This window comes from Mycobacterium sp. SMC-16 (assembly GCF_046250085.1).
GTDB lineage: Bacteria > Actinomycetota > Actinomycetes > Mycobacteriales > Mycobacteriaceae > Mycobacterium > Mycobacterium phocaicum.
On sequence record NZ_CP176427.1, the window covers coordinates 5,896,986 to 5,953,340 of the forward strand.

At 66.1% G+C, this 56,355-nt stretch carries 53 protein-coding genes and 1 pseudogene (2 of these 54 running past the window's edge); 25 read left to right on the plus strand and 29 right to left on the minus strand.

The genetic code is table 11. The features are described from left to right. From ACJEIK_RS28630 to ACJEIK_RS28650, 5 genes are all read right to left on the minus strand, one after another. On the minus strand, positions 1–264 hold the start of the coding sequence (locus ACJEIK_RS28630) for an ABC transporter permease (protein ID WP_409430769.1). The gene continues 591 nt to the left of window position 1, outside the view; 264 of the gene's 855 nt are visible here — the first part of the coding sequence; its start codon is at positions 262–264; its stop codon lies off the left edge, out of view. Further along, positions 261–947 carry an ABC transporter permease gene (locus ACJEIK_RS28635; RefSeq protein ID WP_234884465.1) on the minus strand — a complete coding sequence of 229 codons (687 nt, stop codon included), beginning with the start codon at positions 945–947 and terminating at the stop codon, positions 261–263. Before ACJEIK_RS28635 ends, ACJEIK_RS28630 begins: the two co-directional genes overlap by 4 nt. A gap of 295 nt (positions 948–1,242) precedes the next feature. Next, on the minus strand, positions 1,243–3,321 hold the full coding sequence (locus ACJEIK_RS28640) for an alkyl/aryl-sulfatase (RefSeq protein ID WP_409430770.1): 2,079 nt from the start codon (positions 3,319–3,321) through the stop codon (positions 1,243–1,245). A 168-nt stretch (positions 3,322–3,489) separates the two neighbouring features. Then, positions 3,490–3,714 carry a hypothetical protein gene (locus ACJEIK_RS28645; protein WP_082762091.1) on the minus strand — a complete coding sequence of 75 codons (225 nt, stop codon included), beginning with the start codon at positions 3,712–3,714 and terminating at the stop codon, positions 3,490–3,492. A gap of 93 nt (positions 3,715–3,807) precedes the next feature. Beyond that, positions 3,808–5,811 (minus strand): hypothetical protein, encoded by a 2,004-nt coding sequence (locus ACJEIK_RS28650; RefSeq protein WP_409430771.1) that lies wholly within the window; start codon positions 5,809–5,811, stop codon positions 3,808–3,810. Positions 5,812–6,221: 410 nt separating this feature from the next. Between ACJEIK_RS28650 and ACJEIK_RS28655 the strand changes: the two genes are divergently transcribed. Further along, on the plus strand, positions 6,222–8,261 hold the full coding sequence (locus ACJEIK_RS28655) for a PecA family PE domain-processing aspartic protease (protein WP_409430772.1): 2,040 nt from the start codon (positions 6,222–6,224) through the stop codon (positions 8,259–8,261). A gap of 213 nt (positions 8,262–8,474) precedes the next feature. Next, positions 8,475–9,725, plus strand: a complete 1,251-nt coding sequence (locus ACJEIK_RS28660) for a DUF445 domain-containing protein (protein ID WP_409430773.1) — start codon at positions 8,475–8,477, stop codon at positions 9,723–9,725. 9 nt (positions 9,726–9,734) lie between these two features. On the opposite strand, the gene ACJEIK_RS28665 is transcribed toward ACJEIK_RS28660, so the two are convergent. Together ACJEIK_RS28665 and ACJEIK_RS28670 are read right to left on the minus strand one after the other, a co-directional pair. Further along, on the minus strand, positions 9,735–10,880 hold the full coding sequence (locus ACJEIK_RS28665) for a cellulase family glycosylhydrolase (protein WP_061003738.1): 1,146 nt from the start codon (positions 10,878–10,880) through the stop codon (positions 9,735–9,737). A gap of 92 nt (positions 10,881–10,972) precedes the next feature. Beyond that, entirely contained in the window at positions 10,973–11,557 is a 585-nt protein-coding gene (locus ACJEIK_RS28670) for a TetR/AcrR family transcriptional regulator (protein ID WP_061003736.1), read from the minus strand. 94 nt (positions 11,558–11,651) lie between these two features. On the opposite strand from ACJEIK_RS28670, the gene ACJEIK_RS28675 reads away from it, so the two are divergent. Further along, complete coding sequence (locus ACJEIK_RS28675) at positions 11,652–12,791, plus strand: acyl-CoA dehydrogenase family protein (RefSeq protein ID WP_409430774.1); 1,140 nt, start codon at positions 11,652–11,654, stop codon at positions 12,789–12,791. A 12-nt stretch (positions 12,792–12,803) separates the two neighbouring features. Here the strand turns inward: ACJEIK_RS28675 and ACJEIK_RS28680 are convergent, their stop codons facing one another. Next, complete coding sequence (locus tag ACJEIK_RS28680; RefSeq protein ID WP_409431774.1) at positions 12,804–13,796, minus strand: alpha/beta fold hydrolase; 993 nt, start codon at positions 13,794–13,796, stop codon at positions 12,804–12,806. A 184-nt stretch (positions 13,797–13,980) separates the two neighbouring features. Next, positions 13,981–14,745 (minus strand): SDR family NAD(P)-dependent oxidoreductase, encoded by a 765-nt coding sequence (locus ACJEIK_RS28685; RefSeq protein ID WP_061003731.1) that lies wholly within the window; start codon positions 14,743–14,745, stop codon positions 13,981–13,983. 25 nt (positions 14,746–14,770) lie between these two features. On the opposite strand from ACJEIK_RS28685, the gene ACJEIK_RS28690 reads away from it, so the two are divergent. From ACJEIK_RS28690 to ACJEIK_RS28700, 3 genes are all read left to right on the plus strand, one after another. Further along, complete coding sequence (locus tag ACJEIK_RS28690) at positions 14,771–15,373, plus strand: TetR/AcrR family transcriptional regulator (RefSeq protein ID WP_061003729.1); 603 nt, start codon at positions 14,771–14,773, stop codon at positions 15,371–15,373. A 108-nt stretch (positions 15,374–15,481) separates the two neighbouring features. Continuing rightward, positions 15,482–15,697: a three-helix bundle dimerization domain-containing protein gene (locus tag ACJEIK_RS28695; protein WP_409430775.1), complete on the plus strand. Its 216-nt coding sequence runs from the start codon at positions 15,482–15,484 to the stop codon at positions 15,695–15,697. A 277-nt stretch (positions 15,698–15,974) separates the two neighbouring features. Further along, positions 15,975–16,436 (plus strand): hypothetical protein, encoded by a 462-nt coding sequence (locus ACJEIK_RS28700; RefSeq protein ID WP_174814067.1) that lies wholly within the window; start codon positions 15,975–15,977, stop codon positions 16,434–16,436. Positions 16,437–16,855: 419 nt separating this feature from the next. Here the strand turns inward: ACJEIK_RS28700 and ACJEIK_RS28705 are convergent, their stop codons facing one another. After that, positions 16,856–17,653 carry a L,D-transpeptidase gene (locus tag ACJEIK_RS28705; RefSeq protein WP_061003803.1) on the minus strand — a complete coding sequence of 266 codons (798 nt, stop codon included), beginning with the start codon at positions 17,651–17,653 and terminating at the stop codon, positions 16,856–16,858. A 215-nt stretch (positions 17,654–17,868) separates the two neighbouring features. Between ACJEIK_RS28705 and ACJEIK_RS28710 the strand changes: the two genes are divergently transcribed. From ACJEIK_RS28710 to ACJEIK_RS28730, 5 genes are all read left to right on the plus strand, one after another. Then, on the plus strand, positions 17,869–19,344 hold the full coding sequence (locus ACJEIK_RS28710; protein WP_409430776.1) for an APC family permease: 1,476 nt from the start codon (positions 17,869–17,871) through the stop codon (positions 19,342–19,344). A gap of 238 nt (positions 19,345–19,582) precedes the next feature. Further along, positions 19,583–21,061, plus strand: a complete 1,479-nt coding sequence (locus tag ACJEIK_RS28715; RefSeq protein ID WP_409430777.1) for a WS/DGAT/MGAT family O-acyltransferase — start codon at positions 19,583–19,585, stop codon at positions 21,059–21,061. Positions 21,062–21,130: 69 nt separating this feature from the next. Further along, positions 21,131–21,904, plus strand: coding sequence for a glucose 1-dehydrogenase (locus ACJEIK_RS28720; RefSeq protein WP_212807699.1), 774 nt, complete (start codon positions 21,131–21,133; stop codon positions 21,902–21,904). A 173-nt stretch (positions 21,905–22,077) separates the two neighbouring features. Further along, positions 22,078–23,112, plus strand: coding sequence for an alpha/beta hydrolase (locus ACJEIK_RS28725; RefSeq protein WP_234785382.1), 1,035 nt, complete (start codon positions 22,078–22,080; stop codon positions 23,110–23,112). Between the two features lie 9 nt (positions 23,113–23,121). After that, positions 23,122–23,955, plus strand: a complete 834-nt coding sequence (locus ACJEIK_RS28730; protein ID WP_061003716.1) for a hypothetical protein — start codon at positions 23,122–23,124, stop codon at positions 23,953–23,955. On the opposite strand, the gene ACJEIK_RS28735 is transcribed toward ACJEIK_RS28730, so the two are convergent. From ACJEIK_RS28735 to ACJEIK_RS28745, 3 genes are read right to left on the minus strand one after another with little or no spacing between them, the layout of a single operon-like run. Then, positions 23,952–24,932 (minus strand): amidohydrolase family protein, encoded by a 981-nt coding sequence (locus tag ACJEIK_RS28735; RefSeq protein ID WP_409430778.1) that lies wholly within the window; start codon positions 24,930–24,932, stop codon positions 23,952–23,954. The two genes, ACJEIK_RS28730 and ACJEIK_RS28735, sit on opposite strands and share 4 nt — an antisense overlap. 14 nt (positions 24,933–24,946) lie before the next feature. Beyond that, positions 24,947–26,050, minus strand: coding sequence for an MBL fold metallo-hydrolase (locus ACJEIK_RS28740; protein ID WP_409430779.1), 1,104 nt, complete (start codon positions 26,048–26,050; stop codon positions 24,947–24,949). Positions 26,051–26,101: 51 nt separating this feature from the next. Beyond that, positions 26,102–27,118 carry a glycoside hydrolase family 6 protein gene (locus ACJEIK_RS28745; protein ID WP_133428058.1) on the minus strand — a complete coding sequence of 339 codons (1,017 nt, stop codon included), beginning with the start codon at positions 27,116–27,118 and terminating at the stop codon, positions 26,102–26,104. Positions 27,119–27,406: 288 nt separating this feature from the next. Between ACJEIK_RS28745 and ACJEIK_RS28750 the strand changes: the two genes are divergently transcribed. Further along, positions 27,407–27,928 (plus strand): DUF302 domain-containing protein, encoded by a 522-nt coding sequence (locus tag ACJEIK_RS28750; RefSeq protein ID WP_409430780.1) that lies wholly within the window; start codon positions 27,407–27,409, stop codon positions 27,926–27,928. 9 nt (positions 27,929–27,937) lie between these two features. Here the strand turns inward: ACJEIK_RS28750 and ACJEIK_RS28755 are convergent, their stop codons facing one another. The 6 genes from ACJEIK_RS28755 to ACJEIK_RS28780 form a co-directional block, all read right to left on the minus strand. Continuing rightward, a complete protein-coding gene (locus ACJEIK_RS28755) occupies positions 27,938–28,198 on the minus strand; it encodes a hypothetical protein (RefSeq protein WP_267326014.1) in 261 nt (86 codons plus the stop codon). A 78-nt stretch (positions 28,199–28,276) separates the two neighbouring features. Continuing rightward, complete coding sequence (locus ACJEIK_RS28760; protein WP_409430781.1) at positions 28,277–28,702, minus strand: DUF4189 domain-containing protein; 426 nt, start codon at positions 28,700–28,702, stop codon at positions 28,277–28,279. A gap of 109 nt (positions 28,703–28,811) precedes the next feature. Beyond that, entirely contained in the window at positions 28,812–30,731 is a 1,920-nt protein-coding gene (locus ACJEIK_RS28765; RefSeq protein ID WP_409430782.1) for an acyl-CoA dehydrogenase, read from the minus strand. A gap of 47 nt (positions 30,732–30,778) precedes the next feature. Continuing rightward, a complete protein-coding gene (locus ACJEIK_RS28770) occupies positions 30,779–32,089 on the minus strand; it encodes a cytochrome P450 (RefSeq protein WP_133428053.1) in 1,311 nt (436 codons plus the stop codon). A 7-nt stretch (positions 32,090–32,096) separates the two neighbouring features. Continuing rightward, positions 32,097–33,899 (minus strand): peroxidase family protein, encoded by a 1,803-nt coding sequence (locus ACJEIK_RS28775; RefSeq protein ID WP_064858893.1) that lies wholly within the window; start codon positions 33,897–33,899, stop codon positions 32,097–32,099. Between the two features lie 58 nt (positions 33,900–33,957). Beyond that, entirely contained in the window at positions 33,958–34,608 is a 651-nt protein-coding gene (locus tag ACJEIK_RS28780; RefSeq protein WP_234789641.1) for a hypothetical protein, read from the minus strand. 182 nt (positions 34,609–34,790) lie between these two features. Between ACJEIK_RS28780 and ACJEIK_RS28785 the strand changes: the two genes are divergently transcribed. Next, positions 34,791–35,429, plus strand: coding sequence for a TetR/AcrR family transcriptional regulator (locus tag ACJEIK_RS28785; RefSeq protein WP_064858891.1), 639 nt, complete (start codon positions 34,791–34,793; stop codon positions 35,427–35,429). A 367-nt stretch (positions 35,430–35,796) separates the two neighbouring features. Here the strand turns inward: ACJEIK_RS28785 and ACJEIK_RS28790 are convergent. The 4 genes and pseudogenes from ACJEIK_RS28790 to ACJEIK_RS28805 form a co-directional block, all read right to left on the minus strand. Further along, a pseudogene (locus ACJEIK_RS28790) lies at positions 35,797–36,261 on the minus strand (SDR family NAD(P)-dependent oxidoreductase); the annotation flags it as partial. 31 nt (positions 36,262–36,292) lie between these two features. Then, a complete protein-coding gene (locus tag ACJEIK_RS28795; protein ID WP_133428052.1) occupies positions 36,293–37,621 on the minus strand; it encodes an FAD-dependent oxidoreductase in 1,329 nt (442 codons plus the stop codon). 2 nt (positions 37,622–37,623) lie between these two features. Continuing rightward, positions 37,624–38,973, minus strand: coding sequence for a flavin monoamine oxidase family protein (locus ACJEIK_RS28800; RefSeq protein ID WP_061010445.1), 1,350 nt, complete (start codon positions 38,971–38,973; stop codon positions 37,624–37,626). Positions 38,974–39,064: 91 nt separating this feature from the next. After that, the gene (locus ACJEIK_RS28805; RefSeq protein WP_061003692.1) at positions 39,065–39,679 is read right to left on the minus strand and encodes a TetR/AcrR family transcriptional regulator; all 615 of its coding nucleotides are present in this window, start codon (positions 39,677–39,679) and stop codon (positions 39,065–39,067) included. 161 nt (positions 39,680–39,840) lie between these two features. Between ACJEIK_RS28805 and ACJEIK_RS28810 the strand changes: the two genes are divergently transcribed. Genes ACJEIK_RS28810 through ACJEIK_RS28825 form a run of 4 tightly spaced genes read left to right on the plus strand, consistent with a single transcriptional unit; the run spans position 39,841 to position 43,586 of the window. Further along, positions 39,841–40,677: an ABC transporter permease gene (locus ACJEIK_RS28810; RefSeq protein ID WP_061003690.1), complete on the plus strand. Its 837-nt coding sequence runs from the start codon at positions 39,841–39,843 to the stop codon at positions 40,675–40,677. Positions 40,678–40,687: 10 nt separating this feature from the next. Beyond that, positions 40,688–41,440, plus strand: coding sequence for an ABC transporter ATP-binding protein (locus tag ACJEIK_RS28815; RefSeq protein WP_061003688.1), 753 nt, complete (start codon positions 40,688–40,690; stop codon positions 41,438–41,440). Between the two features lie 12 nt (positions 41,441–41,452). Continuing rightward, positions 41,453–42,478, plus strand: coding sequence for an ABC transporter substrate-binding protein (locus ACJEIK_RS28820; protein WP_061003686.1), 1,026 nt, complete (start codon positions 41,453–41,455; stop codon positions 42,476–42,478). Between the two features lie 10 nt (positions 42,479–42,488). Then, entirely contained in the window at positions 42,489–43,586 is a 1,098-nt protein-coding gene (locus ACJEIK_RS28825) for an LLM class flavin-dependent oxidoreductase (protein ID WP_061003685.1), read from the plus strand. Here ACJEIK_RS28825 and ACJEIK_RS28830 read toward each other — a convergent pair. After that, a complete protein-coding gene (locus ACJEIK_RS28830; RefSeq protein WP_406784052.1) occupies positions 43,583–44,470 on the minus strand; it encodes an SCO6745 family protein in 888 nt (295 codons plus the stop codon). The two genes, ACJEIK_RS28825 and ACJEIK_RS28830, sit on opposite strands and share 4 nt — an antisense overlap. A 193-nt stretch (positions 44,471–44,663) precedes the next feature. On the opposite strand from ACJEIK_RS28830, the gene ACJEIK_RS28835 reads away from it, so the two are divergent. Continuing rightward, entirely contained in the window at positions 44,664–45,686 is a 1,023-nt protein-coding gene (locus tag ACJEIK_RS28835; RefSeq protein WP_053854963.1) for a fused (3R)-hydroxyacyl-ACP dehydratase subunits HadA/HadB, read from the plus strand. A gap of 4 nt (positions 45,687–45,690) precedes the next feature. On the opposite strand, the gene ACJEIK_RS28840 is transcribed toward ACJEIK_RS28835, so the two are convergent. Then, the gene (locus ACJEIK_RS28840; protein ID WP_207546808.1) at positions 45,691–46,152 is read right to left on the minus strand and encodes a nuclear transport factor 2 family protein; all 462 of its coding nucleotides are present in this window, start codon (positions 46,150–46,152) and stop codon (positions 45,691–45,693) included. A 122-nt stretch (positions 46,153–46,274) separates the two neighbouring features. Between ACJEIK_RS28840 and ACJEIK_RS28845 the strand changes: the two genes are divergently transcribed. Both ACJEIK_RS28845 and ACJEIK_RS28850 read left to right on the plus strand, forming a co-directional pair. Then, positions 46,275–47,345 carry an oxygenase MpaB family protein gene (locus ACJEIK_RS28845; protein WP_064858882.1) on the plus strand — a complete coding sequence of 357 codons (1,071 nt, stop codon included), beginning with the start codon at positions 46,275–46,277 and terminating at the stop codon, positions 47,343–47,345. Continuing rightward, positions 47,342–47,905: a peroxiredoxin-like family protein gene (locus tag ACJEIK_RS28850; RefSeq protein WP_064858881.1), complete on the plus strand. Its 564-nt coding sequence runs from the start codon at positions 47,342–47,344 to the stop codon at positions 47,903–47,905. The genes ACJEIK_RS28845 and ACJEIK_RS28850 overlap by 4 nt, the downstream gene beginning before the upstream one ends. Before the next feature lie 8 nt (positions 47,906–47,913). Here the strand turns inward: ACJEIK_RS28850 and ACJEIK_RS28855 are convergent, their stop codons facing one another. Continuing rightward, positions 47,914–48,537: a TetR/AcrR family transcriptional regulator gene (locus tag ACJEIK_RS28855; protein ID WP_061005475.1), complete on the minus strand. Its 624-nt coding sequence runs from the start codon at positions 48,535–48,537 to the stop codon at positions 47,914–47,916. A gap of 135 nt (positions 48,538–48,672) precedes the next feature. On the opposite strand from ACJEIK_RS28855, the gene ACJEIK_RS28860 reads away from it, so the two are divergent. From ACJEIK_RS28860 to ACJEIK_RS28870, 3 genes are read left to right on the plus strand one after another with little or no spacing between them, the layout of a single operon-like run. After that, positions 48,673–48,903, plus strand: a complete 231-nt coding sequence (locus tag ACJEIK_RS28860; protein ID WP_061005466.1) for a hypothetical protein — start codon at positions 48,673–48,675, stop codon at positions 48,901–48,903. A 7-nt stretch (positions 48,904–48,910) separates the two neighbouring features. Then, complete coding sequence (locus ACJEIK_RS28865; protein ID WP_061005464.1) at positions 48,911–49,807, plus strand: hypothetical protein; 897 nt, start codon at positions 48,911–48,913, stop codon at positions 49,805–49,807. 50 nt (positions 49,808–49,857) lie between these two features. Then, complete coding sequence (locus ACJEIK_RS28870) at positions 49,858–51,222, plus strand: ABC1 kinase family protein (RefSeq protein WP_061005462.1); 1,365 nt, start codon at positions 49,858–49,860, stop codon at positions 51,220–51,222. Here the strand turns inward: ACJEIK_RS28870 and ACJEIK_RS28875 are convergent. Further along, complete coding sequence (locus tag ACJEIK_RS28875; protein WP_061005460.1) at positions 51,219–52,589, minus strand: flavin monoamine oxidase family protein; 1,371 nt, start codon at positions 52,587–52,589, stop codon at positions 51,219–51,221. The two genes, ACJEIK_RS28870 and ACJEIK_RS28875, sit on opposite strands and share 4 nt — an antisense overlap. 491 nt (positions 52,590–53,080) lie before the next feature. On the opposite strand from ACJEIK_RS28875, the gene ACJEIK_RS28880 reads away from it, so the two are divergent. After that, positions 53,081–54,904 carry a DUF222 domain-containing protein gene (locus ACJEIK_RS28880; protein ID WP_409430783.1) on the plus strand — a complete coding sequence of 608 codons (1,824 nt, stop codon included), beginning with the start codon at positions 53,081–53,083 and terminating at the stop codon, positions 54,902–54,904. 54 nt (positions 54,905–54,958) lie between these two features. Here the strand turns inward: ACJEIK_RS28880 and ACJEIK_RS28885 are convergent, their stop codons facing one another. Beyond that, positions 54,959–55,234 (minus strand): hypothetical protein, encoded by a 276-nt coding sequence (locus ACJEIK_RS28885; protein ID WP_409430784.1) that lies wholly within the window; start codon positions 55,232–55,234, stop codon positions 54,959–54,961. A gap of 83 nt (positions 55,235–55,317) precedes the next feature. Then, positions 55,318–55,920: a TetR/AcrR family transcriptional regulator gene (locus ACJEIK_RS28890; protein ID WP_409430785.1), complete on the minus strand. Its 603-nt coding sequence runs from the start codon at positions 55,918–55,920 to the stop codon at positions 55,318–55,320. A 99-nt stretch (positions 55,921–56,019) separates the two neighbouring features. On the opposite strand from ACJEIK_RS28890, the gene ACJEIK_RS28895 reads away from it, so the two are divergent. Next, positions 56,020–56,355, plus strand: partial view of an SRPBCC family protein gene (locus tag ACJEIK_RS28895; RefSeq protein WP_061004746.1) — the 5' portion only. 129 nt of this gene lie beyond the right edge of the window; the window shows 336 of its 465 coding nt (coding positions 1–336); it begins with the start codon at positions 56,020–56,022; its stop codon lies beyond the right edge, outside the window.

A 56,355-nucleotide genomic window follows, 5' to 3' on the forward strand; every position in this document is an offset into this window, starting at 1 on the left:
CGCGATCAGGGCACCGGTGGACAGGGTGAGGAACCCGACGATGACGACCGTGCCCCCGATGACGGCGAGCGCACCGGTGCCCATGCCCATGACCGCGATCAGCCGCAGCACCTCGCCCGGATAGCGCCGGACGGCGTCCGCGGTGGCGGCGAGGGCGCTGCCGTAGAAGGCCGTCTGCTCGCCCAGCCGGCGAGTCGCCGCGATCGCCTGGTCGGTGAGTTCGCTGAGGTGTGACGGGCGGTCGACCTCGACATCGGTTGTCATGGCGCCACTTTCACGCCGAACGCGGTTGCCAGGATGTTGATCAGGAACAGCGCCATGAACGAGAAGACGACGGTCTCGTTGACCGCGTTGCCGACCGCGGTTGGGCCGCCACCGACCGAAAGGCCCTTGTAGCACGCGATAAGACCGGCCGACAGGCCGAACAGCAGTGCCTTGACCAGGGAGACGATCACCTGCGGCAGACCGGTCAGCAGCGTCATCCCCGCGATGAACGCACCGGGGGTCACGTGCTGGATGTAGACGACGAAGAAGTAGCTGCCGGCCAGGCCGACGACGGCGACCATCGAATACAGCATCGCCGCGACGAACGTCGCGGCGAGCACACGCGGTACGACCAAGGCCGGAATCGGGTTGACGCCAATGACTTTCATGGCGTCGATCTCTTCTCGGATGGTGCGCGCTCCGAGGTCGGCACACATGGCCGTCGAGCCGGCACCGGCCACGACGATCGCGGTGACCACCGGCCCCACCTGTGTCACCGAGGCCAGCGCAGCGCCGGCACCGGACAGGTCGCCGGCACCGACCTCGATCAGCACGATGTTGAGCGTGAAGACGATCAGCACCGTGTAGGGAATGGACAGCACGACGGTCGGGACGACGGAGACCCGGGCGACGAACCAGATCTGCTCGATCAGTTCCCGCCAGGCATACGGTGGACGCAGCATCGCGGCGAATGTCTCGCCGGTCAGGACGATGAAATCGCCGACCGCTACGGCGGGGCGTGCCCAGGCCGCGGAGGCGCGCGGAGACGACTGAAGCGTTTGCGCCACAAGCTGCCTCCCAGTGCCGATACGTCGTCGAACTTGGCCCGGACGTTAGGAAGGCACCAGTTTGCTGTCAACGCAACAGAATCGGGTACGACGTCGTCAATTGCCGAAGATGCAGGTTGACTCAACGCAATTGCTTCGGCTCACCCGGATTGAATCGCACTGAGCCAAAACCTACCCGCGAGTGCCCTGGTTACGGCGTCACGATGTTGAACCAAAGCTGGAAGGTGTCGAGCAGCCCCACGAACTCGTCCACCGCCTGCCTCTTACCCTCGACTGTGACGTTGTTCGCTGAAATCGCGTCGGCGAGTTTGACTTTGCCGAGTTGAATCTCGTTCATCGTCGCCTTGGTCAGCTTGAGTCCGGCGTCGGCGTTCGGGATGGTTCCGTCCACGTAGTTCAGGACGCCGTTCTCGACGGTGAGGCCGTACTGCTTCTTGAGGTCTGTGAAGTCCACGTTGAGGGCGATCTTCTTGCCGGCGGCCTTCGGACCGTTCAGCCGCACCGCCAGGTAGTCGAACATCATCTCCGGCGGCATGGCGTCGATGGTGTCAGGGCTCGCGGTGTCGGTGCCGCCGGAGGTGGGCACCCCGTTGCGCAGTTCGTACGCACCCTGCAGGTAAACCGAGCGCCATGGCCCGGATTCGGCCTGATAGCCCATTTGCTCGTAACTGTCGGCCAGCAGGTTCTTACCGTTGACGCTGTCGGGGTTGGCGAACACCACGTGTTTGAGCACCATGGCGGTCCAGCGGTAGTTGCCTTCGTCGAAGTCTTTCTTGGCCTTGCGCAGGACGGCGTCCTCGCCGCCCATGTACTCCACGTACTTCTTGGCGGCGGCCTGCGGTGGCAGGTCGTCGAGGTCGGACGGATTGCCGTCGTACCAGCCCATATAGCGCTGGTACACCGCGCGGGTGTTGTGCTTGAGCGTGCCGTAGTAACCGCGGTCGGGCCAGAAGTTGCCCAGCTCCGGCGGGAACTGCATCTCCTCGGCGATCTCGGATCCGATGAGGCCCTCGTTCATCAGGCGCACCGACTGGTCGTGCATGTACTTGTACATGTCACGCTGCTTCTTCCAGTAGTCGATGATCTTGTCTCGCCCCCACATCGGCCAGTGGTGGCTCTGGAACTTGATCTCGGTGTTGGGGCCGTAGACGCGGATGGTGTCGTCGAGGAACTTCGCCCAGATGCGGGCGTCGCGTACCTGCGCGCCGCGCAGCGTCAGCAGGTTGTGCATGGTGTTCGTCGTATTCTCGGCCATCCACATGGCCTTGAACTGCGGGAAGAAGGTGTTCATCTCGGTGGGCGCCTCGGTGCCCGGTGTCATCTGGAATTCCAGGTCGACGCCGTCGATGGTCATTTTCTGCCCGGTGGTGGTGATGATGTCGGTGGGGATGATCAGCGTCGGCAGGCCGGTGGAGACCGTCATGCCGAGGCCGCCGTTGACGCCGCCCTGTGCGTTGCGCGGCAGCAGCGCGCCGTACATGTAGACGGCGCGCCGCGACATGGCGTTGCCGGCGATCACGTTCTCGCTCACCGCGTCTTCGACGAAGGCTTGCGGGGCAATGACTTTCACCTTGCCGGAGTCGACGTCGGCCTGGTTGATGATGCCGCGGACGCCGCCATAGTGGTCGACGTGCGAGTGGCTGTGGATCACCGCGACGATCGGCCGTGGACCGAGCTTCTGGTTGACCAGATCCAGTGCGGCCTTGGCGGTTTCGGGCGAGATCAGCGTGTCGTAGACGATCCACCCGGTATTGCCCTTGATGAAGGTGATGTTCGACAGATCGTAGCCGCGGACCTGGTAGATCTTGTCGGGAAGGACTTCGAAAAGCCCGTATTCCATGCACAATTGGGCGTTACGCCAGAGGCTCGGGTTGACGGTGTCCGGCGCTGCCTTGTCATCGGAGATGTACTTCTTGTACTCCTCAAGGTCCCAGACGGTGGTGCCCTTGTCGTCCTTGATGGTCAGTGTTTCCGGCCTGGCGATGAGCCCCCGCTTGGCGTCGTCGAAATCGCTGCGCTCGTTGAACGGCAAAGAATCGAGGACCCTCTTGTTGGCCGCTTTGGTGGCGTCGGTCGCCGGCTTGACCTTGTTGTCGGTGCTGACGGCGTCCCCACTCGAGGGGCCTCCGGAGCCGTTGTCGTTGCACGCCGCGACCAGGGAGGTGGCAACGCCCGCCGCGGCCAGCCCACCGAGCAGCTTGCGGCGCGACACCTCCCCCTGATTCTCGCCGTCGTCACCATTCGTCTGCATCTTCGTAGTTCGCCCCATGGCGCCCGATTATGCCGATTCCGGCCGCGGATACCGGTCAAATTTACGAATGCGGACAATTCACCCGAGGCAAAAGGAGATTTTTCTCGTCATTTTCCGAAATTTACGAGCTGATGAATAAAGCGGCCGCTTCGCCGAAATAGCGAAGCGGCCATTGTCAGACCCGATCTAGGGGATCCATTTGCCCGGCTTGTTCCAGTGCCCCGGGGGCGGAACGAACGGCAGATGACCGATCTGACCGGGGGGAACACCGAACAGCTGGCCGACTTGACCCGGCGACGGGGCCGGAATCCACCACCAGGTATTGTCGGCGTTCGCCTGACCCGCGCCCAGTCCGATAGCAGCAAAGCTCAGGGCGCCTGCGGCAACAATTGCGAATTTATTGATAGACATGTCCGACTCCTTGTCAGCCCATCAGATGTCATGTATTCCATGATGCCACCGTGTGCTGTGGACCGCTATCAAGAATTGCCGGCTAACGTTTGCTCACTCGTTGTGTGCGACACCCTGCGACGACGTCTCGGCGGCAGCGGCCTTCACCGGCTTCGCCTTCGGCGCCGCACCGCGCGGCGACGGATCCTTCGGACCGGCATCGGCTGCCTTGTCGACCACCGGTTTGCCGCTGCCCGTTGCGTTCTGCCCGGCCTTCTTGCCCTTGCCGCGCTTCGGCGAATTGGCCTGCTTCGGCGCATCGGCCGATTTCGGCGCTTCGGACTTCGGCTGATCCTTGGTCGCTCCCGCCGAGCCCTTCTCGCCCGCGGGCTTCTTGCCGTCGGACTCTGCCTTTACCGCGTCCTTGCCGTCAGGCGCCTTCGTCTCAGGCGTCTTCGATTCCGGCGCCTTCACGTCGGGCTCGACGCTCGCGGGGTTCTTGGGCTCCGTGGACTTCTCGTCCACCGGCTTCACCTCGGGCTCCTTGCCAGGTTCCTCAGCCGGTTCCGTGGCCGGTTCCTTCACAGCATCGGGTCCGCCGGCGTCCTTGACCTCGGTCTCCTTCACCGGGGCGACCTTCACACCGGTCGCGGGCTCCTGCTTCGTCGCACCCGCGGCCTTCGGCGAGTTCAGTTCCGCCGCAACCTCTTTCATCGTGGCGACGGCCTTCAGCGCGGCCGTCGGGTTCACGGCAGCGACCGAGGTCGGAGGACGGATGATGTCGCCGATCTTCTGGATGATGTTCGAGATACCCGCGACCACGGCCTTCGTCACGTCGACCGCGGTGTTCGCCACCCATTTCACGCCCTGCACCACGGCGTTTGTCACCCATTTGACCGTATTGACGACGGCTTGCGTCACCGCCTTGGTGACGTCGACAAACGCATTCCACGCCGCGTCAACGACTTTCACCACGGCTTGCCCGATCTTGACGACGGTATCCACGACTGCGCCGATCGCCAGCCGCACCGCGGCCAGGATGCGCGCAGCGATGCCCTCGACGCCCCCGACGCCATTGAGCCGCAGGATTTCCTGCGCGATGACGAACGCGGCCTCCTTCGGGATCCAGTCCGCATAGAAGACGCCGAACTTGCCGGCGCCCGGCTGATCGTCGCGGGTGGTGTAGATGAAGATCGGCCCGCCGTAGAACTGGCCGTCGGTGGACATGGTCTGCCAGGTCTCGATGAGGTTCTTGATGAACTCGGCCTGGGTGTGCTCGCTGACGTTGTTGGTCGGCACCCCGTACTCGGTGATCCAGATCTTCTTGAGGCCGTCGCCGTTGGCCGCCATGAGGTCGTAGATCTTCTGAATCTGGGTGAACGGCGACAGGACGACGTTCTCCCCGTCGGAGAACTTCAGCGTCTCCTGGTACGGGTGGAACGCCAGCGCGTCGAAGTAGCCCTTCGCGCCGGCGGCGTACATACCGTTCACGTAGTCCACCGGGTTCATCGTGACGCCGCCGAAGGTGAAGACGCTGCCGAGCCCTGCGGCGATGACGGTCGCGGTCGGGTCAGCAGCCTTGATCGCCGGATAAGCGGCCTTCAACAGGTCGGTGTAACTCGACGGCGAGATCGGGTCGTAGAAACAGACGCAGTTGACCTCATTCCAGACCTCGTACGCCGAGATGGTCTTGCCGTACCGCGTCGCGACCTGGGTCATGAAATTCGCGTAGGCGACCGGATCAGGTGTCTTCGCACCGGGGAAGTTCCCGTCCGTCCCGGCCCAGACCGGCGTGCTGTTGACCATTGCGAGCACGCCCATGTTGCGGGCCTTCGCCGCGTTCATGATGTCGTCGATCGGCGCCCAGTTGTACTGGTTCGGCAGCGGCTGCGTGTACACCCACGGGATGTAGACCCGGACGTCCTGGACGCCCATCGATTGCAGCATGTCCAGCGTCGTGTCGATGTCCTGCTTCGACATCCCGTACAGGCTGGAGTCGGCCATCCCGATGGTCGACGGCGCCGAGACGATCTCGGCGGTCGGCGTCACCGCGGTGTGGGTTACCGGCTGCACCAACTGCGCCGCATATGCGCAGACCACCGCCAGCGGAATCAACACGGTCAACACCCGGTGCATTGCCCTGCAGCCGAGTCTGCCGATCCGTCCAGCCGCCAAAGCCCCCTTGAAGCGCTACCGAGCGACGCGTAATCACCACTCAAGGCAAATTTACGTCCGCGGATGGTAACCCGTAGGCGATTTGCCGGAGTCTCCTCACCCACTGCACGTCAGCGGCGTGAGCCGGTACCACCTACCGGCGGCGGATCACCGTCGTTCGCCAGGCTGCGGTTATTTACGATGCTGGCAAAATTCTTTGCCAGAAGCGCTGCGACAGCCGTTCACAACTGTTAATTTTCTGTCTGTACTGCGGCACGACACCCGTCTGCCAGACTGCAGTGCGGTAATGCCGCAGTAGCGGTCGATCTGCCGGGGGTCCGATGGCCGTGCGGCGTGACTATGGAGGAGCCGAAATGGCTGGTGCACACCGTCGCCCGCAACGCCGGAAGCTGGCGGTATCGACATGGCTGGGCACCGGCGTGGCCGCGGTCGGCGTCAGTGCCGCACTCCTCGGTAGCGCCGCAGTCGCGAGCGCCGCTCCGTCGACCGACTCCGAGTCCGCCTCGTCGTCCGCGCCGGCTCAGCCCAAGAAGGCACCTGCGCAGAAGACCACCAAGAACAAGAAGAAGGACGCGGCCGCTGCTGCGGACGCGTCGGGCACCAAGCCGGCATCGGATACCAAATCCGCATCCAACTCTTCAGCCGACGCCACCATCGACAGCGACAACGACACGAAGCCCACGCGCAACCGCCGGGCCAAGAGCGACGACAACGGCCGGTCCGCGTCCGCGCCCAACGCCGGCACCGTCGCAAAGCTGCCCACGACCGCCGCCCAGGCGGTGACCAAGAATCCGTCGACGAAGAATCCGCTGAAGACCGCCGCCGCGGTCAAACCGGCCACGGACACCACGACCAGCGACGCGCCGAGCTCACCGTCCGCACCGGCCGCTGCGACGCCGACCGCCGCATCGGTACCGGCACCGACAGCCGCCAGCACTCCGCAGGTCACCATCGCCGCCGCCGAGACCTCCACGGCCGCAATCACTTCCGTCCCGAACACCACCGTGAAGGCGCTGAGCAGCGCCACGTCGCCGACGGCGCCCGCCAACATCTCCGGGCTGCTGTCGGTGCTCGCGGCCGTGGGCCAGGCGCTCGGGGCCGCCACCCTGGCCACGGAGGAGTCCCTGGCCGGGGCCGTGGTCGGCACGACCAAAACCGTGAGCAAGCTGCTGGGCATCATGCCCGCACTGGCCACCACCGAAAAGACAAGTGCCGCAGCGACTCTCACTCCGGCGCCCACAGAGACGTGGCAGCCGGGCCAGACCGTTACCGCGGACGAGTACATCAACACCGCGCTGGCTGAGATCGCGCAGGCGCGCACGCTCCTCGGCACCAGTTGGGTGAACGGGTACTCCCGATACGAGTTGCGGATGGCGGCCACGTATCTCACGACGTACCAGGCGAACCAGCAGACTCTGATGGACGCGTACGCGGCCAACCCGACCACGACGAACCTGACTGCGCTCAAGGCGAACGAGGCGCTGATCGGCAAGTCCGTGACCGCGCTGAAGACCGCGCGTTACTGGTCGGCGAATCGCGACATCAAGGCCATCATCGTCGACGCCACCACCAACGCCCGCATCTACGCGTCGGTTCCGCTGTCCATGTATGCGGGCGTGGAACCGATCGTCACCATCTCGGTGAACGGCGGGCCGAGCATCAAGGTGCTGGTGGACACCGGATCATCCGGCCTGGTGGTGAACGCCAAGAACGTCGGCCAGACCGGTCTCGGCAATTCAGTGGGCACCGGCACCGGCGCCTACAGCGGCGGGCTGACCTACACCTACAACACCTACAACACCACGGTGAACTTCGGCAACGGCATCGTCACGGCGCCTGTCCCGGTCGACATCATCACCGATCCGGCGCAGCAGACCGCGTTCGCCAATTTCCTGAAGTACAACGGCGTCGTGGGCGTCCTGGGTGTCGGCACCAACGCGGTGGGCCCGGGCCCCGGCCTGGTCACGACCGGCCTGCCCGGCGCGCTGAAGAACGGCATCTACATCGACGAGGCCGGCAAGACCCTGACCTTCGGCCCCAACCCGCTGCCGGCGCGCGTCACCACGTCGGGATCGCCGAACGTGATCGGTTCCGTCAGCATCAACAACGGGTCGAAGACGCCGATCAACCTGCTCATCGACTCCGGTGGCGTCACCGGCACCCTGCCGTCGACCATCATGGGCAGCACCATCCCCGTCGGCACCGTCATCTCGGTGTACGACAGCAACGGCGTACTGCTCTACACGTACACGACCACGTCGTCGTACACGCCGGTGGTGACCTCCGACGCCTACAACGCCGAGTTGATGAACACCGGGGCAATGCCGTTCCTGCACAACCGGATCTACATCGACTACTCCACCGCAAACGGATCGACCGTCTTCGACCTGTAGCCGCGACCCGAAACCGGCCGCTGTTCCGCCACGCTCCGTGGTGGGACGGCGGCCGATTTCGTGTCGAATTCCGGCGCGCAATACCCAATCATCAGGCGGTTCGAGCGGGGTTAACAAAATACGCGATCCCGCGTTGCGGATCTGACGTGCCCGTTAGTCTTCTCGCACGTGGTCGCCGGTTAACGTAGTCCAGCTATTCACTGGACGCGACTGATGGGAGACAGCCAGGTGGAGAATCTCATGGCCAATGCGTTCGCCTACCCCTGGTGGGTGTACGTCACCATCCCGTTGGGCGCGGCATTCGTCGGCTGGGTCACCAAGATCATGGCCCTCAAGATGATGTTCTACCCCGTCGAGTTCAAGGGCATCCCGCCCTACCTCGGCTGGCAGGGCCAGATTCCCAAGCGCGCACCGAAAATGGCTGCGGTGGCGGTGGATTCGCTGACGTCGGAGATCCTCAAGCCCGAGGAGATGTTCGACAAGATCGACCCGAACGAGTTGGTCAAGGAACTCGCCGAACCGCTGCGACAGACCTCCGCCGAGATGGTCGACACCATCATGATGTCGTTCCAGCCGCAGGTCTGGCGCGCCACACCGGACCAGCTCAAGGACGTCGTCGTCAAGAACGTCGAGAAGCGCATCCCGGTCGCGATGGCCGCGATGTTCGACAAGATGCGCGGTCAGGTCGACCAGATCTTCGACATCAAGCACATGGTCGTCACCAACCTGGTGCGCGACAAGGTCACGCTCAACACGGTCTTCCAGGACATCGGCAAGCCGGCGTTCAAGTTCCTCATCATGTCCGGCCTGCTCTTCGGCTTCCTGATCGGTCTGGTGCAGGCCGCGGTGTTCGGCATCACCAACTGGCACTGGTCGCTGCCGCTGTTCGGCCTGCTGACCGGTGGTCTCACCGACTACGTTGCGCTGCAGATGATCTTCCGGCCGTTGGAGCGCAAAAACGTCTTCCTCGGCATCAAGTGGCAGGGCGTGTTCCAGCGCGAACGCAAGCAGGTCGTCGAAGGCTACTCGGCACTCATGGCCCGGGAGATCTTCACGCCCCAGGCGATCATGGAGAGCATGCTCAACGGCCCGTCGTCGGACCGGTTCTTCGACATGATCTCCACCGAGATCAGCGCGACCATCGACAAGCAGATGGGCTTCACCGGCAAAATCATCAAGTCCGTCGGCGGCCGCCAGTACGTGGACATGAAGAAGCAGATCACCGACTCCATCATCGACAAGCTGCCCGAAACATCCACCTACATCGAGGGATACATGCGCGATCGCCTCGATCTGGAGAACGTCATGGTCAGCAAGATGATGGTGCTGGACTCACTGTCGTTCGAGAACCTGCTGCGCCCGGCGTTCAAGGATGACGAATGGATCGTCGTCGTGCTCGGCGCCGCCCTCGGTTTCCTCTTCGGTGAGCTGCAGGCGCAGCTCATCCTGCTGCTGGCGCACTGACGCAGGGTTCTAGGTCTGGCCGGGTGTTCCGGTCAACTTCCGGACGGTGAGAACCTCGCTGTCGCGGAAGGCCCGCCCGTTGGGGTAGAGCAGATCGCTGAACCAGACCTTCGGCTCCGCGGGGGACGGGTGCTCCCACGAATCCCACGGGAAGTAGGTCTGAGTCTTGCCGGCCACGAGTCCCCAGCTGTACGCACCGACGTTGCGCTGCTTGGCAATTGGCAGAATACCTTCGACGGTGCTGCCCTGGTTTCGGGCGAGGTACTCGGTACAGATGATCGGCCGGCCCAGTGGGGCAAGCTCATCAATCCGGGCCGAGAAGTCGGCCGGCTTGGCGTAGCTGTGGAACGAGATGATGTCCGAGTTGTCCAGCTGGATCGACGCGACGGCGCTGCGCTGCGCGGGGTTGGCCCAACTTCCCTGCCACACACCGCTTGTCAGCGGCTGCGTGGGGTCGACGGCGCGTGCCCACGCGAACACCTGCGGGAGCAGGTCGGCAACGACTTTCATCTTGTCGCTGCGCTCGACCTTGCGATAGACGTCAGCCGGGTTGTCGGGCTCGTTCCACAGATCCCAGCCGAGCACGCGGTTGTCGTTGCGGAACAGGTTGATCACGCCCGTGACGTAATTCTGCAGTACGGCACGGTAATTGGGATCGGCGATGCGGTCCGCACCCGGGCTCTGCACCCAACCCGAGTTGTGGACGCCCGGGGTGGGCGCCCGTTGCACGCCGAGTTTGGGGTGCGGGTCCCAGCATGAGTCGAAGAACACGAACAGCGGCTTGATGCCGTTGTTCGCCGCGATGCTGACGAACTGCGTCAACCGCTGTGAGAAGCCGCGCGGGTCCTGGGCCCACAACAGATCGTGCAGGAAGACCCGGACGGTGTTGAATCCGAACCAGCGGGCGGCGCCGAGTTCGGCCTTGATGCGCCCGGGATCGTAAGTACCGGCCTGGAACATCTCGAGCTGATTGACCGCGGTGGAGGTGATGTAGTTTCCGCCGACCAGCCACCCCTGCCCCTGGTACCAACTGTTGGCCCGTTCGGGCGTCCAGCGCGTCCCGGCCGCGGACGCCGGAGCGGGTCCGGAGAATCCGGCCATGGCAGAGCCCGCCGCCAGCAGCAGCGGCACCTTGAGAGCGGTTCTGCGGTCCACCGCACGAGGCTACTGATCTTGATAGGGTGCGTGGGGCGTGCTTATCGAGTTGCAACAAACACGATGTCGGGTGGTGACGTCGGTCGGCGCGCTCAGGCGTTGATACCGGCAGTGAGAATCGCCGCAAGCTCGCGATATGCGCTGGCATCGTCGAGTCCGGTACTCTCGCGGACCCGGCGCTGCTGGATGCGCACCATCATGGTCGACGCCAGGTCGGCCGCGAAAGACGCGTGCACATCACGGAATTCGCCGCTCTCGACACCGTCGGCGATCATCTCGTGGACCCGCCGGGCCGCGATCTGGGTGTTCTTCTCGTAGACGCTGCGGGCCGGGGCGAAAGCATCCAGGTCCACCATGAACTGGTCCGACGCGGCATCGAGCACCGTGCCGACCGCGGACAGATAGGCCGTGATCCGCGCCCGGGCGCCGTCGACTCCGGCCACCAGCTGCTCGACCTCGTCGGTCGCCTGCCGGAAGAACTGCACGGTCGCCGCGCGGACCAACTGCTCCTTGCTGCCGGCCAGCGTGTAGAGCGTCGACTTCGAGCAGCGCAACCGCCCGGCGATGTCGTCGAGCGTGAGGTGGGCGAATCCCTCGTCGAGGAACAGCGCGATCAGGGCGTCGAACAGCTCGGTGCGGCGGCGGGTGCCGAACGCCGGGGACGTGCGCGTGCTCACAACGGCATAGTACTGCGGACCCTTTACTCAGTACTACTCAAACAGTACTCTGTGAGGTAATTCAGTACTGTCTGACGTATTAGTGGAGTTTCCGGTGCCTGTTGATCGCCTCTTGCCCAACGATGAAGCCCACGCGCTCATCGAGCTCACCCGCGACATCGCGGACAAGGTGCTGGACCCCATCGTCGACCAACACGAGAAGGACGAGACGTACCCCGACGGGGTGTTCCCCACCCTCGGCGAGGCCGGGCTGCTGAGCCTGCCGTATCCCGAGGAGTGGGGCGGCGGCGGCCAGCCCTACGAGGTGTATCTGCAGGTGCTCGAAGAGCTCGCGGCCCGCTGGGCTTCCGTGGCCATCGCGGTCAGCGTGCACAGCCTGTCGTGCCATCCGCTGATGACGTTCGGCACCGACGACCAGCGGCAGCGCTGGCTGCCGGAGATGTTGAGCGGCAACCTGATCGGTGCCTACAGCCTCTCCGAGCCGCAAGCCGGTTCCGACGCCGCGGCACTGGCCTGCAAGGCCGTCGCATCCGACGACGGGTACCGGGTCACCGGCTCGAAGGCCTGGATCACGCACGGTGGGCTCGCCGATTTCTACACCCTGTTCGCGCGCACCGGCGAAGGCTCGCAAGGCATCTCGTGCTTCCTGGTGCCCGCCGCCACCGAGGGGCTGTCCTTCGGTCGGCCCGAGGAGAAGATGGGTCTGCACGCGGTGCCCACCACGTCGGCGCACTACGACAACGCGTTCCTGCCTGCCGAGCTCCTCATCGGCACCGAAGGCCAGGGCCTGCCGATCGCGTTCAGCGCGCTCGACGCCGGCCGGCTCGGTGTCGCCGCGGTCGCCGTCGGCCTGGCCCAGTCGGCGCTGGATCAGGCGGTGGCGTACGCGCAGGAGCGAACGACGTTCGGCCGCAAGATCATCGATCACCAGGGGCTCGGCTTCCTGCTCGCCGACATGGCTGCCGCTGTCGACTCCGCACGCGCTACCTACCTGGATGCCGCCCGCCGACGCGACGCCGGGTTGCCCTACTCCCGCAATGCGTCAGTCGCCAAACTGGTCGCCACCGACGCCGCCATGAAGGTCACCACCGACGCCGTCCAGGTGTTCGGCGGTGCCGGCTACACCCGCGACTACCGCGTGGAGCGCTTCATGCGCGAAGCCAAGATCATGCAGATCTTCGAGGGCACCAACCAGATTCAGCGCCTCGTCATCAGCCGCAGCCTGGCCAAGTAGCGGGCCGCCGGGCTACATCCGGCTGACGTCGATGATCGCGTTCGCGAATTGCGCGGGCGCTTCCTGCGGCACGTTGTGGCCGATGCCGTCGAGGACGCGGTGCTCGTACGCCCCGGTGTACATCGAGCGATATCCCGCGCCATCCTTCGCGGCACCGTCGAAGTCACTGCCGATGGTGATCGTCGGGACGTGGATCAGCGGCTTGGCCTGCAGCCGTTGTTCGTCAGCCTCGTAACGGTTTTCACCTTCGGCCAGGCTGAGGCGCCACCGGTAGTTGTGGATCACGATGGCGACGTGGTCGGGGTTGTCGAACGCGCCGGCACTCAACCCGTAGGCCGCGTCGGTGAAGTGCCACAGCGGCGAGGCCTTCGACCAGATCAGCCGATTGAACTCCTTGGTGTTCTTCCGGTAGCCGAGTTCTCCACGCGGCGTGGCGAAGTAGTACTGGTACCACCACCCCAGCTCGGCGTCCGGATCCAACGGCTGCAGGTTCGCGGCGCGATTCACGATGATGTACCCGCTGACTGCAACGAGACCGGCAACCCGCTGTGGCCACAGGGCGGCGACGGCATTGGCTGAGCGTCCGCCCCAGTCAAAGCCGCCCAGGATCGTCCGCGGGATGTTCAGCGCATCCATGAAAGCCACGACGTCGGCGGCCAGTGCGGACTGCTGACCGTTCCGGACCGTGGTTTCGGAGACGAATCGGGTCGACCCGAAACCACGCAGGTACGGCACGATCACGCGGAAACCCTGATCCGCGAGCAGCGCGGAAACGTCTGCGTAGCTGTGGATGTCGTAGGGCCAGCCGTGCAACAGCACGACGGGCGTGCCGTCCGCCGGCCCCGCTTCGACGTAACCGACATTGAGGTCGCCGGCCCGAATCTGCTTGACCGCGTTCAGGTTGTGCTGCGGGGCGGGCGGCGGTGCCGACTTCTCGGCCGCAGCCGGCTCCGGTGACGAACCGCATGCCGCCAACGACGCGGCGCCGACCGCTGCCGTCGCCATCAAGCCGAACTGCCTTCTGCTGAAGCCGCTCACGGTCCGCCGTTCCTTCCAGAGTGTCTCGATTCGGAGCCCACGATTCACCACCGCGGTGCCTGGCACCCATCTCACCGTCAGATGTCCATCGTGTCCAACGATGGATTTTGATAGGACACATCTGTTTGAGAGATGAGACCTGGCCACGATGTCAGACTGCCGCCCACCCGCCGTCCACGCTGAGGACGACACCGTGAATGTTGGCGGCATCATCGCCGGCCAGGAACGCGACCGCGGCTGCAACCTCTGCCGGCGTGCTCATCCGCCGGGATGGCAGCCGGTCGAGCACCGGCTGGACGTGATCGGCAAACTCCTGTTGCCGCTCTGTCGCGATCGGTCCCGGGGCCACCGCATTGACCCTCACCCCGAACGGGCCGTACTCGTCGGCCCAGGAGGTGGTGAGCGAATGGATCGCCGCCTTGTTGGAGTTGTAGATCGCCGAGCCGGCGGCGCCACGCAGTCCCGTGATCGATCCGATGTTCACGACGGCTCCGCCGCCGTTGCGCACCATGGCCGGGGCGATGATCCCGGTCAGCAGGAACGGCGCGAAGACGTTGACCTCGAAGGCCTCCCGCAGCAGTTCGGGGGCGACATCGGCGGTCGGCGTCGGCATCAGCAGAGTGGCGGCATTGTTCACCAGGATGTCCAGCCGTCCGCCTGCCGCTTCGGTGGCGCGTTCGGCAAAAGCGCGGATCGCACCGTCGCCACCCGAGAGATCGGCCGCGACGAACGACGCCTCGCCGCCGGCCGCGCGGATTGCCGACACCACCTCTGCGCCACGCTCAGGGTTCCGTCCACTCACCACAACGCGTGCGCCTTCGTCGGCGAGCCGGCGGGCAACGGCAGTGCCGAGACCTCCCGTCGAACCCGTGACAAGTGCTGTGCGGCCGGACAAACGCGTATCTTCTGGACTCATGAGTCCACATGCTGCACCGGGCAAAATGGACCCGCAAGTCCAAAAACTGACCACCAAGGGGCAGGCCACCCGCGCCCGGATAATCGACGGCGCCGCGGCCGAGATCCGGGAGCGTGGTGTCGCGCTGACCACCATCGAAGATGTGATGGCGCGGACCCGGACTTCGAAAAGTCAGATTTTCCACTACTTTCCGCGCGGGAAAGAGCAGTTGCTGCTCGCTGTTGCAACGCTGGAATCACAGCGGGTGCTCGACGACCAGCAGCCCCACCTCAGCGAGCTCACGTCGTGGGCGGCGTGGCAGCGCTGGCGGGACGTCGTGGTCGAACGCTATCGCCGACAAGGCCAGAACTGCCCGATCGCCGTGCTGATGTCCGAGATCGGCCGCACCAGCACCGGCGCACAGGCGGTCACGACCGAACTGATCGACTCCTGGCGGGGCGCCATCGCTGACGGCATCGTGGCGATGCAGCAGCAGGACAAGATTGCCCGCACCGTCGACGCCGAGCGGGCGGCTGCCGCACTGCTGGCCGGCATCCAGGGCGGTGTCGGCATCATGCTCGCCACCGGCGACCTCACGTATCTCGAGGCGGCCCTGGACGAGGGGATCAGCGCGCTGCGGCAGCGTTAACCGCCGGCGTGCACCGTCGGCTCACACGGCACCCGCAATTGTTAGTTCGCCTACACGTCACCCCATCTGCGTTGACAGCCGTCAAGGCCGCCGAGAAGGATCGACGGCATGGCCGCCAAGACCGAAGAGCAGGTATTCACCGAAATCGAGACCCGCCTCACGGCCAAGTTTGCGGACCTGTCCCCAGCTCGTGTGACCACCGTCATCGACGGCGCTCGGCAGCAGTTCGCCGACAACACGATTCGCGACTTCGTGCCGCTCCTCGTCGAACGTCGCGCCGAGGAAGAACTCGCACGACAGCTGGCCGACGACTCCGCGACCTAGCCCGACCCACTCGGCCTCGCCGAGTTTGCCAGCCTCACAACGGGTTCCGCCATCAACCCGTTACCTGCCGAGACCTCTCTGTGAGGACTTTGAGGCTATTGAAACGATGCGGTCACGGTCGCGGCTCAGTCCCATGTCGAGCCCGCATCCGATTGAAAACATGTCTTGAACCCGCCTCCCGCGGTGCCCTACGGTTCAGCTGCGCAAATTTTCGGCGCTGTAATTTAAGGGCACGTTCAAGGAGACGCCGGTGATGATCAGCTTTGGTCGAATCGCTGTGAAAATAGTTGCCAGCGCCGGGGTGTGCGCGACGGCCGTGGCCGTGTGCCCGACCGCAGCTGCAGTCCCACTCAAGACGGGCGGATACGCGTGCGACGCCGGCGCCGTAGCGCCCGCAGCCGGGGCGCCTGCCGCCGCGGCAGCTGCCGCGCCTTGCGCTGCCCCCGCCGTCGAATCCTCGGGCATCGTCGGCCCCCTGGCGGCCGCTCCGGTCGTCCCGGCGGCAGTCCCGCCGGTTCCCGCGGTCGTCCCGCCCGTCCCGGCAGCGGTGCCGCCGGTCGTGCCGCCGATCCCCGCCGGGTTGCCGATCGGTGCGCCCATCCCGATCGCCGCGGCCCCCGCCGCGATCCCGATGGACATGGGTGGCGTCGCCGACGGCAAGGAGGCCCGGACTCTGCGGCCCGTCGACGCCGGCGGCCCGACCCCCAACCTGCCGACCCAGCCCGGTCCGCAGAACTGAACTGTCCAGCCGCACAATCGCTTTGACTGAAGCACCCGAGCCCACGCGGCTCGGGCGCTTCGGGCGTTGTGGGCATGTGGCGTTGTGGCGTTGTGCCATTGACCCTGCGCTGAGGGCCTATTCGCGCGAGTAGCCGACGCCCAGGCCGCAGACTCAACAGACCGCAGCACCCAACCCCCGTTGACCCTGCACTGAGGGCCTATTCGTGCGAGTAGCCGACGCCCAGGCCGCAGGATCAACCGCGTGCTCCCGTTGACCCTGCACTGAGGGCCAATTCGTGCGAGTAGCCGACGCCCAGGCCGCAGGATCAACCGCGTGCTCCCGTTGACCCTGCACTCAGGGCGCACTCCTGCAAGTAGCGAACGCCCATGCCGCAGAGTCAACGCGGTACACCGCGACGAATTACGTTGCAGCGCAGGCTAAGGCTCGACGATGACGGGGTCGCCGACGTTGACGGTGTTGTAGTACCACTCGGCTCCCGCGGGCGCCAAGCCGATACAACCGTGGCTGACGTTCTCGAAACCCATCGACTCGACGGCCCAGGGCGCCGAATGTACGAACAGTCCGCGCCGGCTGATCCGTACCGCGAACTCGACCTCCGTCATGTATCCGTCCGGATGATCGACGGGGATGCCGACGCTGCTCGAATCCATAAGCACATTGCGGTCTTTCGCCAGCACGGTGTACTTGCCGATCGGCGTCTCATACTCCGGCCGACCCATGGTCGCGAGCAGCACACCCGACTCACCGAGGTGCGGAAGGTGGTGTGGCGCCGGCATGTCCGGCGAGGTCTGGCCGTCGATCGTGACGGTGAAGGTGTGGTCGGCGACGTGAGCTGTCCCGATTACGGCGGGCCCGGTGGTAACGGCCATCGGCTGGCCGGCGACCGTCAGCTTGATGGTGCTGTGGGCAGGCCAGAATCCGTCCGGAACCCATTGCACCACTTTGTTATCCAGCCATTCGTACTTGCCGGACATCGCCGGAGTCGACGTCACGTCCAGGGCCATCTCCGCGGCCGCACGGTTGGTGATCGGCCGCTTGAACGTCACGACGATCGGATGCGCGACGCCGACCGGCACTCCCTGCGTCGGCTGCGTCGACTCGATGATCGAACCCAACGGCAGGCGAATGCCCGCCGTCTCGATACCGAGCGCGCCACCAGTGGTGGTCGTGGCGACCACAACCACGGCAAGGACGCCGTGCACTAACACCCGCATATATCCGACCCCTTTGTCGCTGGCCGCATGGTTGAACACCGTCATGGTATGGGGCGTGAAACGCCGAAATCCGTACGGCGCGTCAATATTTCGGTCAAAGATTCGTCACGGATTGGCCACTCAACATCACGGCGCCGACCAAGATGCCCAATCCCCGACAACAGCCATTGACGTGTGCGACAATTACCGGTAAAGGAACGCAGAAGGGCCGGGCCATGACAACAGACCGCGTTGCACTTCCGGACACTGCCGACGACGAGTGCGTCGACTGCGGCTACGCGCCCGAGCTGAAGCGGACCCTCGGCGGCTTTCAGGTCTTCGCGGTCTCGTTCGCCTTCATCTCGGTGGCGGTCGGGATCTTCGGCACCTACGACGACCTGCTGCAGACCTCGGGCCCCGTCGGCATCTGGCTGTGGATCGTCGCGGCAGTCGGGCAGACGCTCGTGGCTCTCGTCGTCGCGCAGTTCGCAGCCCGGATCGCGCTCAGTGGGTCGTCATATCAGTGGGCATCGCGGCTGGCCAACCCGAAGGTGGGCTGGCTGTTCGGCTGGCTGACGTTCTGGTATCTCGCAATCGCCGCGGTGGCGGTGGACAACGCCTTGGCCAGTCAGGCGCTGATGCCGTTGCTGGGCATCAGCGACAACGAGGACACCGCACGCCTGATCACCATCGCGGTGCTGATCGTCCAGGCAGCTCTCGTCATCGCCTCGACCCGGCTGCTCGGCCTGATCACCTCTGGCGCAGTCGGTTTGGAGCTGGGCATCGTCCTGATCCTGGTGCTCGTGCTCGGGATCGTCATGGCGGTCACGGGCAGTGGCCACGTCGACAACCTGACGAGTCGCGGCATCACCGCCGGCGCCGGCGATTACTACGCCGTCGGCGGCGGGCTGATGGCCGGCATGATCATGGGCCTGACCACGCTGGTCGGGTTCGACTCGGCGGCGAACCTGGCGGAGGAGGCCAAGGACCCGTTCCGCAGCGTGCCGCGCGCCATCGTGGCGTCCGTCCTCGCGGCCGGCGCCGCGGGGCTGGTTTTTCTGATCGCACTCACCATCGCGATCAAGGACGTCAACACCGTCAGTCACAGCGGCTCGCCGGTCGCCCTCATCATCCGGGAACAGCTGGGTCCTGTCGCCGAGCGAATCCTGTTGGCGGGCATCGTGTTGGCCATGTTCGGCGCCGGCCTGGTGGTGATGGCCGCGTGTTCGCGGCAGGTATTCGCCATGGCCCGCGACGCCCGCTTCCCCGCGCACCGCGTGATGCGAAAGGTCAATCCACGCACTCAAACTCCCGTGCCGGCAACACTATTGATCCTCGCGGTCGGTGTGGTGCTGATGGCGACGCTGCGCGGCGCCGCGCTGATCCAGCTGATCATCGCGTCGACGATCCTGCCCGCGCTGATCTACGGCGCGATCGTCGTGCTCTACCTCGCCGTTCGGAGACGATTGGAGCACAAGGAGGGTGGCTTCAGCCTGGGCCGCTTCGAACTGCCTGTCGCCGGTGTCGCATTGGTGTGGGTAGCCGTGGCGATCTTCGTGCTCGTGACGCCCACGACGGCACGGGTACCCAGCCTGATCGTGCTCGGTCTCATCGCCGTAGGGGTCGGGTACTTCGTGAAGATGTTGATCTTGAATCGCGAAGTACTCGACACGGAGCCCGGCATCGATGAATTCGCCGCGGCGCCGAAGTAATTGCACACAGAATATATTTTCCGAGCAACGGAATTGCCGGTAAACAACGTTGCGACAATTGTCCGAAAAATGAAACAGCTAACCGAGTGCACTTGGTAGCGGGATTCCGAATAGTGGGAGAACCGCTGATAGGCCGCGAATTTCGATCTCGCTGACTGGGAAGTAGCAATTGCCGAAACCGCAACCGTGGATACGTTATTGCCGCCACAAATCCGTGGTCCACGAGGGGAGTATTGCGGTGAAGCGCTTGTCCGGCATGGATGCCATGTTCTTGTCCATGGAGGGCACTGAATGGCCACAGCACACGCTGGGGTTGATGATCCTGGATCCCAGTGACGCACCGGGATTCGACTTCGAGCATCTGCGTGATCACCTCGACCGCCGGCTGCCCTATCTGCCGTCGTTCCGCCGTCGTATCCAAGAAGTGCCGCTCGGCCTGGACCGTCCGGTGTGGGTCGACGATCCAGCGTTCAAGCTGGATTACCACATTCACCGTGCGGCACTGCCCGCTCCCGGTGGCGAGAAGGAACTGGCCGACGTCGTCGGCGAAATCCTGGCCCGCCAGCTCAACCGCAACCAGCCGCTGTGGGAGAGCTGGTTCGTCGAGGGCCTGGAAGGCGGCCGCGTCGCCTTCATCGCCAAGACGCATCACTCGATCGTCGACGGGGTGTCCGGCGCGGGTTTGTCGTCCGTGCTGTGCGACGTCACGCCCGACGCCGAAGGCCCGATCGTCGAGCTGCCCGACGAGGGCGAGCAGCCGCGCCACTCGAGCCTCGAACTGTTCGCCAAGGGCACGCTGTCGGCCGCGACCACGCCACCGAAAGTCGTTCAGTACCTTGGCCAGACGGTCCGCAACGCGGTGACCACCATCGGTCACCTGCGGCGCGACGACCCGCCGCCACGCCCCATGAGCGCTCCCAAGACCAGCTTCAACGGCGCGCTCAGCTCGCACCGCAGCTTCGCGTACACGTCGCTGCCGATGGCGCACATCAAGCACGTCAAGAACGGTCTCGGCGTCAAGGTCAACGACGTGATCCTGAGCGTCGTGGCGGGCGCGCTGCGCACCTACCTGACCAAGCGCGACGCGCTGCCGGAGGCGCCGGTGCTGGCGACCGTGCCGATGTCCACCCGCGACGCAGGCGACGAGACGCCGGGTAACCACGTGCACACCATGATCGCCTCCATGTGCACCGATGTGGAGGATCCGGTCGCGCGCCTGTCCGCCATCCACAACGGCATGAACAGCGCCAAGGCGCTGGCCGAGGACCTTCAGGCCGGCCAGTCCATCGGCCTGACCGACTTCGCGCCGCCAGTCCTGCTGAACCTGATGTTCAAGGGTTTCCGCGCCGCCAAGCTCGAGGACAAACTGCCGCTGGCCAGCAACCTCATCGTCTCGAACGTCCCCGGTCCGCCGATCCAGCTGTACATGGCCGGCGCCAAGATCGAGCACATCGTGCCCGTCGGCCCGTTGACCGTCGGGATGGGCATCAACGTCACCGTCTTCAGTTACGGCGGCAACGTCGACGTCGGCATCCAGGCCGATCCGGACCTCGTCGAGGACCCGTGGGAGATCCTCGAAGGCGCCAAGGCCGAACTCGACCGGTTGTTGGCCGCATCCGGCTGGGTCGAGCCCGCAGCCAAGAAGCCTGCCGCCACGAAAGCCGGTACCGCAGTCCCACGGGGTGGGAGTTCTCCCGGCAGCGCCGAAAAGGTGTGATTGCCTGCACACGCGGGCAGATCCAGATGGCGATCCACGCCCTGACGACATCGAAAGGAAGTTGCTGCGATGGCAGATTCGGATGGCTTGTCGGACGTGGTGGCGCTTGTCACCGGTGGCTCACGCGGTCTCGGCGCGTCGATGGCAAGGCACATCGTGGCCGGTGGCGGCAAGGTCGTCATCGCTGACGTCCTCGACGACGAGGGCAAGCAGCTGGCAGCCGAACTCGGGAACGCAGCACGCTACGCGCACCTCGACGTGACGGATCGCGCGCAGTGGGATGCGGCCGTCGCGCTGACGGTCGCGGAGTTCGGCAAGATCACCGGCCTGGTGAACAACGCCGGTATCTCCACCGGCCAGTTCATCGAGCACGAACCGCTGGATCACTTCCGCAAGGTGCTCGACGTCAACCTGGTGGGCGTCTTCAACGGCATCCAGGCCGTCATCGCGCCGATGCGCGCCGCCGGCGGTGGCTCCATCGTCAACATCTCCTCGGCCGCCGGCCTGATGGGTCTGGCCCTCACCGCCGGCTACGGCGCCTCCAAGTGGGCCGTCCGCGGCCTGAGCAAGATCGCCGCCGTCGAGCTCGGTACCGACCGCATCCGGGTGAACTCCGTGCACCCCGGCATGACCTACACGCCAATGACGGCACAGGTCGGCATCCAGCAGGGCGAGGGCAACTACCCCAACACCCCGATGGGTCGCGTCGGCGAGGCCGACGAGATCGCCGGAGCGGTGACCTACCTGCTCTCGCGCGCCGCCTCGTACGTCACCGGCGCCGAGATCGCGGTCGACGGCGGCTGGACCACCGGGCCGACCGTCAAATATGTTATGGGTCAATAGCTTTCGGCTACTGACCACGTTCCCGTCCACACCGGCTCCCGCGAGCCGATGTGGACGGGACACCTACACAACTGCATACCAAGGAGACAACGATGTCTGCCCCTTTGAGGAACCATGAGCTTCCTGAGCCGCCCCCGGTGAGCCGTCCCGAAAACATGGACGCGGCCCAACGTATGGTCGTGGCGCCCCACATTGCCATCGACGAAGCCGTGCTCGCCGTCATGCGCCTGCGCCCGCCGAAGCTGCCCGCAGAAGCCGCACCCGAGCACCTGGCCGCCGATCTGGACAAAGCCGCCACCATGTTCAAGAGGCGAGGCTGGATCTCCAAACCAGCCAAATACCACCGCACTCCCCCGAAACTGAACGACGCCGACGTCCTGCAGTGGAGCACTCACAACGGGCCGCTGCGGCACGAGTCGATGTCCTTCGCGTCGGAATTCGACGCCCGGTCGTTCGAGCCGGGTGCGGACCGGTGGCCCGGCAACGGCCGCAACGACACCGTCACCGTCCGGCTGCTACGCCGCCCCGACTCATCGGCACCATGGGTCGTCGCCCTGCACGGTTTCGGGATGGGGTCGTCGCGCTTCGACCTGAACGTGCTGTGGGCCAACCATCTGCACCACAAGCTCGGATACAATGTGGCGCTGCCGATTTCGCCGTTGCACGGCCCGCGGCGCGACCCCGCCGATGGACAACTGCTGTCGCTCGATCTCACCTCGATGCTGCACGGCATCACGCAGGCGGTGTGGGATGTCCGCCGGTTGGTGAGCTGGATTCGCAGCACCACCGATGCCCCCGTGGGGCTGTACGGCGTCTCGCTCGGTGGGTACCTGTCCACCGTGCTCGCCGGCCTGGAACGGTTCGACGCGGTGGCCGCGGCGCTGCCGTTCGCCGATCCGCTGGCGCTGCTGACGCACCACGACCCGCCCGATGAGTACCGGGACGTGATCGCCTCCGACGACGCGCGAACCGTCTTCCAGGTCGTGTCCCCGTTGGCGCTGCCCACGGTCGTCGCACCGCGGGACCGGACGCTGTTCATCGCGAAGGCGGACCGGCTCATTCCGCGGGAACAGTCTGAGGCCCTTGCTGATTCGTGGCATGCCGAACATGTGCGATGGGTCAACGCCGGACATGTCGGGTTCACCTGGACCCGCGCGGCCCGCGGAATACTCGGACGTCGGTTCCGGGAGTCCCTGGGCGCCGCGTAGGGATTGATCATGGCGAACTCCGGACCGTTCCCGTCCTGGGACTCGTTCCCGAACTGGGACGCGCTGTCGTCGTTCTGGGCGTCGGCCGCGGGCAGCGCACTCACCAGCGGTCCGGCGGGCGCCTACACGTCCCTGTTCGACACGTTGCGCAAGCAGGTCATCGGCCGCCGGATGACCGTCAAGCTCAAGTCCGGCGAGATGACGCTGACGGTGACGGCGCTCGACGCCGACCTCGACGTGCGGAGCCTCTCGGTCGGCCAGCTCAACACCGTCTCGATCTCGGCGTCCGACATCGTCTGGAACGGTTGGCAATTCGACAAGGCGACCGCCGTCCTGCACAACACACACATCAAACCGACCAATATCCCGGTCCTTGTGGCGGCACCGCTCGATCTAACCATCGAGATGTCCACCACAGCGCTCGACAAGATAATCGATCGAGCCTCGTCGTTGCCGGGGCGCGCCGCACCACGTCTGCTCGGCCGGATCGACGCCGGTGGTGTCGCGCAAATCCGTTGGGCCAGAACGCCAGACCTCGGGCACCTCGAGGTCGACGCGACCATCGACGGGTCCACGCTGCTGGTGAAACCGCGGATGGTTGCACTGCGCCGGGCCCGGTGGCATCTGCCGAACCGCCTGCCCGCCTATCGGATTCAGCTACCGAAGCTGCCCCGCGAGCTCACGCCGACGTCCGTCGACTTCAGTCCCGAGACGCTGCGGTTGACCGGGCGGATGCCGCAGTGGCGGGTCGAGGTGCCGCACCGCCGCATCGAAGAGGCCATTGACCAGCTCAACCAGGTGGGCAAGGCACTCAACCTCAGCTGGATGGCGCGCGGCCTCTAGCCGCCGATCTTCGGAATGCGATCCCCGAAGAGCCGCAACGCATTCCCATAACCGACCTGGCGGCGGTCCGCCTCGTCCAGCGGATACGACGCCAGGAAGTTCGCGCCGTCGACGTTGTCGTCCATGGGATAGTCCACCGAGAACATGACCCGGTCGGCGCCCATGACCGCCAACGTGCACGCCATGGCCGGCGGGGAGAAGTTGCCGCTCGTCGTAAAGTACAAATTCTCCCGCAGGTATTCCGACGGCAGCTTCTGCAGCCGGCCACCTGACCCGCCCAGTCCGTAGTACCTGTCGGTGCGAAAAGCGGTGAATGGCAGCATCTCTCCGAGGTGGCCGAGGATCATCTGCAGGTTCGGGTGTCGGTCGAAAAGGCCCGAGTAGATCAGTCGCAGCGCGTGCGTGCCCGCTTCGACGGCGAAACCCCACGACGCCAGGTGCAGGCCCTGGTCGACATACGGCGCGAACCAGGCCGCCATCACCGCCGGGTGCGGGGTGGTCGGGTGCAGATAGAGCGGCACACCGAGGGTCTCAGCGGTGGCGAACAGCGGCTCATAGGCAGGGTCGTCCAGATAGCGGCCGTGAGTGTGACCGTTGATGAGCGCGCCCACCAATCCGAGATCAACGACAGCCCGGCGCAACTCGGCCGCCGCGGCGTCCGGGTCCTGGGTCGCCAGAGTGGCGAAGCCGCCGAACCGGTCGGGATACTGCCGCACCGTCTCGGCGAGATCATCGTTGGCGCGGCGCGCGTAGTCGACGGCCAGCGTCGCGTCGTCGTACTCCTGCACGCCGGGATCGAAGAGCGACAGGATCTGGAAGTCGATGCCGGCGGCATCCATCTGCTCCAGCCGCAGCGGCCCGCGGTCATACAGCCGGTCGAAGCCGAGGCGGTTGTTGGACTCAAGCCACGTCGCGACCACATTGCCGTCACTCGCCGGGTTCCACGCGTAATGCCCTTCCAGCGCGATCAGGTGCATAAGCCGAGGATAGGTCAGAGCGCGAAGACCTGGCCGTCGCGCGCGACGGTGATCTTGCCCTGGTAGCGGCGGCCGATCGCATCCCGCCACGTCGAGTCGGGCAGATCGGTGGGCGAATAGTGGCTCAATACAACATGCTTGGCACCCGCCGCGGCGGCGACTTCACCCACCTGCTCGGCGGACGTATGGGACCGGACCAGATAGCCGGGCGGGAACCTGCTGTTGTTGCCGCCGTCGGCGAGGCTGAACTGTGCTTCGTGCACCAGGATGTCGGTGCCCTGCGCCAGCGCGATCAGATTGTCGGACTTGGTCGTGTCACCCGAGAACGTGACCGAGACACCGGATTTCACCAGGTCGAACCGGAAGGCGAAGGCCGGGTACACGTCGTAGTGGCTCACCAGGGTCGCGGTGACGCGCACATTGTCGTCGGTCATGACCGGGAAGGGGTCGGTACGTGGCGCCCGATTCTGGTAGTCCGATCCAGGTGGGACGACAACCTCGTGCACGTTGACCAGGCCCTGGATGTCGTCGGTGCCCATGTCCCGGATGAAGATGTTGCTGGTGTAGGCGAAAGCCCGGTGCAGCGCATCGGTCATGGCCGCGATGCCCGGTGTGGGGTTGGCCGGTTCGACGGTCGGTGGGTCGGGATTGCCGACCTCGCTCGGTGGCAGGCCGCCGGCCGGGCCGGGTCCGTACACCGACACCGCGCCTTTACCGGGTGACGCGGTGTAGCCGCCGGACAGGAAGAAGCTGTAGTAGTCGACGATGTGATCGGTGTGCAGGTGCGTGATGAACAGGCTGCGCAGTTGGTCGAATCTCAGCCCCGCGTTCGCGAACGCGTTCAAAGAGCCCAGGCCGCAGTCGATCTGGTAGACGTCGTCGCCGATCTTGAGTGCCGACGAGATGCCCGTCCGGTTCGGCACCGGTGGCGGGCCCGCCTGTACCCCGAGCGTGATCAGGGCGTTCTGCGGAAGGTCCCCACCGCCCGGCGCGGCTGAACTGCCGGCCGAGGTCACCAACGCGGCGCCGCCGAGCAGCGCGGACACCGACGCGGCGATCGCCGTCCGCCGGGAAATCGCGTCGACGCCGTCGGCACAGTCAGGGCCACACCCGTGCATGATGGCAACGTATCGCCCTTTTCGCCGAAACCCTGGTCTCGGCGCGCGGAATCAGTGTGCGGCGTTGCGCGCCAGGTCGATGGCGAACGACTTCACGAACGTGCCTGCGCCGGGCTCCCCGCGGCCGCACGACCCGTCGGACTCGCCGACGCGCTTGACCCACAGGTACGCATCGGCGTGCGCACCGGCGGTGTCGGTGGTGGGCGCGACGCCCAGCGCACGGCCGTCCGGGTTGCACCAGTACATCGGGTCGCCTTCGGCGGGCCCGGCACCGTTGCGCGAGGTGTCGATGACGTAGTGCGCGCCGTTGGTCAGGCCGGAGATCGCCTCGCCGTACCCGATCTCTTCATTGGTGGTGAAGTAGTTGGTCGTGTTGAGGCTGAAGCCGCGCGCCTTCGCGACACCGACATCGTTGAGTCGCGAGGCCATGGTCTCGGCGCTCACCCAGCGCGAGTGTCCGGCGTCGATGTAGACCGCCGCGGCCGGGTCGCGCGTCAGGGCGTCGACGGCGTAGCGGATCAGGTCGAAGCGCTCCTGGCGCTGTCCGGCGGACAGGCAGTCGGCCATGGCGAGGGCATCGGGCTCGACGATGATCGCCGCCGGCGAGCCACCGAGGCCCGCCGCGACGCTGTCGATCCACGCCCGGTAGCTGTCGGCCGAGCCGAAGCCACCCGCCGCGTAGCTGCCGCAGTCGCGGTGCGGGATGCCGTACAGCACCAGCACGGGCGTCGCACCCGCGGCGTTCGCCGCACCGGCCAGCCCGGCGACCGTGCCACCGACGGTCGAGGCGGGGAACGCCTGGTCCAGCCAGTAGGCCTGCGGCGTGTTGGCGATGGCGGTGAGCTCAGGGCTCGGCGGGTCGGCCTGAGCGGCGGCGGCCCGGGCCTTCGAGATCGGGTCGGCGTAGAACGGCCGGCCGGCCAGCGGGTTGCTGTCGTCGACCAGGCGGATCGCCGGGTTGTCGGCGCGCGGCGCCGGGTCGACGGACAGGCCCACGCCGGCGACGGCGGCGACAGCGAGGAAGGGAGCGGTCCAGCGGGCGACAACGCCAACAGCCGAAGAGATCACCTCAGGAAAATAGTTCGACTTGGTCAATAAGCGCCAATCGGGGGCCAAAGTTGGTGTGCGAGTGACCAATGTGGCCATGGGCCCGCGCCTAATCGGTCGACGGTGGACGGCGCTCGACATCGTGTCCCTCCGAACACCAGGATCATCTCGGCCTCCCCATCCGGGTTCGAACCGTCGCAGAGTAGGTGTCAGGCCGCCACTCCCCGGCGACACCCGAACTGCTCAGCTTGAACATCGACCGCACGCCCCGCCCGCACATCCACACCACCGACATCGAGGAGGCCGCACATGGCAACGAGTGAGGCTCAGGAGATTCCGTTCCGCGGGGTGCGGATGCGGTTCGACAGCGACAAGTCGTTCGATGAGCTGCGCGACGCTCTGCTCGCCGACATCGGTGTCGAGCCCGCGCAGATAACCGGCCTCCCGGCATTGGCCGCGCGAGACTGGGACGCGTTCGCTGCGGACATCCAGCGCCAGGCCGGGCCCAGCGATTTCATGTTGATGCATCTGATCGACCACACCGGGTGGCTCGGCACCGCAGGGGTGGAGCGCAAGGCACTGCGCGTCATTCTCGGCAATCCGCTGATCGCGATCACCATGATTCGGCACGACCTCACCGCCGCGTTGTTCGCGCCCGTGGAGATTCTGTTGACGGACGAGGACGGCGGCCGCAGCAGCTTGACCTACGTCAAGCCGTCGTCGCTGATGGTTGTCGACGACAATCCGCCGCTGCGCGCCGCGGCACTCATCTTGGACGACAAACTCGCCGCCTTGGCGGAGAAGGTCGCGAGCACCGGCGACGCGCACTGAGAGCGTCGGCTACCGGTGCCCGCCGCCACCCCCGCGGTTGATGACGCCTGCGCCGGGGTACAGGTACCACTCGTCGTCGCCGAACGGGAACGCGTCGTCGCTCGCGATGACCGGCGGCGACGCGGCCGGCACCGACGTCGGGCCGCTGATTTCACTGCCCTGACAGACGGTCACCGACGGATCGCAGATGTCGGCCTGTGCGGCCGGTGCGACCAGCATCCCCGCCGCCATGCCTGCCGCCGCGAACAGCGTCGCCTTCCTGAGATCCATGGCAGTTCCTTTCGCCGTCCGCAACCCGTTGTGGACGAAGCTACCGCCAGTCACCAGAATTCGTGGGCTGCCGGCCGTTCAGTGCTGGGTGCCCAGCGAGCAGAACGACAGGACCACGGTGCCCCCGAACGACGTCGACAACCGGGCTTTCGTCTCGGCATCCTTCTGTGTCTGGGCCACGCCCGTACCCCACATCAGGCTGTGGTTGAACGGGTTGGGACTCGTCGCGAGTGCGGCGCATTCGTTGTCGCCCCACACCACGATCCGGCAGTCGGTGCCGCCCTTGTTGAGGCAGTAACCCACCGCGTCGAACTTGGCCTGGTTCGCGTCCAGCAGGCTTTGCGTGTAGCCCCACTGCCCCGTCGCCGGCGAGAAGGCGATGGCGAGGTACCTGTTGACGCCGGCACTCGCCGGGCTCGCCGACCCGAGCGCGCCGGCGATGGCTCCGGCGGCGACCAGTGCGGCGGCAGCGGCTGAGCGGCGACGGACGGATACAGCGGTCATGGCGTTCTCCTTGGCTGGTCGGCGCCCTCGTGGGCCCCGTTCATCAGCTAGGAGTCAGCAACCACCGCCAGGTGGACACTTTTTTCAGAACGACCTTGATGTCCGCCGCTCAGATGTCCGGGATGCGCTCCGGGTGCAGCATCTCCGCATAGCGCAGCTGCTCGGGAATCCCGAATCCGTCGACCAACACCTCGGCGTACGGCCGCAGCTTGCGGCAGCGGTCGTTGATGCCGGCGGTGACGGCCTTCGCCCGGTCCATGGACAGGAAGCGGTGCTCGATGTACCAGGCCTTGTCTTCTTCGATCACCGACAGCGCGTATAGATCGCACACGAGGCCGAAGATCTCGCGGGCCTCGGGATCGGCACACGCGTCGATCCCGGCGGCGAAGGATTCGAACACAATGCGGTCGATGTGCGCCGACGCCGCGTGCAGCACGTGGTCCTGCACGGAGTTGAACGCCTCGAACGGGCTCATCTCCTTGGAGTTGGCCTGCAGGCGGCGGGCGACCGTCGACAGCAGGTAGTCGGCCCGGTCCTCGAACATCTTCGCCTGGGTGCCGCGGTTGAAGAGGCTGCCCTCTTCCTCATTGTCCTGACGAGTGTCGAGCAGGTTCTGCAGGATGGTCTCGGTGCCGGTGCTCCGGCGCACCCGCTCGCGGGCCGTGCTTGTCGCGAACTTCACCCATTCGAACGGGCTCATGCCCTTGATGTCGTCGGCGTACTCCGTGAGCAGGTGCTTGGCCACCAACTGCGTCAAGACGTGGTTGTCGCCTTCGAAAGTCGTGAACACATCGGTGTCGGCCTTGAGCGCGATGAGCCGGTTCTCCGCGAGATATCCCGCACCACCACACGCTTCGCGACATTCCTGGATGGCCTTGGTGGCGTGCCACGTCGCGGCGGCCTTGAGCCCTGCGGCCCGCGCTTCCAGTTCCCGCTGCACCTCACCGTCGGGCTCCTCGACATCCTGCAGATCATGCAGGTCGGACACCAGCTCGTTCTGCGCGAACTGCAGCGCATAGGACTTCGCGATCAACGGCAGCAACCGACGCTGATGCACCAGGTAGTCCATGATCAGGACTTCTTCGTCGGTCTTCGGCGCCTCGAACTGCCTGCGCTGCAACGCATACCGGGTCGCGATGTCCAGTGCGACGCGCGCGGCGGCCGCCGCGCTGCCACCGACCGTCACGCGGCCGCGGATGAGCGTGCCCAGCATGGTGAAGAACCGGCGGTTGGGGTTGTCGATCGGGGACGAGTACGTCCCGTCCTCGGCGACGTCGCCGTAGCGGTTGAGCAGGTTCTCCCGCGGAATCCGCACATGGTCGAACTGGATGCGGCCGTTGTCGACGCCCGGCAGTCCGCCCTTGTAGTGACAGTCCGAGGTCCGCACGCCGGGCAGGTCGTTGCCGTACTCGTCGCGAATCGGCACGATGAAACAGTGCACCCCGTGGTTCTCGCCCTTGGTGATCAGTTGCGCGAAAACCGCTGATACCTGGGCTGATTCGGCTGCGCCGCCGATGTAGTCCTTGCGCGAGGCGGGGGTCGGAGAATCGATGACGAACTCCCCGGTCGCCGGGTCGTACGTGGCGGTCGTCTCCAGGGACTGCACGTCACTGCCGTGTCCGGTCTCGGTCATGCCGAAGCAGCCGACGAGGTCCAGGTCGATGGCCTTGCGCACGTACGCCTCGTGGTGACGTTCCGTGCCCAGGTTGTCGATGGCGCCGCCGAACAGGCCCCACTGCACGCCGGCCTTGACCATCAACGACAGGTCACTCATGGCCAGCATCTCGATACGGGCGATGGTGGCGCCCGCATCACCGTTGCCGCCGTGCCCCTTCGCGAAGGCGTCCTCGGCGGCGCCGCGCGACGCCATGTACTTCATCTGCTCGGTGACCTTGGCGCGCGCCACCGCGGTGTCCGGGGTGTAGTGCGGCTTGAACAGTTCAGCGGAAAGCTCTTGCCGAATACGGTCTTTCACCTCGCGCCACCGTCCGTCAAGGGCGTAGCGGAGATGTTCGGCGGTCGTCGTCACAAGGGTCCCCTCCATCGCACGGTCGCGTTGACGACCGCATGGTCCATCTAGCGTTCGATGCTGATGCCGTACAGATCGATACTGTGCGGCAGTGACTTCTGTGAGTTCAGCGTAGCGCCGCGCAGCACCGGCGTGGATCCGTCCAGTACGTGCGCCAGGAAGGCCTGCCCGAGGAACACCGACAGTCCGGCGCCCGGGCAGCCCTGTGGGCCGTGGCTGAAGAAGTTGTACGACCAGTCGCTCCCGGCATCCCCACTGACCCATTCACCCGGCGAGAACCGGTCGGCGTAAGGGATCCGGTCGCGGTTCCGGTGGTTGAACACGTTGTAGATGAGAACCTGCTTGCCTTCGGGCAGCACCGCCCCACTGGGGAACTCGATGTCGCGGGTCGCGACGCGGCCGAACAACCCCGTCGTCGGCCACAGCCGCATGGTGTCGAGCAGGCACCCGCCGAGGTACTTCAGGGACGCGATGCCCTGGCCCGAGTTGATGTCGGCCGACGCCATCTCCGCCCGGACCTCGGTCAAGTTCTCCGAATGCGTGGACAGCACCGCCAACGTGCGGAAAGCGTTGGCCGCCAGGGTGTCACCCATCGCGAACAGCCAGTGGATCACCTGGCTCGCGGGGCTCGCGGTCTCGGGCGGTGTGGTTTCCGCGATGAGTGCGGCCAGGCTGCCCGGCTCCGGGTCCTTCAGGTAGGACTCGATATGCGAGACGAACTCCGGGTAGCCGGGCGCCGGTTCGCCGGGCATTCCGTTGCCCGCCGACATCAGTTCGCTGAGCTGTGAGGTGAGCCGGGCGTCGTCCGCGGCCTTGTCGCCGAAGACCACGCTGCGGGTCAACCGCTGGAATGCCGCGTTCCAGTCCGACCACTTCAAGGCCCCCGCACCGAGGCCCTCAACCGTCCGAGCGACCTTCTCCACGAACGCCTGCGCCAGCCGGTGGACCGGGTGGCCGGTGTCCAGCACCGCTTCGGCGAACCGGCGACGGTCCTCCCACGGATGCCCGCGGGAGATGGTCAGCGCGTCCGGCTGGAACGCCGCCATTCCCTCGCGTTTGGGCTTCGGATCGGAGGCGAACGGGTCGGGCGATCCGCCCAGCACGAACTCCAGATCATCGGGGTGGTGCACCAGCAGCGCCTCGTCGGCGACGACCCGAACGTAGAACGGGCCGGGACCGTAGCTGCGCACCATACCTTCGACGAGCTGGTATCCCAGGTAGTCGGAGCTCAGGCCAGATGCGATGCGGGTGGGCAACTCTCGCTTGTTGAACAGTCCCAGAAGGACGTTCGGCACACCGATCTGAGCGGTGAACCGAACGCCTTCGACGATTGACGCGTGCGGGAAATCGTCGGCCATGTGTCCGTCAGCCCCAGGGCAAGTAGGCGCGGACCGAGTCGGCCAGCTGCACCACCGGGTTCTTCTTGCCCGGCACCGGTGCACCCAACTTCGGCCATGGCGCGAACACCCGCTCGACGTCGCCGATCACCGGTTCCAGCTCCGGATAGTGGCGCAGCATGACGTCTTTCATGGTGTTGTTGTTCACCCAGTCGAACCCGACCTGCGTGTACACCTCGGGCTTGTAGTCGTTGGTGAAGAACCGGTCGCTCTTCAGTCGGCGCGACGCCATCAGGATGAAGATACGGAAAGCGGTGTCCGAGAAGCCGAAACCCTTCGGCGGCTGCTCGGCCTGCATGCCGATCTGCAGATCGACAGCGTCGACATCGCCGTTGTAGACCTCGTTGATCTCTCGCGCCCACTGCTTGTTCGGGGTGATGTCGTCGATGGTCTTGCGGCGCGGCATCCGCAGCGCTTCACGGAAGTCGTTGTAGCGCGGCACACCGCGCTCGCGGTCACGCACGATGTCGAGAGTGGCAAGGTCGGTGACCTGGCCGTCGACCCGGGTGAGGTTGCGCAGCGCGTTCGGGTAGTTGTGCAGGCACACGGCACCGGCGCTGGCCAGACCGAACGAATACCACATGTCGCCCATCTGGATCTTGTCCATGAAGCCACGCGTATGAACACCCTGAAGGTCGGTGAAGTCCGCCTTGACCAGGTGCTCGCCCGACTCCAGCGAGAAGAAGTTCCAGTCGTCCGGGATCAGCGGGTGCATGCGGTAAACGGAGACGAACTCCTCGGTCAGTGAGAACGGAGCCGTGTGGTGGTCCGTCGCCGACCCGATGATGCCCGAAATCGCCTCATTGTCGCTGATCCGGCCGAACTTCTCCTGGAACGTCTCGCCCAGCGCGCCGTACCAGTTCGCGTTCATACCGATCTGCAGCGCCGGATGCCGCAGCACGCACGGCGTCCACTCCACGGTGTGGATCTTGGCGATGAGTGCAGAGACGACGAGGACGGCGATCTCGAAGAGGCGCTGATCATCGAAGCTCGGGTAGGCCTTCTTGAGCGCGTCGCAGACCGCGTTGTGCTCGCGCGCGAACATGGTGTGCAGCAGGCCGGTGCCGACCCAGTAGTTCTCTTGCATGCCAGTCAGGTCGATGCCCTTGATGTCGCTCTCGGGCAGACGGCCGTTCGGGTCGACCTTCACCTTGCCGTCGACGAAGGTGCGGACCTGCGACTGGCGCTCCTTGCCACTGCCGTAGACCTGCGAGCCGTCCCACCAGTGCGTCTCGGCGTTGGCGAAAACAGGTGCGGGGCAACCATCGGCGATCTCGCCGCGCAGCGGGATGGTGCACCGGATCTTCATCGGGTTCTCGGGGAACTGGTCGTCGGCGCTCAGCGGGATGTCGATGGTCTTGTCGGGCACACCGTCGCCATGGAAGAACCAGTTGTGGTTCTCGAACTGCAGCCATGCAGCGGCCAGCGCGTTGATGATGCCGGCGGGCTTGAAGTCGTCGCGGGCCATCAGCTTGCGGCTGATGACGCGCGGGTCCGGCTTGAGCAGACGCTTGACGTCGGTGACGGTCATCGACAGCGGCACGTTGCGTCCGAAGCCGGTGCCCTTGGCACCCATGTGCGGATCCGCGAGGTCGTTCCAGGTGCCGTCAGGCTGACGGGCCCGACGCACTTCTTCGGTGGGCTGGCCGAGGTCATCGGCAGGACGCATCCCGTAGCTCTCGTACAGATTGTGCGCGCGAAGGTCATCGCGAGCCTTGGTGAGAGCGTTCAGCTGCAGGAGCAGAGACGGGTATTCGTGCCACTCAGTCATGTTGTTGCCGTTTCTTTTTCGAGTTAGTCGTTTAGGTGGGCTGTGAACGCGAGGTCTGTCAGCGCGGCGTGCGCAATGCGAAGTAGCCGATCTTGCTGTACTTGTCGGAGCCGGTGTTGAACAGAATCTTGCCGAGGTAGACACCGGGCACGAGCTGCACCAGTTCGTCCCGGATGCTCCGGATCACCAGGCGCGGGTTCGATTCAACGTTGGCGTAATCGATGACCATGACCTGACGATCGGGGTCGTCCTTACCGGCTTCCACGTAGGTCGCGAAGTCGAAGGCGAGTTTGCCGGATTCGGCATCACGCATCGAATACAGCGGCCACAGCAGCTTGCCAACCAGGCCAGTGCTCTTGGTCAGCCGATTGTCGCCGGTGCCGGCCTCCGAATCGAAGCGCTTGCCCTGCCACGGCATCCACAGGGCCGTAACAGCCCGCGTCACGGTATCGAGCGCAGGGTTCGTCGTCGTCATGACGAGAATGCCCTCCGTCGGGCCGTCCAGATCGACCGGCGGCGTACCCAGCCGGAAAAGATCGTTGAGCTGCGCTTCGGCAGCATCGGAGTCGTTGTCCGCCAGCTTGGACAGCTCGACGATCCAGCTCCACGCCGAATCAACCGCTCCCGGCTGCCCTTCCGCGACCGACTTCCGCAACCACGCCAACCTGTCGTCCGCAGCAGAGTCCGCCGCTGCTTGTTGTTCGCTCATCGGCACCATTTCCGTCGAATTTCGAGTACTCGCGGAGCATGATAGCGACCTGCGCCATTCTTTGGAGGCATTTCAAGACGATCGTCCAAACTTTGCCACCCCGGGGCAGAAGTACCTGATCGGAGGAATAGACTTGGTATTCCCCGCCAGTTCACTGACACCTCATCTGCCACTGGAGCCCTGTGGATACCCCTTCGAGCCGCGTTGCAGGCCGACTGGCGGGCGCGCGTGGGCAAAAGTTCGCTGCGCGCCGTCAGGAGCTGGCCACCCAAGCCACCAGCGGACTTGCTGAACTGGGCTTCGCGCGCGCCAGCATGCGGGAGCTCGCCCAGCATTGCGAGATATCGCTCGGCGTTCTGCACTACTACTTCGACGACAAAGACGACCTCGTCATGTGCTGCGTGCGGCAGTACAAGAACCACTTCATCGACCGCTACAACTCCATCGTCATCGACGGCAGTTCCGGGCCGGAACTCAAGACCCGCATCAGCAGCGCCCTCAGCAACTCACTGCGCGAGTCGGCCGCCATGCACCGGCTCTGGTACGACCTGCGCACGCAAGCGCTCTTCGACGACCGCTTCGCCGCAAGCATCAACGAGATCGACGACAGCCTTGCCGCGCTCACCTGGAAGGCCGTGATCGCCTACGCCGAACTCTGCGAGTCCGTCGTCATCATCACGCCCGCCATCGTGTACGCGACGGCCGACGGCCTCTTCCACCGTGCACTACGTGACCTGATCACCGGCGACGCCGAGGCGCCACAGCGACTGGCACACGAAATCGATTCGGCGCTGGACGATTTCGTCGGAGCGCCGGCCTAGGCATCCGCCCGCGGTCGCGCACGGCGCCCTACCGTGGTCGGACATCAAGATCAGCCCTTGGCGCGATGTCTGGAACCGGGCGGATTCGTAGCGTCGATGACATGACACACGCACACGTTCCGACTCCCGCGGAGATGCTGCGGGATTGGCTGCGCCACAGCGCTCAGCAGTTCGCCGACGCGGTCACCGCCGCCGGCACCTGGCTTCAGAGCCGCGCCCATTGGCCTGAGCATCGGGCCGACTATTACCCGCCGCGGCGCGAGGAATCGTTCGAGGAAGCGGCCATGGCACGCGAAATGTACCGGCTCTGAGGCTCTTTCGCGGCTAGCTCGCGCCGTGCTCGCCCAGTTTGGCGAACTGGGCCGAACGCCAGCGAGCCGGTGAACCCCTCGATGGCCGCCTTGCTCGCGGTATACACCGCGGCGAGCGGCATCGGTGCCAGGGTCGTACTGGACGTCACGTTGACGATGACGCCGGACCGTCGTTCACGAAACTGCGGGACCACGGCCTGCGTCATCGCCATGACCCCAAAGGTGTTCGTCTCGAACACCTCCCGAGTCGTCTGCATCGGGGTCGCCTCGAACGCGCCCACCACCCCGACGCCGGCGTTGTTCACCAGCACATCGATCGGGCCGGCCGCGGCAACGGCCGCGGCGATGCTCTGCGGATTCGTCACGTCGAGCGCCAGCACCCGCATGCGGTCCGAATCCGGAAGTAGTTCGGGCCGCGGCGTTCTCATGGTCGCGACGACATTCCAGCCTTGCGCATGGAAGTGCCCGGCAATCTCCAACCCATAGCCGGACGAACACCCGGTGATCATCACTGTCTTCATGACTCAAACGTAGAGTCACAAAACGCGACGATCAATGCGCTTTCGTCTGGGATTCATGCGCGATCGTCTTGGCAACCTCCCGCGCTGCGCGAATGCCGGCCTCGATGGCCCCTTCGATGTAGCCGGCGTGTTCGGCGGCCGTCTCCGTTCCGGCCCAGTGAATCCGGCCGGTGGGCGCCGACGCCACGGGATAGAAGCCCTCGCTGGTGCCCTGCACCGGCAACGCGGAATAACCACCGCCCGCGAATGTGTCTTGGTGCCAGGCTTTTTCGTGCCAACTCGCCGGCTGCTCGACGGCGTGCCCGAGGTGCTGCGCCAGCTGACGCAGCAGCACGGCGCGCCGGCCGTCGGTGTCCAGATCGTCGAGGGCGCGGGCCTGGGGACCACCGACCAGCATGCACAGATGTCCGGGGCCGGCCGGCGGCGAGGTATCGAAGACTGCAACGTTGGGTTCCCCGAGCAGCATGCACTCCGCATCGCCACGGGCCCGCCAAAACGGCGTCTCATAGACCGCGACGGCCTTGTACACCGTCCCCATGAACATGTTGCGCTGCAGAGTGATTCGTTCCGGCGGCAAGGGCGGTTCGAAGGCGATGCTCGTCGTCATCGGCGGTGGCACCGAGACAATGGCACGCTGGGCAGCCACCGCGGCAGCGCTGGTGTCGAGGACCACCCCATCGGCAGTCTGACGGATGGCGGTGACGCGGCAACTCGTCCGGACGCGCGTGCCGAGCCCGGCCGCAAGCCGCTCGGCAAGGGTGCCCGCGCCCTCCAGTACGAGTGAATCCTGCGCGCCACCGCTGGTTTTCATCATGGTCTGCAAGCCACCCTGATAGCGGACCAACTCGAGAAAGGCCTGCACCGAAAGTTGTTCGGGTCCTGCGCACGACGTCGTCTCGACCAGCGCACCGAGCAGTCGGCGCGCGCGGTCGGACGGAACTCTGCGTAGCCACGACTGCACCGTCGCGGTATTCCATCGGCCCCTCACGGGAAGTCTGCTGAGCAGCTCGGCGGCCGCCAGCGCCCCCGTGGCGGTGAGTAATGGCAGCGAGTTGGGCGAGACGGTCTGCGGGCCGTCGAATATCGCGGGCGCCTTCGGCGTGTGCATCTGAAATCGGGTCGCGCCGAGTTGGTCGACCAATTGCTCAAATCTGTGGTGTCCCTGGCCGATCCATTGACCACCGAGATCGAGTCGCGAGCCGAGCGCGGACGTTTCGGCCAGCGTTCGCCCGCCGACCCGGTCCGCGGCCTCTAGCACCAGCACCTCGATACCCTGCCGCTGGAGGTCGCGCGCGGCGATCAGACCGGATACGCCGGCGCCGACGATCGCCACGGCGGTCTGCTGTGTTTCGGTGTTCATGGTCACGCCCCTTCGGCCAGGATGGCGTCCGCCGCACGGTAGCCGGATCGAATCGCGCCGTCCATGTAGCCGTTCCAGACATCGGAGGTCTCGGCGCCTGCCCAGTGGATACGGCCGACGGGCGCCGCCACGGCCTTGCCGTACTGCGTCCACACACCTGCGGCCAGCCGGCCGCCGTAGCAGCCCCGGCTGAATTCCTCAGCGGTCCAGTCTTGTTCGAGAACGTCGAAGGGGTCGGCGGCCCGCGGACCGAAGTACTTCACCAGATTCCGGGTGACGAGGTCGCGGCGCTCCGCGGCGGTGAGTTCTGCCGCCCGCCGGGCGTGTGCGCCCTCCAGGAACCCGACGAGGACGCCACAGGAGCTGTCGGCCGGCGAGTTGTCGAGCACGACGTTGAACTCGTCGTCGAGGCTCATGACGAAGCCCGACAGACCGGCATCGCGCCAGAACGGCGTCGGATACCCGATGTTGAACTTGATGACCGAGCCCGCAGGGAACTGCTGGGTCAGCGCATCGCGCGCCGCGGGCAGCGGCGGGCTGTAGCGGAGCCGCCCGGCGAGAGTCTGCGGTACCGCGACCACGACGCGGTCCGCCGCGAGCTGCCCACCGTCGTAGGTCACCGTGACCCCAGAGGCATCCTGGGCGATGCCGCTGACAAAGGTGTTGAGCCACAAGGCATCTCCGAGTTCGGCGGCTATGCGCTCCGAGATTTGGTGGGTGCCGCCGACCACGCGGGACTCCTGTGCGCCGCCGGTGGTCGAGATGAGCACCTCGAGGCTCGTCCCGGATTTGACGTAGAACAGAAAGTGCAGGAGCGACAGTTCAGGCGACTCGGCGGAGAACAGCGCGGGAACGATCAGGCGAAAGAACCGCAGCGCCACCGCATCGGTGGTCTGCCCGACCAGCCATTGATCCAGCGTCTGGCGGTCCAGGTCTGTCGCGCCGGCGGTGGTCCACGGCGAGCCCGTGTCCACGCTCTGCGCGAGCTGTTCGATCTCCACCCAGAGTCGCCCGACCTCGGCGAGGGTCTGCGGTGGCAGGCCGAACGTCTCGTCGGCGTAGCGGTGGTTCTCGCCGTCGTAGACGGTGATCGCATCGCCCGCATCGTAGGACGCGAACGTCTCGAGCCCCAGCTCATCGATCAGGGCCAGCACCGCATCCTGCGTCGGCCCGACCCACTGGCCGCCCATCTCGACCGGCACCCCGTTGCTGAGCGTGCCACCGAGGTTGCGACCTGCCACCCGGTCGCGTGCCTCGAGCACCACCACGGCCTTTCCGGCCCGGGTCAGCTTGCGGGCGGCGCTGAGCCCGGCAAGTCCTGCTCCCACGATGACGACGTCGACACGATCCATGGCGTTCTCCTGACGCTTGCCCGATTCCAAGTCATACAACTGACTGACTTTGACGATAAGGCACATCTGCCCAGGTGGCAAGGTCGGTCGCTCAGTCCGAAGACACGGGCTGCACGGCGGCAGCCCCGAGAATCATGGTGATGAGCGTGTCGAGATCCTCGTCTGCGCGCGCCGGATCGGGATCGACGACGTACTGCACGATCAGGCCGTCGATACCCGCGAGGATGGTCCGCGCGATACTCCGGTAGCCGATCGCCACCGTCTCCTGGGCCCGCGCGGCGGCCTGCTCGCACCAATGGGCGACGACGTCGACGTATCGCTCGTACTGCCAGCGCGCCAGGTCTTCGAGCCCGGGAGTGCGCAGCGCCTGGACCACCAGCTCGAACTGGACCAACTGCAAGTTGTCGTGGCCGACGACCAGGGTGTTCCAGAAACCGCGGATACCCTGCCGGACAGCATGTTCGAGGCCATCATCGAGATCGGCCGAGGTGCGCAACACCTCCGCGATCTCCTCGACCACGTCTTCGATGACGGCCCGCAGCAGCTTCTGCTTGGTCGGGAAGACGTGTTGCAATGTGCCCAAGGGGATTTGCGCCTCATCGGCCACCGCACGCATGGTCGTACGGGCGACGCCGTCGCGAACCAGCACGTCACGCGCGGCGGCAATGATCTGCCTGCCCCGGACGGCTGACTCGACGTAGACCACCTGCCGACCCCTCGATCGATTCATCTGACAGGCGTGAGACTACGCGCCCCCGTTCCCGTGGAATCAGGGCGACGGTAATTCTTCACGTGCCGCGCCCGGCCTCCTACGTTCGGTGTCATGGCGTGCGCGCCTGACCGATAGCCGTCGACGTGAGGAGCGTGATGACCACCCGCGAGGCCCCGGTGGCCGGCGCGGCCCCCGGAACCGAACCTGCAGCGGTGCAGGCGGTTTCCTGGCGCAGCCGCGTCCATGCCCGGCGCTGGGAAATCATCCGCTGGCTGTCACCGCTGGCGGTACTCATCCTGTGGCAGGCCGGCAGCGCGTGGGGCCTCATCGATCCCGCGGTCCTGCCGGCACCCCAGACCATCGCAGAGGCAGGCATCGAGCTGATCGGCAACGGTCAACTCGCCGAAGCGCTGCGCATCTCCGGCATCCGCGCCGCCGAGGGCCTGCTCCTCGGCGGCGTCATCGGCGCCGCTCTCGGCGCCCTCGTGGGGTTCTCGAGGTGGGCCGACGCCACGGTCGATCCGACGATGCAGATGATCCGGGCGCTCCCGCACCTCGGCCTGATCCCGCTGTTCATCGTCTGGTTCGGCATCGGCGAGCTGCCCAAGGTGCTCATGGTCGCGTTGGGTGCGGCGTTCCCGCTCTACCTCAATACCTCGTCGGCCATCTGCCAGGTCGACCCCAAGCTCTTCGAAACGGCTGCCGTACTCGGCTTTTCGCCCCTGCAACGGCTGCGGACCGTCGTCATCCCCAGCGCCGCACCCCAGGTACTGGTGGGCCTGCGGCAATCGCTTGCCATCTCGTGGCTCACGCTCATCGTCGCCGAGCAGATCAACGCCGACTCAGGTGTCGGCTACCTCATCAACAACGCGCGCGACTTCCTCCGCATCGACGTGATCATCTTCGGCCTCGTCGTCTACGCGCTGCTCGGCATCATCACCGACGCACTGGTGCGGATTCTGGAGCGCCGTGCTTTGCGCTACCGCGTCTGAAAGGCACCCTGTGACAGCACTTTACGAAGTACCCGTGGAACCGCCGGTGGTATCGGAACCGCCCGCAGCGGAGTTGCGTTCGGTATCCAAGTGGTACGGCGCCAATCGGGTGCTCGACGAGGTCAGCCTCCGCGTGAAGCGCGGCGAGATCGTCGCGCTCGTCGGGCGCAGCGGTTCCGGAAAATCGACGATACTGCGGGTGCTTTCCGGCATCGCCGGTGATTTCCAGGGCGAGCGCGAGGTACAGGGCGCGCCGGCCGTCGCCTTCCAGGAACCCCGGCTGTTCCCGTGGCGGTCCGTTCGCGACAATGTCCGATACGGCCTGACCCGCGCCAAATTGTCTCGCGCCGAGGCGCTTTCCCGCGCCGACCAGGCCCTGGACGAGGTGGGCCTGGCAGACAAGGCGCAGGCGTGGCCGCTGACCCTGTCCGGTGGTCAGGCGCAGCGGGTGTCCCTGGCCCGCGCGCTGGTGGCGGAGCCCCAACTGCTGTTACTCGACGAGCCCTTCGGCGCGCTCGACGCCCTCACCCGACTGTCGATGCACCGCCTGCTGCTGAACCTCTGGCGCCAGCACAACTTCGGGGTGCTCCTGGTCACGCATGACGTGGACGAGGCCATCGCACTGGCCGACACCATCGTCGTGCTGGAGAACGGACGGGTGGCGCACACCCTGCCGATCGCGAATCCCCGACAACCACACGGTCAGCGCGACCAACGCACCGACGACTACCGCACCGAGCTACTGACGCGGCTCGGTGTCTGACAGGAGAAGACTGTGACGCATTCCCGGGCAGCACGGCTGCTCTCCATCCTGGCCGCCGGAGCACTGCTCACCGCCTGTGTCTCCAGCCGCGACACCAAGAACGAAGTGGCTGTGCCCCAGACAGTTCCGGCAGCGGACCTGTCCGGACTGACGCTGCAGGTGGGTGATCAGAAGGGCGGTACCGAGTCGTTGCTCCGGGCCGCCGGGGAGCTCGACAACGTGCCCTACAAGGTGCAGTTCTCGACGTTCACCTCCGGACCGCCCCAGGTCGAAGCGGCTACCGCGGGCAAGATCGACTTCGCCGTCACCGGGAACACGCCGCCGATCTTCGGCGCTGCGGCAGACGCGAAAATCCGCGTCATTTCGGCCTATTCGAACAGCGCGGCCGGTGACCAGATCCTCACCCCCGCCGGCTCAGCGGTGCATACCGTGGCCGACCTCCGCGGGAAGAAGGTCGTCGTCGGCAAGGGCAGCTCGGCACACGGCCATCTGTTGCTTCAGCTGCAGAAGGCCGGCCTGACGGTCAAGGACATCCAGCTGGTGTTCCTGCAGCCGGCCGACGCCTTCACCGCACTGAGCCAGGGGCAGGCCGATGCCTGGGCCATCTGGGATCCGTACACGGCCCTGGCCCAGAACCAGCTCAAGGTCCGTACCGTCGTCACCGCCGAAAGCGTCACCAACGGCTACGGATTCGGCATCGCCTCGGTGGCCGCGCTGCAGGACGCCAAACGCAACAGCGCGCTGGCCGACTTCGTCCAACGGGTGGCGCGGGCCTCGCTCTGGGCCAAGGACCACCCCGACGAGTGGTACCAAAAGTACGCTGCCGCAATCGGAATCGATCCGCAGGTGGCCCGTGTCGCGCAGTCTCGGAGCCTGCGGCTGCCCATTCCCATCAACGATGCGGTGATCGCCTCTGAGCAGCAGCTCGCCGACGCGTTCACACAATCCGGACAGATCGACCACAAAACCGCCTTTTCGCAGTTCGTCGACAACCGGTTCGGCGATCAGTTGTCACAGTTCTGGACCACCGCAAAATAGGAGGATCGTCTTGTCCGCCAAGTTCTTCTGGTTTCTGCCCACAAACGGTGACAGTCGCTCGATCGTCGGCGCGTCGCACGCGTCATCGCACCACACGGTCCCCGCGGGATACCGCAAGCCCAGCCTGCGCTACCTCGGTGAAGTGGCCCGCGCCGCCGACCGGCTCGGGTACGAGGGGGTGCTGACCCCGACCGGAACCTGGTGTGAGGACGCCTGGTTGACGTCGGCAGCCCTGCTCGAGCAGACCGAACGACTCAAGTTCCTGGTCGCCTTCCGGCCCGGTCTGGTGCCGCCCACCCTGGCCGCGCAGCAGGCAGCGACTTTCCAGCGATTCTCCGGAGGACGGCTGCTGCTCAACATCGTCAGCGGCGGCGACGATGTCGAGCAGCGCCGCTTCGGCGACTGGCTCAGCCACGATCAGCGGTACGAACGCACCGGTGAATTCCTCGAGATCGTGCGCGACGTCTGGCGCGGCGGCCCCGTGGACTACCGCGGCAGGCACTACTCCGTCACCGATGCCCGCGTCTCCGAACCACCGAACCCGTTGCCGCAGCTGTACTTCGGTGGATCGTCACCGGCCGCGCTGCCCATCGCGGCGGAGCATGTCGACGTCTATCTGACGTGGGGTGAACCGCCGGCCGCCGCGGCCGCCAAGATTGCACAGGTGCGCGAACTGGCCAAAGCCCGCGGCCGCACCCTGCGGTTCGGCATCCGACTGCACACCATCACCCGCGACACCTCCGCAGCCGCCTGGGCCGTCGCCAATTCTCTGCTGGCCGAGTTGACGCCCGAACAGATCGCCAAAGCCACAGCACTGCATGCCAATTCCGAATCCGAGGGGCAACGGCGCATGACCGCGCTGCACGGTGGACGGCTCGACCACCTCGAGGTCTACCCGAACCTCTGGGCCGGTGTCGGTCTGGTCCGCGGTGGCGCCGGGACCGCACTCGTCGGCAGCCATGAAGAAGTCGCCGCGCTGATCTCCGAGTACCACGACCTGGGATTCGACGAGTTCATCCTCTCCGGCTACCCACACCTCGAAGAGGCCTACTGGTTCGCCGAAGGCGTGCTGCCGCTGCTGCGCAAGCGCGGTGCCCTGGCCGCCTAGTCCAGGTTTGCGCTGGGATCGTCGAGATCGCTGTGCTGCAACGCCATCGGGGTGATGGCCGGTAGATCGCCGCCGGCGACCACCATCCGGGCGATCGGGGTCAGCGCCTGGAACAGCGTCTCGACCTCGGCGTCGCTCAGCACGTCGAGCGTCGGCAGCGCGGCCGCGTCGGTGCGGTACTCGATGTCGTTCTTCAGCTCGCGTCCCGCGTCGGTCAACGAGCCGTCCGCCGTCACCAGGCCCCGCGCCGCCAGCCGCGCGGTGACGGCGTCCCACTCGGCGTCGTCGTAGTCGCGCGTGGACACGACCTTGTCCCGGGTGGTGCGGCCCGCCGCGACGTGCAGCACGTTGGATTCACGGCCGGTGATGCCGGCCGCCACGAGAGCGGCCACATGGGCGTCGCCCCGCTGTTCGCGCAACAAGGTTGCCGCGTGCCACAGCGCGGCCACCGGCTCGTCGGGCCACGGCGCCGCGGACAGGGCGGCGAACAACGGCCGGCCGTCGACGGCTGCGCCGCGCGCGACCCGGCCGAGCAGATCGGCGGCGGGACGCAGGGTGTCGTCTGCGGTGAGGCCGTAGCGGCGCAATGCGGCGACCGCGCCCGCTTCCCTGGCCGCGAGCGCCTGTTGAGGCGTCGCGATGTCCCACGCACCGGCGAGCGACTTCGCGACGCGGTGGGCGGCGAAGTTGTAGAAGATCGCCTCGACGACCTGCGGCGGCACCGGGCCCAGGGGCGCTGACCGGGTGACGAAGTAGCCGCTCCAGAAGCTGCGGTAGCCGAGGTCGACGGCCGCCGCGCGCGCCTCGGGCGCAAAGTACGTGATCGCGTGCACGGGTTCGTATCGCTCGAACAACCGACGGGCCAAGGTGGGTGTGCGGGCCATGATGCCAGTCAAGCACGCGGCCGCGGAGACCCGCGAACAGCCTCCGCGGGCCCCGGAATCACGTGGTTTTGGGCACATTTGCCGCCGCTCGGCGCAGGTAGACGGCGCATCGACGTGTGTTGCCGCCCCCACGCCGCGTAGGGTGCTTTGGTCGGCCTCAGCGAACATGTCGATAGAAAAGTTGGGCACAGTCATGACGACAGCAGCAGAAGCGTCGCCGCTCGAAGCGCGGATCGGCCACCACTACCAGATGGACGGCACCTACCTGGTCGGCCGCGAGAAGCTGCGCGAGTACGCCCGCGCGGTGCAGGACTACCACCCTGCGCACTGGGACGTCGCTGCCGCCAACGAGCTCGGCTATGCCGACGTGATCGCGCCGATCACGTTCACCTCGACGCCCGGCATGAAGTGCAACCGGCGGATGTTCGAGTCGATCGTCGTCGGCTACGACACCTACCTGCAGACCGAAGAGGTCTTCGAACAGCACCGCCCGATCGTAGCGGGTGACGAACTGGTCATCGACGTCGAGCTGACGTCCGTGCGCCGGACCGCGGGCCGCGACTTCATCACCGTGACCAACACCTTCACCGACACCAAGGGCGAGCGCGTCCACACGCTGCACACCACCGTCGTCGGCGTGACGGCCGAGGACATCGACGGCGACGTCAAGACGGCCGTGCAGAAGGCGATGATGCACGACATGAACATCCTGGACATCGGCTCGGAGGAGTACCGCAAGACGGTGCGCCCCGAGGGAGAGGTCCGGATCGCGACCGACGCGGCCCGCACGCCGGGCACTCCGTCGTTCGATGACGTATCCGTCGGTGACGAACTGCCCGCGAGTCACCTGCGGCTGTCGCTCGGCGATCTCGTGAACTACGCCGGTGTGGCCGGCGACGCCAACCCGATTCACTGGGACAAGGACCTGGCGCAGCTGGCCGGCCTGCCCGACGTCATCGCCCACGGCATGCTGACCATGGGTCTGGGTGCCGGATACGCCTCGACGTGGTCCGGCGACCCCGGTGCCGTGAGCCGCTACACCGTGCGCCTGTCGGCGCCCGCGGTGGTGCCGGCCACCGAAGGCTGCGACATCGAGTTCAGCGGCAAGATCAAGTCGCTGGATCCCGAGACCCGCACGGGTGTCGTCATCGTCGGCGCGAAGTCGGGCGGCAAGAAGATCTTCGGCCTCGCGACCATGGACGTCCGCTTCCGCTGATCCGCTACTGCGGGAACAGAACCGCGGGATTACCCGACATCGCCGACCACCGGCTGATGCGGTTGACGATGCGCCAGCCTTCGGGCCGCCTGGCCCAGGTGTCGGTGTATTCGCCGTTGGTGTCGAAGGTGTCCGCCGAGAGCGGGCCGAGGCCCTGGTGCCGGGCCTGTACGTACGCCCGGGTCACTGCCGTGTCGTCGTCGCGCACCTCGACCTGGATCGAACCGATGAGATGTTGTGTGCCACCGCACTTTTCGAGATATCGGCGGAACGTCGCCACCAGCGCGGGCAGGCCTGACTGCGGCCCTTGGTCGCCATAGTCGAACGTGACGTCGTCGGCGAAGACCTGCGAAGCCTCCGCCCAGCGCTTGCCGTCGACCACGCGCGCGAACGTGCCCAAGCCCGTCCGCAACTCCTCGGCGTCCACCAACTTCTGCACGGCGCTGTGCGTTGCGGCGTCTGACATCCAGTTCTCCGTCCTGCTCGTCCTCCGCATCCTATGGCGGTCGCAAGTCTTGTCGGCCCGTCCCGATTGGAGTAACGTCGCCATTGGAATAACGTTGCTATCTCAATGAGCACGGAGGAACCATGAAATCCGTCCGCCTCCAGGACGTCGCGATGCCCAAGGCAGAGCGCCAGAGGATCGACCGCCGGTACGACTTCCTGCTGAAGCTGCACGGCAAGAACGGGAAGAAAGCTCTGGCGATAGCGGAGGCCCCCCGGATCGACAACGGGTACTTCGGGCCCGATTCGATCAGCTGGAAGGTCTACGAGAACGTCATGGTTGCCGGAATGGGCGCCCTCTCAGGACTTTTCATCTCGGTGCTGGACCCCGACGGGGCCTACGGCGTCGGTCACCACACCACGTACTACTACGACACGATCGGCCGGATCCGGCGCAGCCTCCACTTCTTCGCCGGCGCCGTCGCGGGCGACACCACAAGCGCCGAAAAAGTGGGAGTTGACCTGTTCCGCAAGCACTCTCACATCACCGGCGAGGTCCCCGCGACCGGCGAGCTGTTCCAGGCCAACCACGTCGAGACGCTCAAATTCACTTATGTCGTGGGCTGGCCGCACCTGTGGCGCGCGTACAAGGCATTCGGAGACCCCAATGCGACCGACGACGACGAGCGCCAGTTCTACCGTGAGCAGGTCAAGGTCTGTCAGCTGATGGGTATGCCGGCGGGCGAGCTGCCGGACACCCCCGAGGAAGTCGAAGCGTGGGTGCAGCGGGCCGAGCAGGAGCTCATGGCATTCACGCGCCCGGCGCAGGAACTCACCGACTTCATGACCCATCCACCGGTGACACCACTGAACCCGAACCTCGTCATCGGAAGTCTTATGCGGGTGGCGATCTGGGCCGCCATCCCGCTACTGACACCGTATGTGCGACAGATCTGCGGCCTCGAGGACTACCGGATGCGGCCACGGCTGGGCACCCTGTTGGTCAAGGCGACCGTCAAGGCGCTGCAGAACCCGATCTTCGACCGCATCTTCATCCCGTACTTCGGCCCCGAGATGTGGGGGTATCTGCACAACGTGATTCGCCACGCCGACAGCACCGGCTTCGTCGAGATGACGCACGACCCCGGCCTGACGCTGCAGCACGGCAAGCGCGGCACGATGTGCCCGTTCGCCGTTGTGGGAGCGGTCAGTTGAGCCGGGTTGACGTCATCAGCAATGAGCGGGTGTTCGATGACCGGCACCACCTGCACGAGTTTCAGGACTTCTGGCGCGACGGACCGGTGGCGCTGGTGTTCCTACCGCAGTTCGGCAGCGCTTTCGGCCTGGCGCAGGCCAGAGAGCTGACCGGTCGCTTCGATGAGGTGGAAGCGCTTGGCGCCCAGGTGATCCTGATCGGCATCGGCACGTCGATCCAGGGCTTCACATTTCGAAAGCGGTCCGGAGCCCGCACTCCCGTGATGGTCACCGAGGACCACACCCTTTACCGCACAATGGGATTGGCCGCCCGACCGCGATGGTTGAACCCGATCCGGAATGCGAGCGCATTTCTCGACTTCGTCCGGGCCGGGATCTACCCCTATCAGCGCACCGGCGATCCGCGCCGGCTGGGTGGCGTGTTCGTCGTAGAACGAGGCGGGCGACGGGTCGCGTGGGAACACCGTGCGCGGTACGCCGCGGACCTGGCGGCCGGGAGCGACGTGGTCGCAGCGCTCCGCGCCGTTGCGGCACAACGGGTGACGGCGGGGACGGACTGACTCGGGCTCTATTTGCCGACGACGAGCGCGTCGAACCACAACCGCATGTTGGCGACCATCAGCGAAGCGCCCCGCTCGGCGTCGATCGTGCCCAGCGCCTGGGCCATCGCGATGCCGGCGCCGGTCGCCACCGCCACTTCGATGGCGTCGTCCATCAGCGGGTGATCGGCCGGAACCCCTTCGGGCACAGCATCTTCCAGCAGCACCCGCGTCGATTCCTTGAACCGTTCCAGCGCCTCACGGGCCTTGCCGAGCTGCTCAGGGTCGTGGAAGGTGCTGGTGACATACTCGGCGGTCAGCACGACGAGGTTGGGCTCGGCGCCGATGCGGGCCCACCAACTCGCGAGCGCCGCCAGCCTGTCGTCGGTGGAGACGCCGGCCGCCACGAGCGGTCCGAGCAGTTGATTGAGTTCGGCCATGGAACGGTTGCGGATCACCTCGAGGCACAGCGCTTCCTTGCCCTCGAAGTTGCTGTAGACCGCGCCGATGGTTCGTCCCGCCTCCGCCGCGATGGCCGCGAGCGACGTGGCGTGGTACCCGTTGGCGTAGAACTGTTGCTCTGCGGCATCCAGCAATTCCTGCCGCGTCTGCGCTTGACTCTCCGCCCGAGTCAGCACCTTCCGAGCCGCCACCACGTCCTCCACATCCTCCGCACGACGAGCCTCGATACTATCGCTATCCAGATAACAGGCCAGCTTAAGGGCCCTTTTCGCCGCGATCGCAGCCTTTCGGATAATTGCACCATCCGAATGTGATAATTATTTAGGATGGACAAGGCCGTAACCACGGGTACCGACAACCCGTTGCTCGACGAGCTCGGACAACCGCGGGCAGTACTCGAGAAGCTCACCCCCGAGGAATCTGCCCAGCTGCTCAGCCTGCTCAAGAAGGCGAAGGTGGCCCATCAGCGCAGCCTGAACGACTCGCTCGACGATGGGCTCAAGGTACTGCCCCGGCTGATCCGGCCCGCCGCCCGCAAGATCCTGTTCGGAAGGTGACCCACTGATGGCCGACATCCTGACCCGTGCCCAGCTGTCGCTGCTCGCCGCGCTGCTGCAGACCGACGCCGCAAACCTGGCCAGTCTAGAACGGCTCGGCGCCGACGACCTCAAAGCCCTCCGCGGAGCGCTGTCCGACGCGCTGTTCGACGAACAGGCCGAAGCCTTCGCACGCGTGGGCAAGCTCGCGCCACTCGTCCCAAATGCTTTGGTGGTGACCGTGGCTCACCGCGCGGTGCCGCCGGAAGTCGCGGGGCGCGTCGGCGGCGCCGTGGGACTGGCACACGGAGACCGCGCCATCGGGGTGCTGTCCGGGCTGAAGCCGGCGTACCTCGCCGACGCGGCGCCGTACGTCGACCCACGCGTCATTCCCCACTTCGCCCCGCGACTGCCCGCCAAGCTGCTGATCCCGGCCGCGAGGGAACTGCTGCGACGCCGCGACTACCTGACTGCGTCGCGGTTCGTCGAATTCGCCACCGACGAGCTCATCGTGGCGTTCGAGCGAGCCATCGATGACGACGAGGGCATCATCCTGACTGGCGTCCTGGTATCGGACACGCACGTCATGAACGACATCATGCGGGCCGCCGGACCGGACCGGTCCCTGCGGATGGCCCGGGCCGCGGCCGCGGGGAAGCCGGAAGTGCTCGCAGCATTGGTGTCGCTGCTGAACCGCATCGACCCCGAACTCGCGCGGCCCGCGGTCACCGAACTGCTCGGCCATCCCGACATCGACGTCGTGGTGCACGTACTCGAAGTCGCCACCGCCGAAGGCGTTGTCGTCGAGTTACTCGAGACCTCCGCCGTGCTGGACGGCGAGGCTCGCGCACGCCTGGCGAGTCTGGAGGCCTGGCAACGGATCACCCGCGAGGCAGAGTCCTGGGCACACGAGACACCTGCGTAGTCGGGCCGGTACGTTGATGGCGTCGTTGCACCGATTCCGTGGGAGGCAGCGTGGCACGCCGACTGCCTGAAGGGCGTCTTGCGCGGGGCGGCAAACTGGGCGCCCTCGCCGCGAAGCAGGCCGTGCGCGGCGGCCGCACCCGGCTGTCGATGGTCGGCCGGTCGGAACGCGCCAAGGAACTGCTGGCCGAGCGCGCCACCATCCAGATGGCCGAGAATCTCGTGACGGTGCTGGGCTCCATGAAGGGCGCCGCGATGAAGCTCGGCCAGATGCTGTCGGTGATCGAGCTGGATCTGGTGCCCGATTCGCATCGGGAGCAGTTTCGGGAAAAGCTCGCCGCGCTGCGGGATCAGGCGCCGCAGGCGCCGTTCAGCGCCATGCGCGAGGTCATGGAAACCGACCTCGGACCCTTGTCGGGCGTTTTCGCCGATTTCGACGAATCCCCCACGGCCGCAGCATCAATAGGCCAGGTGTACCGAGCGCGGTTGCGCGACGGCCGCGACGTCGCCGTCAAGGTTCAGTACCCGGGCGTGGATCGGGCCATCCAGGCCGACATGCGCAATCTCGCGCTGCTGATGAAGCTCTGGCGGTTGTGGCCATCAGCGAACACCGCCATGCTCGACGAGATCACCCGGAACTTCGAAAGCGAACTGGACTACCTGCGCGAGGCCGACACCCAGCGCGTCGTGGCCGAGCAGTACCGAGGACACCCGTTCATTGTCGTCCCCGACAGCGTGGTCGAGTTCTGCACGCCGCGGGTGCTGGTCACCGAGTACCTCGACGCCACGGGCTTCGAGCACATGCGCACGCTGCCGGCGGCCGACCGCAATCACATCGGAGAACTGGTCTACCGCTTCTATATCGGCTCGCTGTTCACCAACCATGAATTCTGCGGTGATCCCCACCCCGGCAACATCATGCTGGCCGCCGACGGACGGGTCGGCTTCGTCGACTTCGGGCTGTACAACCGCATGGATCCGGCCAACGTGGCATTCGAGCTGGACTGCTTCCACGCCGCGATCGATGGCCGCGCCGACGACCTGTACCGCCTGATGCTGGGCCGCGGCGTCGTCGACACGGAATCCGGTGTGACGGCACAGGATTGCCTGGAGTACATCTGGGCCGCGAGCGAATGGCACATGATCGACGAGGACCTCACCATCACGCCCGAGTTGGCCACCGGCGCCGTCGTCTCGGCCATCGATCCGCGGCAGACCGAATTCGCCGGGATGAAGCGGCAGATGCTGCCGCCCGAGCACGTCTTCTCCCGGCGTGCCGACTTCCTGACCTTCGGGACGCTCGGCCATTTGCAGAGCACCAACAACTGGTATCGGATCGGCCAGGAATGGTTCTTCGACCGCCCGGCGGAGACCGAGATCGGTTGCGAGATCGCGCGCTGGCGAGCGCGCCGTTAGCCGGCGCGGACCACGCTGTCCGCGGCCATCACCTCGGCTGCCGCGCGTTCTCCGGACCGGACCGCACCGTCGATCCAGCCGCACATGATGGCCGAACTTTCCGTGCCGGCCCAGTGGATTCGCCCGCACGGGGTCCGTAACGCGTGGCCGAATTCGGTGAGCACGCCGGGCGGAGCGTGGCTGATCATGCCGCCGCCGGAGTAGCGCTCGACCGTCCAGTTCTGCTCGTGGTAGCTCGCCGGCGCCGCGGCCTTCGCCCCGAACCGGTCCACCAGTTCGCCGATGACGACAGCCTTCCGCTCCGCCGCATCGAGCAGCCCGAGCTTGCGTGCCGCCGGACCTTCGGTGATGACGCACATGATGCCGGGCGTGCCGGTGTCGGTGCAGGCGTCGATGGTCAGGGTGGCCGGGCTGCCCGGTGCGGCCGACTGTCCGCACAGGCCGTCCGCACGCCAGAACGCCGTCTCGTAGACGATCGAGATCTTGTAGACGGCGCCGCTCGGCATGCGTCGGTGCAGGAACATCCGGTCGACGGGAAGAATTGGCTCATAGTCGATTTGGGTGGCGACGGCCAACGGGACGGCGACGATCGCGTGCCGAGCGCGAACCGTCACCTGCCCGGCATGCACGGTGACACCGTCGGCGTCCTGCGCGATGCGGTCAACGGGGCGCGAAAGATGCAGCGCGTCACCGAGTTCGGCGGCCATCGGCCCGTAGATGGCGCCCATGCCGCCGCGCACCCGGGCGTCCTGCGCGCCGACGGAGTTGGAGATGACGAACACCGGGCCGCCACCGGAACCCATCTGGTGCAACGCCCACAACAGCGACGTCTCTGATGCGGCCGAGGTGTAGATCCCGGCCATGGCCATGTCGAGCATCTCGCGCGCCTGATGCGAGCGGATGTTGCGATGCAGCCACTCCCCGAGGGTGATTCGGTCCCACTCGGCGGCCTTCTTGGCCTCCCATGGGGCGTCGAACGGGATGGTCTTGCACATCTGCCCGATCTCGAGCAGACCCGCGCCGAGGTTGGCGATGGCCCACGGGCTCATCGCCCAGGGGATCGTGCCCGAATACCGGTGCGTCTTGCCGTCGACGATCATCATCGCGTCGCCCTCGACGTACTCCTTGTATTCGGTGACGCCGTGCTCGGCCATCAAGGCCTTGATGCGGTCCTGTCCCGGACCGACCCACGCACCGCCACGGTCGATCCACGTGCCGTCCGGGAGCACCTCGGTGAAGGTGCGGCCCCCGACGCGGTCCCGCGCCTCCAGCAGCGCCACCGAGCGGCCCGCCTGCTTCAGCCGCAGCGCGGCGGTCAAACCCGCGAAGCCCGCTCCCACAACACAAAAGTCGACATCGGCTGCCATGGGTCGCCCTTCGCTTCCGAAGTTCCGTGCTCGTGCCACATGCCCTGCGTCAGGTGCGGTGGCCGGGCCAACTCATCGACGGCGGAGAGGGCTGAGCTCAAGGTACGCCCGCCAGCGTGGTGCCGAATCCGGATTTGCACAAAATATGCGCAGGCGTCAATGCGATTTGATGACGTCGCGGTTGCTACTCAACTCGATGCCGGCGTGCGCGTCAGACGCGTGATGTATCAGGACATCGGTGACAGTTCTGCATCAGGACATAGGTGACAGTTGATGTGTCAGGGTTTTCCGTTGCCGACGTAGGTCACTCCGGGGGCGCGTCATCGGGCCACTGCGCGATCGCCAGACGGACACGAGGATCGATCGGTTCATGAACAGCCACCGCCCGAGCCTGCGGGCCCAAGTGTCACCACCAAGACCACCGGAACTGTCACCGATGTCCTGAGACATAACACGTGACAATCATCGAATCTGGCGGTAGACTCGAACACATGTTCGAACATTCTGGCATCGGGGCCGGCGGTGTGCCGGTCCACGATGCCGGCGTGGTCGACTTGATGATCCACTTCGCGCGGGTGGAAAACCAGTGCGCTGCGGGCCGGCTGACAGCCGTCGCCGACCTGGTGGCGCTGCGGGTCGATGACCAGGATGGCCGGCAGTGGTGGGCCTGCGATGGCTGGGACGCCGCGGTCGCCGAAGTCGGCGCCGCGCTGGGGATCGGGAAACGCGAAGCCTCGGGGCAGTTGTCGATCGCCGTGGCGTTGCGGTTCCGGCTACCTCGGGTGGCGGCGGTGTTCGCCGACGGTGGAGTCTCGGCGCGGACGGTCGGGGCGATCTGCTGGCGCACCCGCCTGGTCGAGGACCCCAACACGCTGGCGGTGATCGACGCCGCGCTCGCGGGAGCACTGTCGGAGTGGGCGGGGTTGTCGCGCAAGAAGATCGAGAAGAAGATCGACGGTTGGGTGCAGAAGTTCGACCCCGCCGCAGTCCTGAAAGTCCGCTCAGCAGCGCGCCGCCGTGGGGTCGGGGTGGGCAAGCCTGATGACGAGACCGGCGTGGCCTCGATCTGGGGTGCACTACTGGCCACCGATGCCGAACTGCTGGATCGGGTGCTGACCGAGATGGCCCGGCAGGTGTGCGAGAACGATCCGCGCACCTTCGGGCAGCGCCGCGCCGACGCGCTGGGGGTGCTGGCCGCGCGCGGGGATCGGTTGGCCTGCCAGTGCGGTGATCCCGACTGCCCGGCGGCTGGGCCTGATGCGCGGGCGACGGCGGTGATGATTCATGTGCTGACCGATTCCCTGCCCGTGCCGGTGGCGGACCCGCTGCTCAACGGAGACCCGGCCGCGCCGCTGGTGCCCACGTCGGCCCCGCCTGCGCCGGAACCCCAGGCCGCGCCCGTGCCCTCGCCCGAGCCTTTCTCAACGCCCCAATTTGAGCCCATCCCTGCGCCGGCGGCCGATTCGCGGCCCGCCGACACCCCGGCGCCTGCGGCCGAACCGGGCGGCGAGATCGTGCCCACGCCGGTGCCAGCTGCCGCGACTGCGCACAGCCCTGCACGAGTGGCCGCGTCGGCGTCCACGCCGGTCCAGCCTTCCGCTAAACCGGTCGGTTATGTCCTCGGTGGCGGTGTGGTGCCGCCGGCGCTGTTGGCGGATCTGGTGGCCCGCGGCGCGAAAGTTCGCACGGTCGCCTCCGCCACTGATCTGGATGAGGTGCCGCGGTACCGGCCGTCGGTCGCGATGGATGAGTTCGTGCGGATGCGGGCGATGACGTGCATGTTCCCAGGCTGCGATCACCCGGCCACCGCCTCCGACATCGACCACACGATTCCATGGCCGGCCGGTCCCACCCATCCGGGCAACCTCAACCCCAAATGCCGCAAACACCACCTACTGAAAACCTTCTACGGCGGCCCCGACGGCTGGCAGGACCGTCAACAACCCGACGGCACCATCGTGTGGACCGCACCGACGGGCCACACCTACACCAGCGTGCCCGAAAGCCGAATCCTGTTCCCCCGCACCATCACCGACACACCCCTGCCCAATCCACCACCAGAGACCGTCGACCTGGACGCCACCACGGCCCCCGGCCGGAGCATCATGATGCCCATCCGCCGCCGCACCCGCGCCCAAGACCAGGCGCAGCGCAATGCCTACGAACGCGCACTCAACCAAGCCGACATCGACGCACAAGAGGCCGCGCGAGAAGCGTTCGCCCGCCAACGCAAAGAACGAGAAGAACGGGAAGCTGCAGAGGCCGCAGCGGCTGCGGAATCGGCAGAGCAACAAGACATCCCGCCGCCAGTCTGAGTTCATGCATGAATACCCCTGAAATAGCCCGACTTTCAGGGGTACTGCGGCGGGCTATACGTCGCCCGGCATGCCCGGCGGGCTGAGTGAACCGTCGACGTTCGGCACGACCGCGGGAGCGGGGATGCCACCTTCTGCGGCGTTGTCACCTGGGATGCCGTCATCGGCCGGGGTCGAGAAACCGCCCGGCCCACAGTTCCACTCCCACGGGAAGCACGCCGGAGACGGCTGGATCGCCAGCGAGGTGTCCGCCGATGGGTTGGCGCCCAGTAGCGCGACGGCCACCACACCCGCGCCCGCCGCGAGCAAGCCGAACATTCTCGATGCCATAGCAACCCCCAGTTCGCATCTTCAGATGTATCTGAAGCTACGCCGGCAAAGCACACACGAACCGGGAATCGGCGAAACGCCGGCTATGCACCGGCAAGCTGGCCGACGACGCCCATCGCGAGGTCGCGGGCCCGCAGCAGCTCGGTGTCGTCGGCGAACAGTTCCCGGCGGCCATTGCCGGCGGCGAGAAACGCGTCGATCTTGAAGGCGTCGTCCGCCGGCGTCGCGGATCCCGCGGCGGCCAGCTCGGTTTCGAGCAGCTTCAACCAGCCACGCTTGAGCTTGCGCACCTCGTCCGCGACCGGACCGTCACGCCTGCCATATTCCGCCGTGGTGGCCACCATGAAGCAACCGCCGCGGAACACACCGGCAGTCAGGTAGTCGACCCAGGCCTCGATAAGTGCGCGCAGGCGCGGCGCGCCGGGAGGGGCCTCAAACGCCTTCGCAATGATCGTTTCGCGGTAGATGTTTCGTGCCGCGGCCACCGCCGCCACTTGGATCGCCTCCCGGTTCCCGAACACCGTGAGGATTCCGCTTTTACTGACCCCGGTCGCCGCGGCCAGCGCGCCCACCGTGATCGAGTCGAGCCCGTGCGTCGTCGCGATCATTGCGGCCTCGTGGGCAACCTTGCGCCGCGTCGCGTCACCGCGGACGCGTCGCCCATCCCGCTGATCGCCGATTGCCACCTCCGCATTTTATACGTGCGACTGGACGTAAATCGCGCTGATCGCTACAGTCCACAACACGTCCGATCGGACGCTTAACTTCGCGATGGGAGTCAGTGCATGCCTTCGAATCCGCAACCCGTGCTCGAAGAGAGCATCGACATCGCCGCCACCCCGGACACGGTGTGGACGCTGGTCAGTGACGCGTGCCGGATGGCTGAGTGGAGCCCGCAGGTCGAATCCACCCGACTCAAAGGCGCCGAGCACGTCGCCGATGGCGTCGAGTTCACCAACCTGAACACCAACGGCAGCTTCCAATGGACGACACACGGAACCGTGGTGCGGCTGGACAGTGGCCGCGAGATCGCGTTCCGCATCAAGGAGAACTGGGCCATCTGGTCTCTGCGGCTGGAGCCCACAGCGAGCGGGACCAAGCTCACCCAGCGGCGCGAGAAT

What these genes read in the sequence shown, in the direction of transcription:
- ACJEIK_RS28730 (WP_061003716.1), top strand. Translation starts at nt 23,122, where the DNA reads ATGGCGAACTCCGGACCGTTCCCGTCCTGGGACTCGTTCCCGAACTGG.
- ACJEIK_RS28705 (WP_061003803.1), bottom strand. Translation starts at nt 17,653, where the DNA reads ATGCGGGTGTTAGTGCACGGCGTCCTTGCCGTGGTTGTGGTCGCCACG.
- ACJEIK_RS28660 (WP_409430773.1), top strand. Translation starts at nt 8,475, where the DNA reads ATGGGAGACAGCCAGGTGGAGAATCTCATGGCCAATGCGTTCGCCTAC.
- ACJEIK_RS28735 (WP_409430778.1), bottom strand. Translation starts at nt 24,932, where the DNA reads ATGCACCTGATCGCGCTGGAAGGGCATTACGCGTGGAACCCGGCGAGT.
- ACJEIK_RS28770 (WP_133428053.1), bottom strand. Translation starts at nt 32,089, where the DNA reads ATGGCCGACGATTTCCCGCACGCGTCAATCGTCGAAGGCGTTCGGTTC.
- ACJEIK_RS28810 (WP_061003690.1), top strand. Translation starts at nt 39,841, where the DNA reads ATGACCACCCGCGAGGCCCCGGTGGCCGGCGCGGCCCCCGGAACCGAA.
- ACJEIK_RS28720 (WP_212807699.1), top strand. Translation starts at nt 21,131, where the DNA reads ATGGCAGATTCGGATGGCTTGTCGGACGTGGTGGCGCTTGTCACCGGT.
- ACJEIK_RS28680 (WP_409431774.1), bottom strand. Translation starts at nt 13,796, where the DNA reads ATGGCGACGGCAGCGGTCGGCGCCGCGTCGTTGGCGGCATGCGGTTCG.
- ACJEIK_RS28845 (WP_064858882.1), top strand. Translation starts at nt 46,275, where the DNA reads ATGAAATCCGTCCGCCTCCAGGACGTCGCGATGCCCAAGGCAGAGCGC.
- ACJEIK_RS28695 (WP_409430775.1), top strand. Translation starts at nt 15,482, where the DNA reads ATGGCCGCCAAGACCGAAGAGCAGGTATTCACCGAAATCGAGACCCGC.
- ACJEIK_RS28840 (WP_207546808.1), bottom strand. Translation starts at nt 46,152, where the DNA reads ATGTCAGACGCCGCAACGCACAGCGCCGTGCAGAAGTTGGTGGACGCC.
- ACJEIK_RS28865 (WP_061005464.1), top strand. Translation starts at nt 48,911, where the DNA reads ATGGCCGACATCCTGACCCGTGCCCAGCTGTCGCTGCTCGCCGCGCTG.
- ACJEIK_RS28655 (WP_409430772.1), top strand. Translation starts at nt 6,222, where the DNA reads ATGGCTGGTGCACACCGTCGCCCGCAACGCCGGAAGCTGGCGGTATCG.
- ACJEIK_RS28755 (WP_267326014.1), bottom strand. Translation starts at nt 28,198, where the DNA reads ATGGATCTCAGGAAGGCGACGCTGTTCGCGGCGGCAGGCATGGCGGCG.
- ACJEIK_RS28645 (WP_082762091.1), bottom strand. Translation starts at nt 3,714, where the DNA reads ATGTCTATCAATAAATTCGCAATTGTTGCCGCAGGCGCCCTGAGCTTT.
- ACJEIK_RS28835 (WP_053854963.1), top strand. Translation starts at nt 44,664, where the DNA reads ATGACGACAGCAGCAGAAGCGTCGCCGCTCGAAGCGCGGATCGGCCAC.
- ACJEIK_RS28635 (WP_234884465.1), bottom strand. Translation starts at nt 947, where the DNA reads ATGCTGCGTCCACCGTATGCCTGGCGGGAACTGATCGAGCAGATCTGG.
- ACJEIK_RS28710 (WP_409430776.1), top strand. Translation starts at nt 17,869, where the DNA reads ATGACAACAGACCGCGTTGCACTTCCGGACACTGCCGACGACGAGTGC.
- ACJEIK_RS28750 (WP_409430780.1), top strand. Translation starts at nt 27,407, where the DNA reads ATGGCAACGAGTGAGGCTCAGGAGATTCCGTTCCGCGGGGTGCGGATG.
- ACJEIK_RS28800 (WP_061010445.1), bottom strand. Translation starts at nt 38,973, where the DNA reads ATGGATCGTGTCGACGTCGTCATCGTGGGAGCAGGACTTGCCGGGCTC.
- ACJEIK_RS28795 (WP_133428052.1), bottom strand. Translation starts at nt 37,621, where the DNA reads ATGAACACCGAAACACAGCAGACCGCCGTGGCGATCGTCGGCGCCGGC.
- ACJEIK_RS28885 (WP_409430784.1), bottom strand. Translation starts at nt 55,234, where the DNA reads ATGGCATCGAGAATGTTCGGCTTGCTCGCGGCGGGCGCGGGTGTGGTG.
- ACJEIK_RS28830 (WP_406784052.1), bottom strand. Translation starts at nt 44,470, where the DNA reads ATGGCCCGCACACCCACCTTGGCCCGTCGGTTGTTCGAGCGATACGAA.
- ACJEIK_RS28875 (WP_061005460.1), bottom strand. Translation starts at nt 52,589, where the DNA reads ATGGCAGCCGATGTCGACTTTTGTGTTGTGGGAGCGGGCTTCGCGGGT.
- ACJEIK_RS28780 (WP_234789641.1), bottom strand. Translation starts at nt 34,608, where the DNA reads ATGAGCGAACAACAAGCAGCGGCGGACTCTGCTGCGGACGACAGGTTG.
- ACJEIK_RS28775 (WP_064858893.1), bottom strand. Translation starts at nt 33,899, where the DNA reads ATGACTGAGTGGCACGAATACCCGTCTCTGCTCCTGCAGCTGAACGCT.
- ACJEIK_RS28640 (WP_409430770.1), bottom strand. Translation starts at nt 3,321, where the DNA reads ATGGGGCGAACTACGAAGATGCAGACGAATGGTGACGACGGCGAGAAT.
- ACJEIK_RS28740 (WP_409430779.1), bottom strand. Translation starts at nt 26,050, where the DNA reads ATGCACGGGTGTGGCCCTGACTGTGCCGACGGCGTCGACGCGATTTCC.
- ACJEIK_RS28860 (WP_061005466.1), top strand. Translation starts at nt 48,673, where the DNA reads ATGGACAAGGCCGTAACCACGGGTACCGACAACCCGTTGCTCGACGAG.
- ACJEIK_RS28880 (WP_409430783.1), top strand. Translation starts at nt 53,081, where the DNA reads ATGTTCGAACATTCTGGCATCGGGGCCGGCGGTGTGCCGGTCCACGAT.
- ACJEIK_RS28725 (WP_234785382.1), top strand. Translation starts at nt 22,078, where the DNA reads ATGGTCGTGGCGCCCCACATTGCCATCGACGAAGCCGTGCTCGCCGTC.
- ACJEIK_RS28760 (WP_409430781.1), bottom strand. Translation starts at nt 28,702, where the DNA reads ATGACCGCTGTATCCGTCCGTCGCCGCTCAGCCGCTGCCGCCGCACTG.
- ACJEIK_RS28690 (WP_061003729.1), top strand. Translation starts at nt 14,771, where the DNA reads ATGGACCCGCAAGTCCAAAAACTGACCACCAAGGGGCAGGCCACCCGC.
- ACJEIK_RS28685 (WP_061003731.1), bottom strand. Translation starts at nt 14,745, where the DNA reads ATGAGTCCAGAAGATACGCGTTTGTCCGGCCGCACAGCACTTGTCACG.